Origin of the sequence: Mycobacterium scrofulaceum (genome assembly GCF_002086735.1) — a bacterium.
Classification (GTDB): Bacteria; Actinomycetota; Actinomycetes; order Mycobacteriales; family Mycobacteriaceae; genus Mycobacterium; species Mycobacterium scrofulaceum.
The window spans coordinates 1-55,930 of the sequence record NZ_MVIJ01000014.1 but is presented as its reverse complement, the minus strand read 5'-3'; the positions used below and the strand labels follow the sequence as shown (position 1 = coordinate 55,930).

60 protein-coding genes and 1 pseudogene (1 of these 61 cut by a window edge) are annotated in these 55,930 nt (G+C 68.8%); 39 read left to right on the top strand and 22 right to left on the bottom strand.

All coding sequences use genetic code 11. The features are described from left to right. Together BST44_RS11640 and BST44_RS11635 are read left to right on the top strand one after the other, a co-directional pair. A protein-coding gene (locus BST44_RS11640; RefSeq protein WP_142274465.1) for a 3-hydroxybutyryl-CoA dehydrogenase crosses the window boundary here: on the top strand, positions 1 to 548 show its 3' portion. The gene continues 316 nt to the left of window position 1, outside the view; only the last 548 of its 864 coding nucleotides appear in the window; its start codon lies beyond the left edge, outside the window; the stop codon is at positions 546 to 548. 83 nt (positions 549 to 631) lie between these two features. Then, entirely contained in the window at positions 632 to 1,492 is an 861-nt protein-coding gene (locus tag BST44_RS11635) for a cyclopropane mycolic acid synthase family methyltransferase (protein ID WP_083177268.1), read from the top strand. Positions 1,493 to 1,505: 13 nt separating this feature from the next. Here the strand turns inward: BST44_RS11635 and pcaA are convergent, their stop codons facing one another. Both pcaA and BST44_RS11625 read right to left on the bottom strand, forming a co-directional pair. Beyond that, entirely contained in the window at positions 1,506 to 2,369 is an 864-nt protein-coding gene (pcaA, locus tag BST44_RS11630; protein WP_083177267.1) for a cyclopropane mycolic acid synthase PcaA, read from the bottom strand. A 191-nt stretch (positions 2,370 to 2,560) separates the two neighbouring features. Continuing rightward, positions 2,561 to 3,280, bottom strand: a complete 720-nt coding sequence (locus BST44_RS11625; protein WP_083177266.1) for a TetR/AcrR family transcriptional regulator — start codon at positions 3,278 to 3,280, stop codon at positions 2,561 to 2,563. A 134-nt stretch (positions 3,281 to 3,414) separates the two neighbouring features. Between BST44_RS11625 and BST44_RS11620 the strand changes: the two genes are divergently transcribed. From BST44_RS11620 to deoC, 6 genes and pseudogenes are all read left to right on the top strand, one after another. Beyond that, the gene (locus BST44_RS11620; protein ID WP_439330713.1) at positions 3,415 to 4,797 is read left to right on the top strand and encodes a DUF445 domain-containing protein; all 1,383 of its coding nucleotides are present in this window, start codon (positions 3,415 to 3,417) and stop codon (positions 4,795 to 4,797) included. An 83-nt stretch (positions 4,798 to 4,880) separates the two neighbouring features. Continuing rightward, a pseudogene (locus BST44_RS11615) lies at positions 4,881 to 5,310 on the top strand (helix-turn-helix domain-containing protein); the annotation flags it as partial. Positions 5,311 to 5,463: 153 nt separating this feature from the next. Further along, complete coding sequence (hbhA, locus tag BST44_RS11610) at positions 5,464 to 6,069, top strand: heparin-binding hemagglutinin HbhA (protein ID WP_083177264.1); 606 nt, start codon at positions 5,464 to 5,466, stop codon at positions 6,067 to 6,069. Between the two features lie 78 nt (positions 6,070 to 6,147). Next, entirely contained in the window at positions 6,148 to 6,435 is a 288-nt protein-coding gene (locus BST44_RS11605) for a DUF2516 family protein (RefSeq protein ID WP_040621261.1), read from the top strand. Positions 6,436 to 6,439: 4 nt separating this feature from the next. Beyond that, positions 6,440 to 6,853 (top strand): DUF2599 domain-containing protein, encoded by a 414-nt coding sequence (locus tag BST44_RS11600; protein ID WP_083177263.1) that lies wholly within the window; start codon positions 6,440 to 6,442, stop codon positions 6,851 to 6,853. Further along, complete coding sequence (gene deoC, locus BST44_RS11595) at positions 6,853 to 7,530, top strand: deoxyribose-phosphate aldolase (protein ID WP_142274464.1); 678 nt, start codon at positions 6,853 to 6,855, stop codon at positions 7,528 to 7,530. Before BST44_RS11600 ends, deoC begins: the two co-directional genes overlap by 1 nt. 4 nt (positions 7,531 to 7,534) lie before the next feature. Here deoC and BST44_RS11590 read toward each other — a convergent pair whose 3' ends face one another. The 3 genes from BST44_RS11590 to BST44_RS11580 are packed head-to-tail and all read right to left on the bottom strand — an operon-like array spanning position 7,535 to position 9,955. Beyond that, a complete protein-coding gene (locus BST44_RS11590) occupies positions 7,535 to 8,578 on the bottom strand; it encodes an LmeA family phospholipid-binding protein (protein ID WP_208619777.1) in 1,044 nt (347 codons plus the stop codon). Next, positions 8,575 to 9,405 (bottom strand): carbon-nitrogen hydrolase family protein, encoded by an 831-nt coding sequence (locus tag BST44_RS11585; RefSeq protein ID WP_083177261.1) that lies wholly within the window; start codon positions 9,403 to 9,405, stop codon positions 8,575 to 8,577. Before BST44_RS11585 ends, BST44_RS11590 begins: the two co-directional genes overlap by 4 nt. Positions 9,406 to 9,430: 25 nt before the next feature. Then, entirely contained in the window at positions 9,431 to 9,955 is a 525-nt protein-coding gene (locus tag BST44_RS11580; RefSeq protein ID WP_083177260.1) for a DUF2505 domain-containing protein, read from the bottom strand. A gap of 26 nt (positions 9,956 to 9,981) precedes the next feature. Between BST44_RS11580 and BST44_RS11575 the strand changes: the two genes are divergently transcribed. Continuing rightward, complete coding sequence (locus tag BST44_RS11575; protein WP_083177259.1) at positions 9,982 to 11,088, top strand: UDP-N-acetylmuramate dehydrogenase; 1,107 nt, start codon at positions 9,982 to 9,984, stop codon at positions 11,086 to 11,088. A gap of 33 nt (positions 11,089 to 11,121) precedes the next feature. Beyond that, positions 11,122 to 12,492, top strand: coding sequence for a L,D-transpeptidase (locus BST44_RS11570; RefSeq protein ID WP_439330714.1), 1,371 nt, complete (start codon positions 11,122 to 11,124; stop codon positions 12,490 to 12,492). Here BST44_RS11570 and BST44_RS11565 read toward each other — a convergent pair. Then, entirely contained in the window at positions 12,476 to 13,225 is a 750-nt protein-coding gene (locus BST44_RS11565) for an SDR family NAD(P)-dependent oxidoreductase (protein ID WP_083177257.1), read from the bottom strand. The two genes, BST44_RS11570 and BST44_RS11565, sit on opposite strands and share 17 nt — an antisense overlap. 253 nt (positions 13,226 to 13,478) lie before the next feature. On the opposite strand from BST44_RS11565, the gene BST44_RS11555 reads away from it, so the two are divergent. The 6 genes from BST44_RS11555 (at position 13,479) to regX (ending at position 19,568) form a co-directional block, all read left to right on the top strand. Then, a complete protein-coding gene (locus tag BST44_RS11555) occupies positions 13,479 to 14,708 on the top strand; it encodes an ROK family protein (protein ID WP_142274469.1) in 1,230 nt (409 codons plus the stop codon). A 56-nt stretch (positions 14,709 to 14,764) separates the two neighbouring features. Continuing rightward, a complete protein-coding gene (gene mshA, locus BST44_RS11550) occupies positions 14,765 to 16,036 on the top strand; it encodes a D-inositol-3-phosphate glycosyltransferase (protein WP_083177255.1) in 1,272 nt (423 codons plus the stop codon). Positions 16,037 to 16,085: 49 nt separating this feature from the next. Continuing rightward, a complete protein-coding gene (locus BST44_RS11545; RefSeq protein ID WP_083177254.1) occupies positions 16,086 to 16,646 on the top strand; it encodes a type III secretion system chaperone family protein in 561 nt (186 codons plus the stop codon). Between the two features lie 73 nt (positions 16,647 to 16,719). Beyond that, complete coding sequence (locus tag BST44_RS11540) at positions 16,720 to 17,469, top strand: phosphoglyceromutase (protein ID WP_083177253.1); 750 nt, start codon at positions 16,720 to 16,722, stop codon at positions 17,467 to 17,469. Between the two features lie 145 nt (positions 17,470 to 17,614). Beyond that, on the top strand, positions 17,615 to 18,835 hold the full coding sequence (locus BST44_RS11535) for a sensor histidine kinase (RefSeq protein ID WP_142274463.1): 1,221 nt from the start codon (positions 17,615 to 17,617) through the stop codon (positions 18,833 to 18,835). 49 nt (positions 18,836 to 18,884) lie between these two features. Continuing rightward, positions 18,885 to 19,568 carry a two-component sensory transduction protein RegX gene (gene regX / locus BST44_RS11530; RefSeq protein ID WP_007167631.1) on the top strand — a complete coding sequence of 228 codons (684 nt, stop codon included), beginning with the start codon at positions 18,885 to 18,887 and terminating at the stop codon, positions 19,566 to 19,568. A 31-nt stretch (positions 19,569 to 19,599) separates the two neighbouring features. Here regX and BST44_RS11525 read toward each other — a convergent pair whose 3' ends face one another. Next, positions 19,600 to 19,815, bottom strand: a complete 216-nt coding sequence (locus tag BST44_RS11525) for a ferric uptake regulation protein (RefSeq protein WP_083177251.1) — start codon at positions 19,813 to 19,815, stop codon at positions 19,600 to 19,602. Between the two features lie 538 nt (positions 19,816 to 20,353). Here BST44_RS11525 and BST44_RS11520 point away from each other — a divergent pair. From BST44_RS11520 to BST44_RS31520, 4 genes are all read left to right on the top strand, one after another. Continuing rightward, entirely contained in the window at positions 20,354 to 20,776 is a 423-nt protein-coding gene (locus tag BST44_RS11520; protein WP_208619776.1) for an MmpS family transport accessory protein, read from the top strand. Beyond that, positions 20,773 to 23,709, top strand: coding sequence for an MMPL/RND family transporter (locus BST44_RS11515; protein WP_083177249.1), 2,937 nt, complete (start codon positions 20,773 to 20,775; stop codon positions 23,707 to 23,709). Before BST44_RS11520 ends, BST44_RS11515 begins: the two co-directional genes overlap by 4 nt. A 207-nt stretch (positions 23,710 to 23,916) precedes the next feature. Continuing rightward, positions 23,917 to 25,143, top strand: a complete 1,227-nt coding sequence (locus BST44_RS31315; protein WP_083177248.1) for a PPE family protein — start codon at positions 23,917 to 23,919, stop codon at positions 25,141 to 25,143. Beyond that, on the top strand, positions 25,113 to 25,415 hold the full coding sequence (locus BST44_RS31520) for a PPE family protein, SVP subgroup (protein ID WP_083177247.1): 303 nt from the start codon (positions 25,113 to 25,115) through the stop codon (positions 25,413 to 25,415). Before BST44_RS31315 ends, BST44_RS31520 begins: the two co-directional genes overlap by 31 nt. A 94-nt stretch (positions 25,416 to 25,509) precedes the next feature. Here the strand turns inward: BST44_RS31520 and BST44_RS11500 are convergent, their stop codons facing one another. From BST44_RS11500 to BST44_RS11490, 3 genes are read right to left on the bottom strand one after another with little or no spacing between them, the layout of a single operon-like run. Next, positions 25,510 to 27,360 (bottom strand): GMC family oxidoreductase, encoded by a 1,851-nt coding sequence (locus BST44_RS11500; protein WP_083177246.1) that lies wholly within the window; start codon positions 27,358 to 27,360, stop codon positions 25,510 to 25,512. After that, on the bottom strand, positions 27,357 to 27,686 hold the full coding sequence (locus tag BST44_RS11495) for a hypothetical protein (RefSeq protein ID WP_083177245.1): 330 nt from the start codon (positions 27,684 to 27,686) through the stop codon (positions 27,357 to 27,359). Before BST44_RS11495 ends, BST44_RS11500 begins: the two co-directional genes overlap by 4 nt. Continuing rightward, entirely contained in the window at positions 27,683 to 28,639 is a 957-nt protein-coding gene (locus BST44_RS11490; RefSeq protein ID WP_083177244.1) for a tocopherol cyclase family protein, read from the bottom strand. Before BST44_RS11490 ends, BST44_RS11495 begins: the two co-directional genes overlap by 4 nt. Before the next feature lie 42 nt (positions 28,640 to 28,681). Here BST44_RS11490 and BST44_RS11485 point away from each other — a divergent pair, with 42 nt between their 5' ends. Then, positions 28,682 to 29,416, top strand: coding sequence for a FadR/GntR family transcriptional regulator (locus BST44_RS11485; protein WP_083177243.1), 735 nt, complete (start codon positions 28,682 to 28,684; stop codon positions 29,414 to 29,416). Here BST44_RS11485 and BST44_RS11480 read toward each other — a convergent pair. Beyond that, positions 29,397 to 30,182, bottom strand: a complete 786-nt coding sequence (locus BST44_RS11480; RefSeq protein WP_083177242.1) for a DUF3109 family protein — start codon at positions 30,180 to 30,182, stop codon at positions 29,397 to 29,399. The genes BST44_RS11485 and BST44_RS11480 overlap by 20 nt on opposite strands. A gap of 239 nt (positions 30,183 to 30,421) precedes the next feature. Between BST44_RS11480 and BST44_RS11475 the strand changes: the two genes are divergently transcribed. The 9 genes from BST44_RS11475 (at position 30,422) to BST44_RS11435 (ending at position 37,904) form a co-directional block, all read left to right on the top strand. Continuing rightward, positions 30,422 to 31,438, top strand: a complete 1,017-nt coding sequence (locus BST44_RS11475; protein WP_083177241.1) for a Ppx/GppA family phosphatase — start codon at positions 30,422 to 30,424, stop codon at positions 31,436 to 31,438. Further along, the gene (locus tag BST44_RS11470) at positions 31,435 to 32,376 is read left to right on the top strand and encodes an Rv0497 family membrane protein (RefSeq protein ID WP_083177240.1); all 942 of its coding nucleotides are present in this window, start codon (positions 31,435 to 31,437) and stop codon (positions 32,374 to 32,376) included. The genes BST44_RS11475 and BST44_RS11470 overlap by 4 nt, the downstream gene beginning before the upstream one ends. A gap of 24 nt (positions 32,377 to 32,400) precedes the next feature. After that, positions 32,401 to 33,243 (top strand): sugar phosphate isomerase/epimerase family protein, encoded by an 843-nt coding sequence (locus tag BST44_RS11465; protein ID WP_083177239.1) that lies wholly within the window; start codon positions 32,401 to 32,403, stop codon positions 33,241 to 33,243. Between the two features lie 15 nt (positions 33,244 to 33,258). Continuing rightward, entirely contained in the window at positions 33,259 to 34,101 is an 843-nt protein-coding gene (locus tag BST44_RS11460) for a thioesterase family protein (protein WP_083177238.1), read from the top strand. A 27-nt stretch (positions 34,102 to 34,128) separates the two neighbouring features. Further along, complete coding sequence (gene proC / locus BST44_RS11455; protein ID WP_208619775.1) at positions 34,129 to 35,004, top strand: pyrroline-5-carboxylate reductase; 876 nt, start codon at positions 34,129 to 34,131, stop codon at positions 35,002 to 35,004. A gap of 140 nt (positions 35,005 to 35,144) precedes the next feature. Then, complete coding sequence (locus BST44_RS11450; RefSeq protein WP_007167650.1) at positions 35,145 to 35,396, top strand: cell division/environmental response transcriptional regulator; 252 nt, start codon at positions 35,145 to 35,147, stop codon at positions 35,394 to 35,396. 156 nt (positions 35,397 to 35,552) lie between these two features. Next, positions 35,553 to 35,654 (top strand): 30S ribosomal protein bS22, encoded by a 102-nt coding sequence (locus tag BST44_RS11445; RefSeq protein WP_003402602.1) that lies wholly within the window; start codon positions 35,553 to 35,555, stop codon positions 35,652 to 35,654. 52 nt (positions 35,655 to 35,706) lie between these two features. Beyond that, the gene (locus tag BST44_RS11440) at positions 35,707 to 36,834 is read left to right on the top strand and encodes an SDR family oxidoreductase (protein WP_083177236.1); all 1,128 of its coding nucleotides are present in this window, start codon (positions 35,707 to 35,709) and stop codon (positions 36,832 to 36,834) included. Continuing rightward, positions 36,816 to 37,904 carry a lysophospholipid acyltransferase family protein gene (locus BST44_RS11435; protein WP_007167652.1) on the top strand — a complete coding sequence of 363 codons (1,089 nt, stop codon included), beginning with the start codon at positions 36,816 to 36,818 and terminating at the stop codon, positions 37,902 to 37,904. Before BST44_RS11440 ends, BST44_RS11435 begins: the two co-directional genes overlap by 19 nt. Positions 37,905 to 37,970: 66 nt before the next feature. Here BST44_RS11435 and BST44_RS11430 read toward each other — a convergent pair whose 3' ends face one another. From BST44_RS11430 to BST44_RS11405, 7 genes are all read right to left on the bottom strand, one after another. Continuing rightward, positions 37,971 to 38,900: a cyclopropane mycolic acid synthase family methyltransferase gene (locus BST44_RS11430; protein ID WP_083177235.1), complete on the bottom strand. Its 930-nt coding sequence runs from the start codon at positions 38,898 to 38,900 to the stop codon at positions 37,971 to 37,973. 10 nt (positions 38,901 to 38,910) lie between these two features. Next, a complete protein-coding gene (locus BST44_RS11425; protein ID WP_083177234.1) occupies positions 38,911 to 39,423 on the bottom strand; it encodes an FAS1-like dehydratase domain-containing protein in 513 nt (170 codons plus the stop codon). 45 nt (positions 39,424 to 39,468) lie between these two features. Then, positions 39,469 to 40,377: an HAD family hydrolase gene (locus tag BST44_RS11420; RefSeq protein ID WP_083177233.1), complete on the bottom strand. Its 909-nt coding sequence runs from the start codon at positions 40,375 to 40,377 to the stop codon at positions 39,469 to 39,471. A gap of 200 nt (positions 40,378 to 40,577) precedes the next feature. Further along, positions 40,578 to 41,210 carry a hypothetical protein gene (locus BST44_RS29530; protein ID WP_142274461.1) on the bottom strand — a complete coding sequence of 211 codons (633 nt, stop codon included), beginning with the start codon at positions 41,208 to 41,210 and terminating at the stop codon, positions 40,578 to 40,580. Positions 41,211 to 41,228: 18 nt separating this feature from the next. Further along, positions 41,229 to 43,769, bottom strand: coding sequence for a glycohydrolase toxin TNT-related protein (locus tag BST44_RS11415; RefSeq protein ID WP_083177232.1), 2,541 nt, complete (start codon positions 43,767 to 43,769; stop codon positions 41,229 to 41,231). Positions 43,770 to 43,773: 4 nt separating this feature from the next. After that, complete coding sequence (locus tag BST44_RS11410) at positions 43,774 to 44,064, bottom strand: WXG100 family type VII secretion target (RefSeq protein WP_083177231.1); 291 nt, start codon at positions 44,062 to 44,064, stop codon at positions 43,774 to 43,776. Continuing rightward, a complete protein-coding gene (locus BST44_RS11405) occupies positions 44,057 to 44,365 on the bottom strand; it encodes a WXG100 family type VII secretion target (RefSeq protein WP_083177230.1) in 309 nt (102 codons plus the stop codon). Before BST44_RS11405 ends, BST44_RS11410 begins: the two co-directional genes overlap by 8 nt. A 60-nt stretch (positions 44,366 to 44,425) precedes the next feature. Between BST44_RS11405 and BST44_RS11400 the strand changes: the two genes are divergently transcribed. From BST44_RS11400 to BST44_RS11370, 7 genes are all read left to right on the top strand, one after another. Further along, positions 44,426 to 44,695 carry a glutaredoxin family protein gene (locus BST44_RS11400; protein WP_083177229.1) on the top strand — a complete coding sequence of 90 codons (270 nt, stop codon included), beginning with the start codon at positions 44,426 to 44,428 and terminating at the stop codon, positions 44,693 to 44,695. Positions 44,696 to 44,797: 102 nt separating this feature from the next. Next, the gene (locus BST44_RS11395; protein WP_083177228.1) at positions 44,798 to 46,168 is read left to right on the top strand and encodes a glutamyl-tRNA reductase; all 1,371 of its coding nucleotides are present in this window, start codon (positions 44,798 to 44,800) and stop codon (positions 46,166 to 46,168) included. Between the two features lie 13 nt (positions 46,169 to 46,181). Next, the gene (gene hemC, locus BST44_RS11390) at positions 46,182 to 47,126 is read left to right on the top strand and encodes a hydroxymethylbilane synthase (protein WP_083177324.1); all 945 of its coding nucleotides are present in this window, start codon (positions 46,182 to 46,184) and stop codon (positions 47,124 to 47,126) included. A 23-nt stretch (positions 47,127 to 47,149) separates the two neighbouring features. Continuing rightward, entirely contained in the window at positions 47,150 to 48,802 is a 1,653-nt protein-coding gene (locus tag BST44_RS11385; protein WP_083177227.1) for a bifunctional uroporphyrinogen-III C-methyltransferase/uroporphyrinogen-III synthase, read from the top strand. 94 nt (positions 48,803 to 48,896) lie between these two features. Next, a complete protein-coding gene (gene hemB, locus BST44_RS11380) occupies positions 48,897 to 49,886 on the top strand; it encodes a porphobilinogen synthase (protein WP_083177226.1) in 990 nt (329 codons plus the stop codon). A 13-nt stretch (positions 49,887 to 49,899) separates the two neighbouring features. Then, the gene (gene mce1N, locus BST44_RS11375; protein ID WP_244184793.1) at positions 49,900 to 50,442 is read left to right on the top strand and encodes a transport-regulating membrane protein Mce1N; all 543 of its coding nucleotides are present in this window, start codon (positions 49,900 to 49,902) and stop codon (positions 50,440 to 50,442) included. Continuing rightward, positions 50,439 to 50,702, top strand: coding sequence for a hypothetical protein (locus tag BST44_RS11370; protein WP_083177225.1), 264 nt, complete (start codon positions 50,439 to 50,441; stop codon positions 50,700 to 50,702). Before mce1N ends, BST44_RS11370 begins: the two co-directional genes overlap by 4 nt. Here the strand turns inward: BST44_RS11370 and BST44_RS11365 are convergent. Then, entirely contained in the window at positions 50,689 to 51,114 is a 426-nt protein-coding gene (locus BST44_RS11365) for an STAS domain-containing protein (protein WP_083177224.1), read from the bottom strand. The two genes, BST44_RS11370 and BST44_RS11365, sit on opposite strands and share 14 nt — an antisense overlap. A 322-nt stretch (positions 51,115 to 51,436) precedes the next feature. Between BST44_RS11365 and BST44_RS11360 the strand changes: the two genes are divergently transcribed. Next, positions 51,437 to 52,687 (top strand): acyltransferase family protein, encoded by a 1,251-nt coding sequence (locus tag BST44_RS11360; protein WP_439330712.1) that lies wholly within the window; start codon positions 51,437 to 51,439, stop codon positions 52,685 to 52,687. 90 nt (positions 52,688 to 52,777) lie between these two features. Next, positions 52,778 to 53,464 (top strand): Rv0518 family GDSL lipase, encoded by a 687-nt coding sequence (locus BST44_RS11355; RefSeq protein ID WP_083177321.1) that lies wholly within the window; start codon positions 52,778 to 52,780, stop codon positions 53,462 to 53,464. On the opposite strand, the gene BST44_RS31455 is transcribed toward BST44_RS11355, so the two are convergent. From BST44_RS31455 to BST44_RS11345, 3 genes are all read right to left on the bottom strand, one after another. Next, entirely contained in the window at positions 53,461 to 53,616 is a 156-nt protein-coding gene (locus BST44_RS31455) for a response regulator transcription factor (RefSeq protein ID WP_341865315.1), read from the bottom strand. The two genes, BST44_RS11355 and BST44_RS31455, sit on opposite strands and share 4 nt — an antisense overlap. Before the next feature lie 786 nt (positions 53,617 to 54,402). After that, the gene (locus BST44_RS30085) at positions 54,403 to 54,549 is read right to left on the bottom strand and encodes a hypothetical protein (RefSeq protein ID WP_158086650.1); all 147 of its coding nucleotides are present in this window, start codon (positions 54,547 to 54,549) and stop codon (positions 54,403 to 54,405) included. Between the two features lie 9 nt (positions 54,550 to 54,558). Next, positions 54,559 to 55,425 carry an alpha/beta hydrolase gene (locus tag BST44_RS11345; RefSeq protein ID WP_279628973.1) on the bottom strand — a complete coding sequence of 289 codons (867 nt, stop codon included), beginning with the start codon at positions 55,423 to 55,425 and terminating at the stop codon, positions 54,559 to 54,561. Between the last annotated feature and the right edge of the window lie 505 nt (positions 55,426 to 55,930).

Genomic DNA, 55,930 nt, shown 5'->3' with positions numbered 1-55,930 from the left:
AACTCGACCGGGCCATCACCGATCCCGATGCGGTGCTGGCGTCCAACACGTCCAGCATCCCGATCATGAAGATCGCCGCGGCCACCAAGAACCCGCAGCGGGTCCTGGGCCTGCACTTCTTCAACCCGGTGCCGGTGCTGCCGCTGGTCGAGCTGGTGTGCACGCTGGTCACCGACGAGGCCGCCGCCGCGCGCACCGAGGAGTTCGCCGGCGCGGTGCTGGGCAAGCAGGTGGTGCGCTGCTCCGACCGGTCCGGCTTCGTCGTGAACGCGCTGCTGGTTCCCTACCTGCTGTCGGCAATTCGCATGGTGGAGGCCGGTTTCGCCACCGTCGAGGACGTCGACAAGGCGGTCGTCGCCGGGCTGTCGCATCCGATGGGGCCGCTGCGGCTGTCCGACCTCGTGGGCCTGGACACCCTGAAACTGATCGCGGACAAGATGTTCGAGGAATTCAAGGACCCGCAGTACGGGCCGCCGCCGCTGCTGCTGCGCATGGTGGAGGCGGGCCGGCTGGGCAAGAAGACCGGCCGGGGTTTCTACACGTACTGACGCCGCCGGGCGACGCCGCGACGGCGCCCCCCGCGTAGGTTATTATGCTCGCGTTCAATATCGGGCAAATAACTGGAGCGGGCATGACGGCATTGGAGCCATTTTACGAGGAGTCGCAGTCCATCTACGACGTCTCGAACGAATTCTTCGCGTTATTTCTAGACCCCACGATGGCTTATACCTGCGCATACTTCGAGCGCGATGACATGACCCTGGAGGACGCACAAGTCGCGAAATTCGACTTGGCGTTGGGAAAACTGAACCTCGAGCCCGGAATGACACTCCTCGACATTGGTTGCGGCTGGGGCGAGGCGCTGAAACGGGCTGTGGAGAAATTCGACGTCAATGTCATCGGGATCACGTTGAGTCGCAACCAATTCGATTACAGCAAGAGCAAACTCTCCGGACTCCGGACGAATCGTAACGTCGAGGTGCGGCTGCAGGGCTGGGAAGAGTTCGAGGACAAGGTCGACCGGATCGTCACCATCGGCGCCTTCGAGGCTTTCAAGATGGAGCGGTACGCGGCGTTCTTCGAACGCGCCTACAACATCCTTCCCGATGACGGGCGGATGTTGTTGCACACCATTTTGACGTACTCCCAGAAACAGCAGTATGAGCGCGGTGTTTCCATCACGATGAGCGATATTCGATTCGCGAGGTTCATCGGTACGGAAATCTTCCCGGGCGGACAGCTGCCGGCGCAGGAAGATATTTACCGGTTTGCGCAAGCCGCCGGGTTCTCGGTGGAGAGAGTCCAATTGCTGCAGGAGCATTACGAACGCACCCTCAACCTGTGGGCGGCCAACCTCGAATCGAACAGGCAACGGGCGATCGAGATTCAGTCGGAAGAGGTCTACGACAAGTACATGCGCTACCTGGTGGGCTGCGAAAACTTCTTCCGTAAGGGCATCAGCAACGTCGGGCAGTTCACCCTCGTGAAGTAGAGCTTCGTCGCGGCTACTTCTCCAGGGTGAACTGGTCGACGTCGGTGTAGCCCTGTCGGAACAGCTTCGCGCAGCCGGTCAGGTACTTCATGTAGCGGTCGTAGACCTCTTGCGACTGGATGGCGATGGCCTCGTCGCGATTGGCCTCGAGCGCGGCCGCCCACGTCTCCAGGGTCTTCGCGTAGTGCAGCTGCAGGGAATGGACCCGGGTCAACTCGAAGCCGGCCGTGACCGCGTACTCCCCGACGGTCTGGGGCGTCGGCAGCCAGCCGCCCGGGAAGATCTCGGTCAAGATGAATTGCGAGAAGTGGACGATCTCGTGGGTCAGCTTCATGCCCCGCGCGCGGGCGTCCTTGAACGAGGGGCGAACGATGGTGTGCAGCAACATCACACCGTCGGACGGCAGCGCTTGGTAGGCCATCTTGAAGAACCGGCCGTAGCGCTGGCGGCCGAAGTGCTCGAAGGCCCCGATGGAGACGATGCGGTCGACCGGTTCGTGGAACTTCTCCCAGCCCTCCAGCAGGACGCGCCGGGTGCGGGGGGTGTCCATCTCGTCGAACGTCTTCTGTACGTGCTCGGCCTGGTTCTCCGACAACGTCAGGCCCACGACGTTGACGTCGTACTTCTCGATGGCCCGCCGCATGGTCGCGCCCCAGCCGCAGCCGATGTCCAGCAACGTCATCCCCGGCTCGAGCTTGAGTTTGCCCAGCGCCAGGTCGATCTTGGCGAGCTGCGCCTCTTCCAGCGTCATGTCGTCACGCTCGAAGTAGGCGCAGGAGTACGTCTGGGTGGGATCGAGGAACAGCCTGAAGAAGTCATCGGACAAGTCGTAGTGGGCTTGCACGTTTCCAAAATGCGGCGTGAGCTGCACAGACATGTCGAGAAGAGCCTTTCGTTACGCGGAGGCAGGGATGCCCGGCCAGCACGACGCACCCTGCGTCACCCCCGATGCACCCCTGCATGTTAGTCGCTGCGGCTATGCGCGTCGTCCTCCCTAACGGGTCATAGCGTCACACGAGTGGGGCGGAATCGACAAAATATGGGCAGCTGGGCGAGGTCGCGGGCCGCCTAGAGCGCGGAGGGGTCCCCGTCGCCGTGGGGCGGCACGATCGGCGACGGGTGCGGTTCTTCGCGGAACTTCTCCAGCGATCCGCCGACCTCGACGATGCCCTTCAGCGCATTCCAGCTCAGCATCGTCAGGTAGTCGATCAACTCGTCGCGGCTCATGCGCGGGGAGGACATCCACGAGTGCGTGGCCAGCTGCACGCCGCCGACGATCAGGTAGGCCCATGGCTCCGCACCGCCGGTGTCCATTCCCGCCTGTTGCATGCGGCGGCGCATCAGCACCGCGAGCATGCGGGCGATGATCCGCTCGGAATCGGCGATCACCTTGCTCTTGCTGGCCGAGCTGTTGGACATCACGAAGCGATAGGGCTCGGGTTCGTTCGCGACGGTTTCGACGTACACCCGGATCACCTCGCGGGTCAGGTCGAAGCCGTCGAGATTGGACGTCAGCGCCGCGGCCATGTTCGGAATCAGCGTGGTCTGGGTGAACCGCATCATCACGGCGGTCGTCAGGTCGTTCTTGTCGACGAAATAGCGATACAGCACCGTCTTGGAGACGCCGATCTCCGCGGCGATCTCGTCCATGCTCAACGCGCCGCCGTGCCGCCGAATCGCGTCGATCGTGCCGTCTACCAACTCGTTGCGGCGCTCCACCTTGTGTTGGTGCCACCGCCGCTTGCGACCATCCGTCTTGGCCGCCACAGCCAACGTTCGCTCTGCCACTGTCGCCGATATCCCATTCGCTAGACGCCCTTGATACTACGGCGTGCGGCCCTGTTTGGGGCTGCGGCCGCGCGCCGGCGCCGGCGTCGTGAACAGTGTCGTCACACCAATCGGCCGGGACGATAGATGATGGTGTGGTGGTACACAGAGCCTCGCCTCGAGGCGAAGCGTCGGGGCCCCTCGCGGCGGCGTCCGACTCGACGGCCCCGCTGACCGGAACCGGGCGGCTCCACGCGTCGTTCGCCGAATCCTTCGCCGGCGCCGACCCGCAGGCCGACGCCGAGCGCCGGGTGGCGTTGCGGCGGATGAAAGCGGTGGCGCTGAGCTTCCTGGTCGGTGCGACGGTGTTGTTCCTTGCGTGCCGGTGGGCGCAGGCGCACGTCAACCTGGGCGTCTGGGTCGGCTACGCCGGTGCCGGCGCGGAGGCCGGGATGGTCGGCGCGCTGGCCGACTGGTTCGCGGTGACCGCGCTGTTCAGGCATCCGTTGGGCATCCCCATCCCGCACACCGCGATCATCAAGCGCAAGAAGGATCAGCTCGGCGAGGGCCTGGGCACCTTCGTGCGGGAGAACTTCCTGTCGCCGCCGGTGGTGGAGACCAAGCTGCGGGACGCCCAGGTGCCCGGGCGGCTCGGCAAGTGGCTGTCGGAGACCGCGCACGCCGAGCGGGTGGCCGGCGAGACGGCCACGGTGTTGCGGGTGCTGGTCGAGCTGCTGCGCGACGACGACGTGCAGCAGGTGATCGACCGGATGATCGTGCGCCGTATCGCCGAGCCGCAATGGGGGCCGCCGGTCGGCCGGGTGCTGGGGACCCTGCTGGCCGAGAACCGGCAGGAGGCGCTGATCCAGCTGCTGGCCGATCGGGCCTTCCAGTGGTCGCTGAACGCCGGCGAGGTGATCCAGCGGGTGGTCGAGCGTGACTCGCCGACGTGGTCGCCCCGCTTCGTCGACCACCTGGTCGGCGACCGCATCCACCGCGAGCTGATGGACTTCACCGACAAGGTGCGCCGCAATCCCGACCACGAGCTGCGCCGGTCGGCGACCCGGTTCCTGTTCGAATTCGCCGACGACCTGCAGAACGACGCGGACACCATCGCGCGCGCCGACGCGATCAAGGAGCAGCTGATGGCGCGCGACGAGATCGCCAACGCCGCGGCGACGGCCTGGAAGACGCTGAAACGGCTGGTGCTCGAGGGCGTGGACGACCCGTCCAGCACGCTGCGCACCCGCATCACCGACACCGTGATCCGGATCGGGGAGTCGCTGCGCGACGACGCCGACCTGCGCGACAAGGTCGACAACTGGATCGTGCGCGCCGCCCAGCACCTGGTTTCGCAGTATGGGGTGGAGATCACCGCGATCATCACCGACACCATCGAACGCTGGGACGCCGAGGAGGCCAGCCGGCGCATCGAGCTGCACGTCGGCCGTGACCTGCAATTCATCCGGATCAACGGAACCGTGGTGGGCTCCCTGGCGGGCCTGGTGATCTACGCCGTCGCGCAGCTGCTTTTCTAGTAGTGCTAACAAGTGCTTGCAATAGCAAGCACTTGTAGTAGTCTGGGGCCGTCACCATCGACCGTCCGACCCAGGAGCACGCCATGGCACCCGAGGAGAAGCTCTCCGCCAAGGTGTCCAACGCCGCCTCCGACATGGCCTCGGACATCGGCAGCTTCATCCGGAGCCAGCGCGAGCTGGCGCAGGTCTCGGTGCGTCAACTCGCCGAAAAGTCCGGGGTGAGCAACCCCTACCTGAGCCAGGTGGAGCGCGGTTTACGGAAGCCGTCCGCCGAAGTGCTCAATCAAATCGCGAAGGCGTTGCGGGTTTCCGCCGAGGTTCTCTATGTGCGGGCCGGGATCCTCGAGCCCAGCGACAAGAGCCAGGTGCGCGACGCGATCATCACCGACACGGCGATCACCGAGCGTCAAAAGCAGGTCCTGCTCGACGTCTACACGTCGTTCACCCAACAAAACGAGGCCGGCGAATCAGGCAAAGAGGAATGTTCGACCGAATCCAACGCCGACGAGTGATCAACGGCCCTTCCGGAGGTCGGGACTCCCACGTCACGCTAGTGGTTACCAGGAGCGCGGATCCGGCGCCCGCCAGCGGAGAGGAGACGCACGCCTGAGTTTCCACATCAATACCCAAGAACGCCAATAACGGAAAACCATGAAAGGAATAACCATGGCGGACAACACCAACATCGAAGACTTGCGGGCGCCCCTGCTCGCAGCGCTGGGCGCGGCCGATCTTGCGCTGGCCACGGTCAACGATTTGATCGCCGGCCTGCGGGAGCGCGCCGAAGAGACCCGCGCCGACACCCGCTCCCGGGTGGAGGAGAGCCGCGCCCGGCTGACCCGGCTGCAGGAGGACCTCCCCGAGCAGTTCGACGAGCTGCGCGAGCGGTTCACCACCGAGGAGCTCCGCAAGGCCGCCGAGGGCTACCTGGACGCGGCGACCAACCGCTACAACGAGCTGGTCGAGCGCGGCGAGGCCGCGCTGCAGCGGCTGCGGAGCCAGACCGGCCTGGACGACGCCTCGGCGCGCGCCGAGGGCTACGTGGACCAGGCCGTCGAGCTGACGCAGGAGGCGCTGGGCACCGTCGCGTCGCAGACCCGCGCCGTCGGTGAGCGCGCGGCCAAGCTGGTCGGCATCGAGCTGCCCAAGAAGTCCGACGAGACGGCCAAGAAGGCTCAGAAGGCTGTCGCCAAGAAGGCGCCCGCCAAGAAGGCTCCGGCCAAGAAGGCTCCGGCCAAGAAGGCCGCCGCCAAGAAGGTCACCCAGAAGTAGGTCGGACGGTCGACTCGGAGTTGTCCGCCGGGCAACTCTGAGTCGACGTTTGGGACGGCGCCCGCATACGCTTAAGGCGTGAGCCACCTCGTGGGTACCGTCATGCTGGTCTTGCAGATCGCCGTCTTGGTCACGGCGGTGTACGCGTTCGTGCACGCCGCGCTGCAGCGGCCGGATGCTTACACCGCTGCCGACAAGCTGACGAAGCCCGTGTGGTTGGTGATCCTCGGCCTGGCTGTCGCCCTGACATCCATCCTGAGTTTTGTTTTCGGGGTACTCGGGATGGCGATCGCCGCGTGCGCGGCGGGCGTGTATCTGGTCGACGTGCGGCCGAAACTTCTGGAAATTCAGGGTAAGTCGCGCTAGCGGAATGAAGGCCCTGCTGACGGCGCCGACTGTGGTGCTCGTCGCCCTCTGGGGGCCGCCCGCCGCCGCGGTGGCGGACCCGGCCGGCACGTCCCCGCCGTTCGTCGACCACACCGAGTGGGCGCAGTGGCACGGCCGCAGCAGCCTGCGGGTCTTCCCGACGCCGTCGGGGCGGCTGGCCGCCAGGCGGTCTTCGGACCCGGCGCTGGCCGACGAGGCGTGGGCCGAGGTGCTGGCGCTGTCGCCGGACGCCGACACCGCCGGGATGCGCGCCCAGTTCGTCTGTCACTGGCAGTTCGCCGAGGTGGCCGAGCCCGGTAAGGCCAGCTGGAATCTGGAGCCGTGGCGCCCCGTCGTCGACGACGCCGAGATGGCAGCGTCCGGATGCAATCCGGGCGGACCCGAAGAAAGGTTCTAGTGGCGAGCAAACCCACCCGGTCGCAGCTGGCGGCGATGGTCGACCACACCCTGCTCAAGCCCGAGGCCACCGAGGCGGACGTGGCGGCCCTGGTCGCCGAGGCGGCCGAGTTGGGCGTCTACGCCGTGTGCGTCTCGCCGTCGATGGTTCCGGTCGCGGTGCGAGCCGGCGGCCCGCCGGTGGCCAGCGTCGCGGGTTTCCCCTCGGGCAAGCACATTTCGGCGGTCAAGGCGCACGAGGCCGAACGGGCCGTGGCCGCCGGGGCCGCCGAGGTCGACATGGTCATCGACATCGGCGCCGCGCTGGCCGGCGACCTCGAAGCGGTCCGGGCCGACATCGCGGCCGTGCGCGCCGCCGCCCCGGGCGCCGTGCTGAAGGTGATCGTGGAGTCGGCAGTGCTGCTGTCGGGGACGGACGAGCACACGCTGGTGCAGGTGTGCCGCGCGGCGGAGGACGCCGGCGCCGACTTCGTCAAGACCTCGACCGGCTTCCACCCCGCGGGCGGCGCCTCGGTGCGCGCGGTCGCCGTGATGAGTCAGACCGTCGGCGGCCGGCTGGGCGTCAAGGCCAGCGGCGGCATCCGCTCCGCCGCGGCCGCCGTCGCGATGCTGGACGCGGGGGCCACCCGGCTCGGCCTGTCCGGCACCCGGGCGGTGCTCGACGGGCTTGGCGGCTAGACCGTCACAGGTTGGCGAAACAAGGGTCGTTGTTGTTGCCACCGGCGGGGATGCTCGCGTTGCGCGTGGAGAAGTGGCTGGTCACCCCGCTGTCGGTGACCTGCACGCTGTCCGCGTGGATGCCCAGCGGGTAGTTCTTGGTGAACTGCGAGGTGAAGTCGTCCAACGTCGACTGCACGGATTCCTTCGGCATGGTGAAGCCGAGCGCGTTGAAGCTGACGATCTGCAACTGCAGGCCGGTCCCGGACACCACCGGCTTGGTCGTCAGGTTGTCCAGCATGCCCTTCAGCTCGATGGTCCCGTCGGCGGGGTGGGTGGTCACCGTGTTGGTGACGAAGGGGCCCAGCACCGGAATCGCGTTCTGCACCGACTCCTTGATCCCGTCCGACGTCCACGTGATGGTCGCGTCCAGCGACCCGATGGTGCCCTTGGAGTTGGCGGTCGACTTGAGCTGGACATCGCGGATGTTGAGGTTGAGCTTCATGCCCTTGGCGTCGCGGATCTGGTTGCCCGCGGTCTGCACCGAAATGTTGGTGTAGTGCTTGGTGAGCTGCTGCCACAGCATCAACGGCGCCACCCCGAACGACGCGGTGGCCTTGTCTTTGACCTCACACGCCACCGCCTCGGCGACCTTGCTGTTGGCGACGTGCCGGACATACAGCTCGGCCCCGACCAGCCCGGCGATCACCAGGCACACCACGATGATGCAGACCAGGACCACGGACAGCGGGTCGCGCAGGAAGCGCCGCTTCTTCTTCCCCGCCGCCGGCTGCTCGCCGGGGCTGGGGAACCTTTCCGTCGGGCCCGCCGGCGGCGTGGGCGGCGGCGGCGGGTAGTCGGGCCGCTGCATGTTCGGCGGTGGCGTGCCGATCCGTTCCGTCTGACCGGGCGGCGGACCGGCAGCCGGCGGCGGCGGGGCTGGCGCCGGGCCGCCGGTGCTGATCCGTTCGGTCGGCCGCTCGGTGGGGGGCTGGCCGAAAGGGCCCTGGTTGCCGGGACGGCCCCACGTCGACGGGTCTTGGTTCGGCGGTCCTTGTGGGTTCGTCACCCGACCGATTCTGCCTTATCCAGCTGAGCAAAATCTGAGTGGTTGCGCAGCACCGCGATGCTCTCGCGGGCCTTGGCCACCCGGTCGGGGTCGACGTCGGCCACCACCAACTGCGGGCCGGGACCGCCCGACGCGACGACTTCGCCGAACGGGGAGGCCACCAGGCTGCCGCCCACCCCGGTGGGGGCGCCGGACGTCGTCAGCGATTCGCCCGGATCGGCCTGGCCGGCCGCGGCGACGTAGCTCATCGAGTCGAGCGCGCGGGCCCGCGCCAGCAGCGTCCACTGGTCGAGCTTGCCGGGCCCCGATCCCCAGGACGCGCAGACGGCGATCAGCTGCGCGCCGCGGCGGGCCAGCTCGGTATACAGCGCGGGGAAGCGGATGTCGTAGCAGACGGTCAACCCCACCCGGACGCCGGCGACCGTGATCACCACCGGCTCGTGTCCGGGCGCGACGGTGCGCGACTCGGTGAAGCCGAAGGCGTCGTAGAGGTGGATCTTGTCGTAGTGGGTGTCCGGTTCGTTGGGGCTGCCCGGGCCGGCCGCGATCAGCGTGTTCTTCACCCGGCCATCGCCGGAAGGGGTGAACATGCCGGCGATCACCGTGATCCCGCAGTCGGTCGCGATGCGGCGCACGCCGGTCGCCCACGGCCCGTCGACCGGCTCGGCGATCGGCGCCAACGGAACCCCGAACCGGCACATGGTCGCCTCCGGGAACACCACCAGCTGCGCGCCCGCGTCCGCGGCCCGCTCGCCGTACTCGCGCACCAGCTCCAGGTTCGCGGCAGGATCGGTGCCGCTGAGGATCTGCGCCAACGCGATTCGCATGGGCGCCAGCTTAGGCCCGGCGTCCTCAGGCCGTTCCGGCGATCCATTCGGTGGTGAACCGCTGCTCGGCCGCCACCAGCTCGGCCAGCCGGGTACCGATGATGCTCTCCAGCTTGCCGCCGATGATCGGGACGCGCACCTGAACGCTGGCCCGGAAGGTCAGCCGGGCGCCGCCGGTCTCCACGATCGGCGCGAGCATGGCGGTCCCGGTGAGATTCACCGGAGCGTCCAGGATGGAGCCGACGACCGACCCCTGCGCGGCGCCGTCGGCGACCGGTCCCCAGACCTCCTCGCGCCTGATGCGCAGATCGCCGCTGTGCAGCTGGGTGACCATCCCCGGCAGCTTGTGGCTGTGGATCACCTGCACGGTGACGACCTCGACGGTGTCGTCGTCCCCGGTGTCGCCGCCGACCCGCATCGACTCCAGCGTGGCGACGTCCACCCCGGATCCGGCCAGGCGTGCCCGCCAATAGCTCTCGTCCGTGAATGCCCGATGAACCTCTTCAACGCTGCCGTCGTAGTCGGCCGACAAGTCGAATGAACGCGGCATAGCAGGTGAGGCTACCGTTACGGGCGATGAAATCCAGCGACGCCGGTTCAACGTTCGCCGGCGCGCGGGTCGCCGAGGCGGTGTCGCTCGCGCCGTTGACGACGTTGCGGGTCGGGCCGGTCGCGCGCCGGCTGATCACCTGCGCCAGCACCGAACAGGTGGTCGCGGTGGTGCGGAAGCTGGACGCCGAAAACCGTGGGGGAGAACGTTCCCCGGTGCTGGTGTTCGCCGGCGGGTCCAACCTGGTGGTCGCCGACACGTGCGCCGGCCTGACCGCGGTGCGGTTGGCCAACGGCGGCATCACCGTCGACGGCAACCGGGTGCGGGCGGAGGCGGGCGCGGTGTGGGATGACGTGGTGGTCAGCTCCATCGAGCACGGTCTGGGTGGGCTGGAATGCCTCTCCGGGATCCCGGGGTCGGCCGGGGCCACCCCGATCCAAAACGTCGGGGCCTACGGCGCGGAAGTCTCCGACACCATCACCCGGGTCCGGATACTGGACCGCGGCAGCGGGGAGGTCCGCTGGGTGCCCGGCGGCGAGCTCGGCTTCGGCTACCGCACCAGCATGTTCAAGCGGGCCGTCCACGACGGCGCCCAGATCCCCTGGGTGGTGCTGGAAGTCGAGTTCGAGCTGGACGCGTCGGGCCGCAGCGCGCCGCTGCGCTACGGCGAGCTGGCCGCCGCGCTGGAGACGGGCGGGGGCGAGCGCGCCGACCCGCTGGCGGTCCGCCAGGCGGTGCTGGCGCTGCGGAGCCGCAAGGGCATGGTGCTCGACCCGGACGACCACGACACCTGGAGCGTCGGCTCCTTCTTCACCAACCCGGTGGTCGCACCCGAGGTGTACGAGCGGCTGGCGGCGAGCGTGCAGGCGCCGGTTCCGCACTACCCGGCGCCCGACGGCGTCAAGCTGGCCGCCGGCTGGCTGGTGGAGCGGGCCGGCTTCGCCAAGGGCTATCCCCCCGACCCGGCGGCCCAGTGCAGGCTGTCCACCAAGCACGCGCTGGCGCTGACGAACCGCGGCGGCGCCTCCGCCGACGACGTGATCGCACTGGCCCGCGTCATTCGTGACGGCGTCCGCGCTGTGTTTGGTGTCACATTGGAACCCGAGCCGGTCCTGCTCGGCTGCAGGCTGTAGCCGCGAATCCGTCCGACGACGACCGCGACCCCGATTTGTCGCGGCGGGGCCGATGGATTTTGCCCGGTATCTTTGTCTTTCGTGAGCACGTCGCACAACCCGTCACCGGTGAACCGGCGCGTGGCTTTGGCGACCCTCGGCCTGGGGGTGTTCGCGCCCGGCCTGTTGGCCGCGTGCGGCGGCACCACGGCCAAGCGGGCCGAGAAGAAGGAGCAGCCCGCGCCGCAGCTGAAGTTCCAGCCGGCCGACGCGGCCCAGGACGTGGTGCCGATCGCGCCGATCAGCGTCCAGATCAGCGACGGCTGGTTCCAGCACGTCGCGCTGACGAATTCGGCCGGCAAGGCGGTGGGGGGCAAGTTCAACTCCGACCGCACCGTCTACACCGCCACCGAGCCGCTCGGCTACGACGCGACCTACACGTGGAGCGGCTCGGCCGTCGGGCACGACGGCAAGGCGATCCCGGTCACGGCCAAGTTCACCACGGTGTCGCCCAGCAAGAAGATCGGCGGGGCGTTCCAGCTGGCCGACGGCCAGACCGTCGGGGTGGCGGCACCGATCATCATCCAGTTCGACGCGCCGATCACCGACAAGGCCGCCGTCGAGAAGGCGCTGACCGTGACCACGAATCCGCCCGTCGAGGGCAGCTGGGCGTGGCTGCCGGACGAGGCGCAGGGGGCGCGGGTGCACTGGCGCACCCGCGAGTACTACCCCGCGGGCACGACCGTCAACGTCGACGCCAAGCTGTACGGCCTGCCATTCGGCGACAGCGCCTACGGGGCCGAGGACATCTCGCTGAACATCCAGATCGGTCGCCGGCAGGTCGTCAAGGCCGAGGTCTCGTCGCACCGGATCCAGGTGATCCGCGACGAGGGCGTGATCATGGACTTCCCGTGCAGCTACGGCGAGGCGGACAAGGCGCGCAACGTCACCCGCAACGGCATCCACGTGGTGACCGAGAAGTACGCGGACTTCTACATGTCCAACCCCGCCGCCGGCTACAGCCACGTGCACGAACGCTGGGCGGTCCGGATCTCCAACAACGGCGAGTTCATCCACGCCAACCCGGCGAGCGCGGGCGCGCAGGGCAACACCAACGTCACCAACGGCTGCATCAACCTGTCGACGGGCGACGCCGAGCAGTACTACCAGTCGGCGGTGTACGGCGACCCGGTGGAAGTGACCGGGAGCTCGATTCAGCTGTCCTACTCCGACGGCGACATCTGGGACTGGGCCGTCGACTGGGACACCTGGGTCGCCATGTCGGCGCTGCCGCCCCCGACCGCGCACGCGCCGTCCACGCAGATCCCGGTCACCGCGCCGGTCACCCCGTCGACGGCCCCGAGCCTGTCCGGGACGCCGACGACGACCACGTCCGCTCCGGAGACCTCTACCCCCGGCGGTTGAACCGGGTGGCTGAGGCCTGGTCGCGCGGCTTCATGACGATCAGGTCCAGGTTGACGTGCGACGGCCGGGCGGCCACGAATCCGATCACCTCGGCGACGTCCTGCGCGACCAGCGGGGTGATGCCGGTGTACACCGCGTCGGCGCGTTGCTGATCGCCGTCGAAGCGCACCAGCGAAAACTCGGTCTCGACCGCGCCCGGCGCGATCTCGGTCAGCCGGACCGGCTTGCCCAGCAACTCGCCGCGCAGCGTGCGGTGCAGCGCCCCCTGGGCGTGTTTGGCCGCGGTGTATCCGGCACCGCCGTCGTAAACCTCAAGGGCCGCAACGGAAGTCACCGTGACGATCAGGCCGTCGCCGGAGTCGACGAGCTTGGGCAGCAGCGCCCGGGTGACCCGCAGCGTTCCCATCACGTTGGTCTCCCACATCCACCGCCAGTGCTCGAGGTCGGAGTCGGCGAGCGGCGCCAGCCCGCGGGCTCCGCCGGCGTTGTTGACCAGTACGTCGACCCGGCTCAGTTCCTCGGCGAGAGCCGCGACCGCCGCGTCGTCGGTGACGTCGGCCACGATGGCCGTCCCGCCGATCTCGCGTGCCAGGGCGTTGATCCGGTCCGCCCGGCGCGCCACCGCGACCACGTGAAAGCCCTGCGCCGCAAGCGTCTGGGCGGTCGCCTCGCCGATGCCCGAGCTGGCGCCCGTGACCACCGCGACCCGCTCATTCCTGACATTTCCAACCATAGAAACAACCTTAGTAAGCGTGCTAAATTTTTGGAGTGCACCTCAGCGCCATGTCCAGCACCACCACCGCGTGTCTTTGCGCGGCGGGTGCGTGCTGTTGTCGCGCACTTTGCCGCTCCTGACTTTCAGGTGTGGCCAGTGACGGCCAACAAAAATCGGACAAAGGACGCTCGTGCGCACGAATACCCTCACCCCAGCTCACCATTCGCCCAGTCGCGCCGGCTATCAGGCGCACCGGCCGGCGCGCCGGCAGATCGTGCCGCCGGCGCTGCACATCCCCGATTCGGCGGCGGCCTCGGTCTTCCGGGCCGTCCGGTTGCGCGGGCCCGTCGGCCGTGACGTCATCGCCGGCGTCACCTCGCTGAGCATCGCCACGGTCAACCGCCAAGTCATCGCCCTGCTCGAGGCCGGCCTGCTGCGGGAACGCGCCGACCTGGCCGTCTCCGGGGCGATCGGCCGCCCCCGCGTGCCCGTCGAGGTCAACCACGAACCATTCGTGACGCTGGGCATCCACATCGGCGCCCGGACCACCAGCATCGTGGCCGCCGACCTGTTCGGCCGCACGCTCGACACCGTCGAGACGCCGACGCCGCTCAGCCCCGCCGGGCCCGCGCTGGCGTCGCTGTCCGAGAGCGCCGCCCGCTACCTGCGACGTTGGCATCGGCGCCGCCCGCTGTGGGTCGGCGTCGCGATCGGCGGCACCGTCGACAGCGCCACCGGCCACGTCGACCACCCGCGGCTGGGCTGGCGGCAGGCGCCCGTCGGGCCGGTGCTGGCCGACGCGCTGGGGCTGCCCGTCTCGGTGGCGTCGCACGTCGACGCGATGGCCGGGGCCGAACTCCTGCTCGGCATGCGGCGGTTTCTGCCCAGCTCGCCCACCAGCCTCTACGTCTACGCCCGCGAGACCGTGGGCTACGCGCTGGTGATCGGCGGGGGCGTGCACTGCCCCGCCAGCGGCCCGGGCACTATCGCGACGCTGCCCGCCCACTCCGAGCTGCTCGGCGGCACCGGCCAGCTGGAATCCACCGTCAGCGACGAGGCGGTGCTGGCCGCCGCCCGCCGGTTGCGGATCCTGCCCGCGGGCCGCGCCAACGCGCCGGCCGCCGGCATCGCCGACCTGCTGCGGCTGGCCCGCGCCGGCAACGCGCGGGCCAAGGACCTGCTCGACGAGCGGGGCCGGGTGCTCGGGGAGGCGGTGGCCTTGCTGCGCGACATGCTCAACCCCGACGAACTCGTGGTCGGCGGCCAGGCGTTCACCGAGTACCCCGAGGCGATGCAGCGCGTCGAGGCGGCGTTCGCGCGGCGGTCCGTGCTGGCGCCGCGCGACATCCGCGTCACCGTCTTCGGCAACCGGGTGCAGGAGGCCGGCGCGGGCACCGTGTCGCTGGGCGGGCTCTACGCCGACCCGCTGGGGGCGATGCGGCGGGCCGGGGCGCTGAACCCGCGGCTGCGCGACGCCGCCGCCGACGAGTCGTCCGCTTGACCCGACCTGTCCTGGGCATTGGGCCGGGGACCCAAGCGTCCTGTAAAGATGACAGAGTGCGCCACGACGACGTTTTCCGGCTGAAACCGCGCCGGGTCGCCGTGTTGGCGGTGCACACCTCGCCGCTGGCGCAGCCGGGCACCGGGGACGCCGGGGGGATGAACGTCTACGTGCTGCAAACCGCGTTGCACCTGGCGCGGCGGGGCATCGAAGTGGAGATCTTCACCCGGGCCACCGCATCCGCCGACCCGCCGGTGGCGCGGGTGGCGCCCGGCGTGCTGGTGCGCAACGTGGTGGCGGGGCCGTTCGAGGGCCTGGACAAATACGACCTGCCCACTCAGTTGTGCGCGTTCGCCGCCGGGGTGCTGCGCGCGGAGGCGTCGCACGAACCGGGCCACTACGACATCGTGCACTCGCACTATTGGCTGTCCGGACAGGTCGGCTGGCTGGCCCGCGACCGCTGGGCGGTGCCGCTGGTGCACACCGCGCACACGCTGGCCGCGGTCAAGAATGCGGCCCTGGCGGCGGGCGACGCGCCCGAGCCGCCACTGCGCACGGTCGGCGAGCAACAGGTCGTCGACGAGGCGGACCGGTTGATCGTCAACACCGACGACGAGGCCGCCCAACTGATTTCGATCCACCGCGCCGACCCGGCGCGCATCGACGTCGTCCACCCCGGAGTGGATCTCGAGGTGTTCCGCCCGGGGGACCGGCGGGCCGCCCGGGCCGCGCTGGGATTGCCGCTCGACGAGGACGTGATCGCGTTCGTCGGGCGAATCCAGCCGCTGAAGGCCCCCGACATCGTGCTGCGCGCCGCCGCGAAGTTGCCCGGCGTGCGCATCGTCGTCGCCGGCGGCCCGTCGGGCAGCGGCCTGGCCTCCCCGGACGGGCTACGGCGGCTCGCCGACGAACTCGGCATCGCGGCGCGGGTGACCTTCCTGCCGCCGCAGTCCCGGCCGGACCTGGCCACCCTGTTCCAGGCCGCCAGCCTGGTCGCCGTGCCCAGTTACTCGGAGTCGTTCGGTCTGGTCGCCGTCGAGGCGCAGGCGTGTGGCACGCCGGTGGTGGCGGCCGCGGTCGGCGGCCTGCCGGTGGCCGTGCGCGACGGGATCACCGGCACGCTGGTGGCCGGGCACGACGTCGACCGCTGGGCGGACGCGCTGAACCGGATGCTGCGCCTGCGCGCGCCGCAGGCCGAGGCGATGAGCCGCGCGGCCGCCGCGCACGCGGCCACGTTCTCCTGGGAAAATACCACCGATGCGCTGCTGGCCAGCTACCGCCGCGCGATCCGCGAGTACACCGCCGAGCGCCGCGGGGTGGGCGCATGACCCGCGCCGGCGACGATGCAGGGCGGAGCGATGCTGAGGAGCTGCGCCCATGAGCATTGCCGTCGAGCGCGTGATCGAGGACGCGCTGCGGGCCAGCGGCCTGGTCTATTCGAAACACGAGGGGGCGCACGGCGGGCTGTCCGGCCTGGTGGTCGAGTTGCCCGGCGAGCGCAAGCTCAAGACCAACACCATCTTGAACATCGGCGAGCATTCGGTGCGCGTGGAGGCGTTCGTGTGCCGCAAGCCCGACGAGAACCACGAGGGTGTCTATCGCTTCCTGCTCAAGCGCAACCGCCGCCTCTATGGGGTGGCGTACACGCTGGACAACGTCGGCGACATCTATTTGGTGGGCCGCATGTCGCTGGCGTCGGTGGACGCCGACGAGATCGACCGGGTGCTCGGGCAGGTGCTCGAAGCGGTCGATTCGGACTTTAATACGTTGCTGGAGTTGGGTTTTCGCTCGTCGATCCAGAAGGAGTGGGAATGGCGGGTGTCCCGCGGCGAGTCGCTGAAGAACCTGGAGGCGTTCGCCCACTTGATCGACGAAGACGACGATGCAGTGGGGGAACCCCCAGCCGCGCAGCGGCGGGGGGGACGCGAAGCGCGATGAGGTTGGGGGCACCTCCCGCTTGCGGGGGAAAGTCGAGCAAGCATCGACGAAGACGACGAATAAGCTAGCCGGCATGGGAGACACCGGCACGTTGGTGCTGCTCCGCCACGGCGAGAGCGAATGGAACGCAAGCAACCAGTTCACCGGGTGGGTCGACGTGGACCTGACCGAAAAGGGTCGCGCCGAGGCGGTGCGCAGCGGCCAGTTGCTGGCCGAGCAGAACCTGCTCCCCGACGTCCTCTACACATCGCTGCTGCGCCGCGCGATCACCACCGCGCACCTGGCGCTGGACGCCGCCGACCGGCTGTGGATCCCGGTGCGGCGCAGCTGGCGGCTCAACGAGCGGCACTACGGGGCGCTGCAGGGGCTGAACAAGTCGGAGACCAAGGAGCGCTACGGCGACGAGCAATTCATGACGTGGCGGCGCAGCTACGACACGCCGCCGCCACCGATCGAGCGGGGCAGCCGGTACAGCCAGGACACCGACCCCCGGTACGCCAACATCGGCGGCGGCCCGCTGACCGAATGCCTGGCCGACGTGGTGGTCCGGTTCCTGCCGTATTTCACCGACGTCATCGTGCCGGACCTGCGCAGCGGCAAAACGGTGTTGATCGTCGCGCACGGCAACTCCCTGCGGGCCCTGGTCAAATACCTCGACGGGATGTCCGACGAGGACGTCGTCGGGCTGAACATCCCGACCGGGGTTCCGCTGCGCTACGACCTCGACGCCGATCTGCGGCCGGTGGTGTCCGGCGGAACCTACCTGGATCCGGAGGCCGCCGCCGCGGGTGCCGCGGCGGTTGCCAGCCAAGGGGGCCGCTGACGCCGGCCGATTGCGAGCTGCAAAGGGCCGTTTGCCGAACATCGCATGAACGGGAGTGGAACACCTGAAGCGGAAAGTGTGACTTGTCCGATTTTGGCCTCGTTCCGCTAGGGCGGCGTTCAGGAAGATTTGTAGGATTTGCTATGTGACTGTGTTCTCGGCGCTGTTGCTGGCCGGGGTCTTGTCCGTGCTGGGGCTGGCCGTAGGTGTAGCAGCCGGGACCCGGCTGTCGCCGAAAGCGGCCCACCGCCGGCAGCGCGTGAGCACCGAATGGACCGGGATCACCGTCGCGCAGATGCTGCAACGCATCGTCACGCTGATGCCGCTGGGCGTGGCGGTGGTGGATTCCCACCGCGACGTCGTCTACCTCAACGATCGGGCCAGGGAGCTCGGGCTGGTGCGCGACCGGCAACTCGACGACCAGGCGTGGGAGGCGGCGCAGCAGGCGCTGAGCGGGATCGACGTCGAATTCGACCTGCGGCCGGCCAAACGCGCCGCGGGCCGCTCCGGGCTGTCGGTGCACGGGCAGGCCCGGCTGCTCAGTGAGGAAGACCGCCGTTTCGCGGTGGTGTTCGCCCACGACCAGTCCGACTACGCCCGCATGGAGGCGACCCGCCGCGACTTCGTCGCCAATGTCAGCCACGAGCTCAAGACGCCGGTCGGCGCCATGGCCCTGCTCGCCGAGGCCCTGCTGGCCTCCGCCGACGACCCCGAAACCGTTCGCCGGTTTGCCGAGAAGGTGCTCGTCGAGGCCAACCGGCTGGGGGACATGGTCGCCGAGCTGATCGAGCTGTCCCGGCTGCAGGGCGCCGAACGGTTACCCAACGTGACCGAGGTCGACGTGGATACCGTTGTGTCGGAAGCCATTTCACGCCACAAGGTGGCGGCCGACAACGCTCAGATCGAGATCCGCACCGATGCGCCCAGCGGCCTGCGGGTCTTGGGCGACGAAACGCTTCTGGTCACCGCGCTGGCCAACCTGGTCTCCAATGCGATCGCCTATTCGCCACCGGGTTCGCCGGTCTCGATCAGCCGCCGGCGCCGCGGCGACAACATCGAGATCGCGGTCACCGACCGGGGCATCGGGATCGCGCTGGAAGACCAGGAGCGGGTCTTCGAGCGGTTCTTCCGGGGGGACAAGGCACGCTCGCGCGCCACCGGAGGCAGCGGGCTGGGCCTGGCCATCGTCAAACATGTCGCGGCCAACCACAACGGCAGCATCGGTGTGTGGAGCAAGCCGGGGACCGGATCGACGTTCACGCTGTCGATTCCGGCCTACAAGGACACTGACGAAGAACCCGAGCCGCCGCAGGGCCGCGAGGTGCGGCCCAACAGGTCACAACGAGAGGAAGAACTAAGTCGATGACCCGCGCTTACGACGATGCAGAGCGTCGCGATGAAAAGGAGTGGCGCGCATGACCAGTGTGCTGATCGTGGAGGACGAGGAGTCGCTGGCCGATCCGCTGGCGTTCCTGTTGCGCAAGGAGGGCTTCGAGGCCACGGTCGTGACCGATGGGCAGGCCGCGCTGGCCGAGTTCGACCGTGGCGGCGCCGACATCGTGTTGCTGGATCTGATGCTGCCCGGCATGTCGGGTACCGACGTGTGCAAGCAACTGCGTGCTCGTTCCAGCGTGCCGGTGATCATGGTGACCGCCCGGGACAGCGAGATCGACAAGGTCGTCGGGCTCGAGCTCGGCGCCGACGACTACGTGACCAAGCCCTATTCGGCGCGCGAGCTGATCGCCCGCATCCGCGCGGTGCTCCGCCGCGGCGGCGACGACGACTCCGAGATCAGCGACGGCGTCCTCGAGTCCGGGCCGGTACGCATGGACGTCGAGCGACACGTCGTCTCCGTCAACGGCGACACGATCACATTGCCGCTCAAGGAGTTTGACCTGCTCGAGTACCTGATGCGCAACAGTGGCCGGGTGCTCACGCGCGGGCAACTGATCGATCGGGTGTGGGGCGCGGACTACGTCGGCGACACCAAGACGCTCGACGTCCACGTCAAGCGGTTGCGCTCCAAGATCGAGGCCGACCCGGCCAACCCCGTCCACCTGGTGACCGTGCGGGGGTTGGGTTACAAGCTGGAGGGCTAGACCGAGTCCCGCGAGTCGGTGAAAGTGCGGATTATCGCGCCGCCTTGGCGGCTTCGCGATGACCCTTTTTCGCGTGGGTCGAGCAGCAATGCGACATGTCGCAATGGAATCGGTCGCTGCATTCGTGCGAACAATAGCTGGACGCGGCCGGAAGCCATTCCGGATCGGACAAGTCGCGCCGCTGGTCGTTCGGATCGAACGTGTGGCCGCAATGTACGCAGGTCTTCACCTTGGTCTTGGTGGCCATGTCGTCAGGGTACGCGCCATGGCCGATAATCGGCGCGGGTTTCAAGGTCCCCGGTAAGAATTGGCGGTTCGCAAATTCGCACAGTGCGAAATCCGCCCTGAACCGCCTCGCGCCAGCGAATTACTTTTTCAAACTAACTCCGTCGTCGTCCGTTGTCGCTTGCGCCGCAATTCGACGCGGCCGGCAGGGCCATCTCGGCGAAATCGACGGCACAACAGGCCGATAGGCTCCTCAATCGACCTCTCGGAGCGAAATCGCCTGCAGCGCGGAACGTTTCGAGTCGTCGACGCGAAAGCCCCGTCCGATGTCCCTTCGAATTGCGACACGGTGATGCGCGCCGCCGTGTCGAGCGTCGCCCTGTGCCGTCCACCCCCGAGTGGCCCGGTCGGCGACATGGCCGCGGCGCGACTGCGCACCGCAGGAATTAATTCGGCAGCCATGGCGTTTGGGGTAGCCGTGGCGCGCACGACGAAATGCTGGAACAGATGAAGTGTCCTAGCATCAGCCCGTTGGGCAATCGCGATCGGGGGGAACGGTGTTGACGCTTCTCAAGCGGGCATGGGTTCCGCTAGTGGTGGTCGTGGCGGTGCTGATCGGCGGCGTTGCGGTGGACCGCCTCAACGGCGTCTTCCCCGGACCCGGCCTGCCCAAGCCCGATCCGCGCGATGCGACCCCGCCGTACGCGGCCAAGACCGCCATCTATGAAATCCTGGGCCCGCCGGGCACGACGGGCGTCGTCAACTGGATGGACGCGGACGCGCAACCGCAGAAGGCCAACTTCTCCACGTTGCCGTGGTCGCACACGATTGTCGCGGAGATGCCCGGCATCTTCGCCTATGTCGTCGCCCAGGGTGACAGCCCCTCCCTCGGTTGCCGCATCACCGTCGACGGCAAATTGGTCGATCAGCAACAGGTGGACACCCGTGACGCGCAGGTTTCCTGCTTGGACAAGTCCGCGTGACCGACGGCACGAGCGACACCGGCGAAATCCCCGTCGCGCACCCCGCCGACGTCGAGTACAAACCGCGTCTGGCCCGCACCATCCGCGTGCTGGCGCTGCCGATCGTCGTGTGCTGGGTGCTGATCGCGGTCGGCGTCAACATCTTCGTCCCGCAATTGGAAAAAGTCGCCGAGGACGTCTCGGTGCCGCTCTCGCCATCCGACGCGCCGTCGGTGACCGGGATGAAGCACATCGGCGAGAAATTCAAGGAGTACGACTCCGACAACCTCGTCCTGGTGACGCTGGTCGGTGACAAACCCCTTGGCGCGGACGCTCACCGGTACTACGACGAGCTGGTCAAGAAGCTGAAGCAGGACACCAAGCACGTCGAGCATGCGCTCGACTTCTGGGGGCAGCGGTTTACGGCGTCTGGTGTCGAGAGCTATGACCACAAGTCGGCCTACGTCCAGGTCAACCTGCGCGGTGACCAGGGCGGCGCCGTCGGCGACAAGTCCGTTGACTCGGTTCGCCAGATCGTCGCGGACTCGAAGCCGCCGCCGGGGGTGAAGGCCTACGTCGCGGGCCAGGGAGCCCTGACCGACGACACGATCGTCGTGGGTAACGCGAGCCTGTTCAAGATGACGATCATCACCATCGTGATCATCGCGATCATGCTGATGTTCGTCTATCGGTCGATCGGCACCGTGCTGCTGACGATGGTCATCCTGTTCGCCGGACTGGCCACCGGCCGGGGCGTGGTGGCGCTGCTGGGCGACACCGGCCTCATGGGACTGTCGACCTTTGCCGTCAACTTGCTCACGGCACTGGCCATCGCGGCAGGGACCGATTACGCGATCTTCATGGTCGGCCGCTACCAGGAGGGTCGCGAACGGGGCCTGGACCGCGAAGCCGCCTACTACGACACCTTCGCCGGGGTCACCAAGGTGGTTCTGGGCTCGGGTCTGACGATCGTCGGAGCGCTGGCCTGTCTGCATTTCACGCGGCTGCCCTACTTCAGTTCGCTGGCGTTTCCGTGCGCGGTGGGTCTGCTCGTCGTGGTGGCCGCCGGGGTGACCCTGACGCCGGCGCTGATCGTGGTCGCAAGCGGCTTCGGCCTGTTCGACCCGAAGCGAAAGTTCAACTACACACGCTGGCGCCGCCTGGCGACGGCCATCGTGCGGTGGCCGGCACCGATCCTCGCGACGTCCGTCATCCTGGCCATCGTCGGCGCCCTGGGTTTGTCCGGTTTCAACCCGCGCTACAACGACCTGTACTACCTCCCCAAGAGCGCGTCCTCAGTCCAGGCGTACGACGCGGCCGATCGACACTTCACGCAGGCCCGGCTGAACCCGGACCTCCTGATGATCGAATCGGACCACGATCTGCGCAATACGACCGACATGCTGGTGCTGGACAAGATCGCCAGCGCCATCTTCCGGGTGCCGGGCATCGAACGGGTGCAGAGCATCACCAGACCTCTTGGGCCGCCGATTCAAGATGGATCCGTCCCGTTCCAGCTCAGTGTGCAAACCGCTCCGATCCGCAGCAACCTCGCGTACCTCAAGGACCGCGTCGCCGACATCAAGAAGATCACCGGCTTCCTCGACACCCAGATCACCCTGTTGGAGCGCCAGTACGCGGTGACCCAGAGGCTCGCGGCCGCCGCGGACGACAGCTCCAAAACCACGGGGGAGACGGCGGCCATCACCGACGAAATCCGAGACCATATCGCGGATTTCGACGACTTCTGGAGACCGATTCGCAGTTATTTCTACTGGGAGAGGCACTGCTACGACATCCCCATCTGCTGGTCGCTGCGAAGCCTGTTCGACGCGCTCGACGGTTTCGACCAACTGGCCGATAAGTTCCACGCCCTCACCAGCGACCTCAACCACACGGCGACAGCGACGCGCGAATTGCTGGCGATCATCCCTGAAAACATCGCAGTCACAAAGGCGATCCGCGATACGACGCTGACCATCTACAGCACGTTCGACAACCTGGTCGATCAGTTCGACCGCCTCACCGACACGAACGCGGTGATGGGCAAGTCCTTCAGCGACTCTCAGATCGAGAGCCTGTTCTACCTGCCGCCCGAGATCTTCCAGAACCCGGACTTCCAACTGGGGTTGAGCTTGATGGTGTCGCCGGACGGCAAGGCCGCTCGCTTCATCGTCACTCACTCGGTGGATCCGGCGACGACGGAGGGGATCGCGTCCGTCGACAAGGAGCGCAACGCGGCCAAGGAGGCGCTGAAACTCACCTCCCTGCAAAACGCCGACATCTACCTCGGCGGCACGGCTGCAACGTTTTACGACATCGCCAACGGCGCCAAGTACGACCTGCTGATCGCCGCGGTGGCCTCGATCGTGCTGATCTTCATCATCATGGTGCTCGTCACCCGCGCTTTGGTCGCGGCGGGCGTCATCGTCGGCACGATCGTGATGTCGCTGGGGGCCGCCTTCGGGTTTTCGACACTGATCTGGCAGCATCTCCTTCATTTCCAATTGCACTGGGTTGCAACAGAATTCGCACTTATCGTCCTTTTGGCGGTGGGCTCGGACTACAACTTGATGTTGGTGTCGCGAATCGAAGAGGAGATCGGGGCCGGGCTGAAAACGGGACTCATCCGCGGGATGGGTCTCACCGGACCGGTGGTGACCGCGGCGGGTCTGGTGTTCGCCGTCACCATGGCCACGATGATCACCAGCGATCTCCGGGCGATCGGTCAGTTCGGCACGACGATCGGGCTCGGCCTGATGTTCGACACCTTCGTCGTGCGATCGCTCATCACACCGTCGATCATGACGGTGATGGGACGCTGGTTCTGGTGGCCCAAGCGGGTGCGGGTCCGCCCGGCGAGCCAGATGCTTCGGTCGGTCGGGCCGCGCCCGCTGGTTCGTGCGCTGCTGTACCAACCCCGGCACGCGACCGCGCCGGAGTCGCGGACGTAGCGCGCGATGCCGAGCGTCTGACCCCCGCCGGCGCCCCGGCGCCGCAGCGACCGACGGTCGCAATGAAGACCCGGCTTGATCGTCACGCGCCGTTTACGACATTTGCTGGCGCTCGACCCTTACCCGCGTTATTCTATGGTCGTTGAAAAACTATTCGATGGCTGTTGAAAAGCATCCGACCGGATCGCCGCGGAGAGGACTGGCCACATGGACTTTGCGTCGCTGCCTCCGGAGGTCAACTCCGGACTGATGTATGCGGGCCCCGGGGCGGGGCCGATGCTGGTGGCCGTCGCGGGCTGGGACGCGCTGGCCGCGCAGCTGGAGTCCACCGCCAGCGGTTACGCGGCCGAGCTGGCGGGGCTGACGGGGCAGGCGTGGTCGGGCCCCTCGTCGTTGCTGATGACGGCCGCGGCCACCCCCTACGTGGAATGGCTGACCGCCGCCGCCGCCCAGGCCGCGCAGACCGCCGCCCAGGCCTACTCGGCGGCGGCGGCCTACGAAGCGGCGTTTGCGATGACGGTGCCCCCGCCGGTGATCGCGGCCAACCGGGCGCAGTTGATGGCGCTGGTCGCGACGAACTTCCTGGGGCAGAACACCCCGGCGATCGCGGCCACCGAAGCCCAGTACATGGAGATGTGGGTGCAAGACGCCACGGCGATGTACGGATACGCCGCCGCGAGCGAGAGCGCCGGCGCCCTGACCCCGTTCGACGAGCCGCCGCGGACCACCAATCCGGCCGGGCAGGGTGCCCAGGCCCAGACTGTGGCCCAGGCCACCGCCCAGAACGCCACCAGCGCCACCCAGCAGCTGGCCTCGACCAACGCCACGATGCACACGCTCAGCTCCACCGCCGACACCGTCGGGCCCGTCGCCCCGGGCCAAACGGTCACGGTCGCGCCGGGCAGCACCATCACCATCGGCGCCAACACCGGCATGTACCTCAACAGCGGCGAGATCACGATCACGGGCTCCGGCACCAACCTGATCAGTTTCGGCTCCGTTATCGTCAACCCCGGCGCCACAATTCACACCATCATCGACTGCTCCGAGGGCGGCGTGCTGATCCCGGGCGGGGTCGACGTCACCGCCGGCGCCAACCCGATCGTCCTCACCACCGGATCGTTCCAAGAGGTGCTGGTCACCCTCGTCAACGGCTCCGCCACACTCCAGGTGGCCGCCGCGGAACAGATCGCGGTCCAGACGTTCGCGAACACCGCCACCGCCATCGCCGGACCCGCCGGCGCGTCCATCACCAACGTCTTCGGCACCGTCAGCATCGCCACGGTCACCCCCATCCCCGGCTCGTCGGGCGCATTGGGGGCCCCGCTGGGCGGGCTGGCCGCGCCGGGGCTGGCGGGCACTGCCGGAATTCAGCCTCAGCTCGACGTGGATGGGCTACTGGAATGGGCCCAAGCCGTTTCCAGCGCCGGTTGAGCGGCGTGCCGGCGCACCCCGGCCCCCGGTTGGGCTGGCCGTTTCACCCTTCGTCCGGTATCGGCGCGCCGTCCGCGGGAGTCGGCGAGGCGGCCTCGCTCGGCCCGCTGTCGGTGCCCGCCGCCTGGGCGGCGAACGCCACCGGGGTCGAGTCGGCGCCGCGTTCTTCACCGGACGCCGGTGTCGACGCCGCCTCGCCGGGACGCACCTTCCGGCGGGCCCTGATGGCAGCCGTCACCGGACGCGATGCCGGGTGCCCGCCCTCGGCATGAGTGTGCGTTCAGGGCCTCGAGTGTGCGCTGAGGGCACATATCTCACCGATTCCCCGCCCGGGATTCACACCGAAAGCCCTGGACGCACCCGCGATCACCGGGCGCCCACCACCTCGTCGGCCACGCCCAGCGCCAGCGCCATGATCGACACCTGCGGGTTGACTTCCGGGCAGCTCGGCAGGATCGAGGCGTCGGCCACCCACACCCCGTCCACGCCGCGCAGCCGCCCGGTCTCGTCGACCGGGCAAAGCTGATCGTCGACTCCGGCCGCCGCCGTGCCCGTCGGGTGAAAGGCCGCCAGGTGCAGGCTTTTCGGGTCGCTGCGCCGCAGCACGTCCTGCAGCGCGGGCAGCGATGTCACGGTCGGCGCGCCGGGCAGACCGGTGAGCACCTCGATTGCCCCCGCGGCGAACAACAGCCGGCCCATGGCCTCGATCGCGGCGACGAGCTTGGCGACGTCGGCGCGGTCGATGTCGTAGCGGATGAGCGTCTCGCCGCGCACCGACGCGACCGAGCCGGCGCCGCGATCGGCCACCATGGCGCCGAACGTCGCCACCCGGGGCGCGCGGTCCAGCCAGCCGAGCAGCTCCGCGCCGTAGCCCGGAAACACCATCGAACCCATCCCGGGCGGCGTCGAGGTCGCTTCGATGAGCACGCCGTGTGACTCGTGCAGCTCGTGTACCGCCGCGCTCTGCAGCACCCCATGCCAGGCGACGACGTCGTCCTCGAAGCGCCCGGCGAGCATGGTGGCCGGGTGCAGCGCCAGGTTGCGGCCGAGCCGCGAATGATCACCAACGCCGCTGCGGCGCAACAACCCTGGCGTCTCGGTTGCCCCGGCCGCCACGATGACCGTGTCGGCCAGCACGTCCAGCGCCGTGCCGTCGGGCCGGCGGGCCCGCACCCCCCGGGCGCGCCCGTGCCGGTGCAGCAGGCGCTCGACGCGCGCCTGGGCGATGATCCGCGCGCCGGCCGCGCACGCCTCGGGCAGCGCGTTGAGGTGCACCCCGAACTTGGCGTTGCGGGGACAGCCGATCGCGCACTGGCAACAGCCCGCACAGCCCGGCGCGTTGCGCGGGATGGGCGCCGCGTGCCAGCCGAGCGCGGTGGCGGCGTCGAGCAGCAGGCGCCCGTTGCGGCCCATGATCTCGAGCGGCACGGGGGCGACCCGCAGCGTGCGTTCGACGTCGTCGAGGCGCTCGGCCAGCCGGTCGGAATCGGCCAGGGCAAGGCCGAATTCGTCGCGCCAGCGCCGCTGCACGGCCGTCGGCGGGCGGTAGCAGGTGCCCGAGTTCACCACCGTGGTGCCGCCGACCGCGCGGCCGATGGGCAGCACGACCGACGGCCGGCCCAGGGCGACGGTGGCGCCGGCGCCGCGGTACAGCCCGGCGTAGCGGTCGATGGGATGGGTGGTGCGGAATTCCTCGACCGTCCAGCGGCGGCCCTCCTCGAGGACGACGACGTCGCACCCGGCCCGCGCCAGGGTCCGGGCCACCATCGCGCCGCCGGCGCCGGAGCCCACGATCACCGCGTCGGCGGTGACGACGGAACGGCTCTCGGCCGATCCGACGACGTTCAACGCCGCGTCCGGGCGGGCCGTCACCTGGTCCGCGGCGCGCGAAAGAAGCTCGGGCGCATACGTTTCCGCGCCGTTGGCCAGCAACACGATCGCCTTCATCGCCTCGAGGCCCGCGCCGGCGTCCGGGCCCAGGGCGGCGACCCGCCGCAGCACCCGTTCGCGCCGGTCGGGTGCCAGCCGCGACAGCGACCGTCCGGTGGTGGCGAAGCTCGCCGCGGTCAGCCCGAGCAGCCCGGCGCGCATGGCCACCCGCGAGGTCGTCGGCAACTGCCGCAGGTAGCGCTCGACGCGCGCCGCCAGCTCGGGCGCCGCCGGGCCGCCGTACTCCTCGGGTAGCAGCGCGGTCCCGAACGAGGCGACCAGGCTCATATCAGCCGCGCGAGGCGGCGGCCCATCTTGATGAAGAACGGATAGCTGGCGAAGATGGCGCCCGCCGCCGCGTGCAGGGGCCAGTCCGCCTCGGCGGTGTTCAGATTGAAAACCCCGCTGTTCCACATGAAGTCGCGGCCGTTGCGGGCGCGGAAGGGCCGCCATAGCAGCCCGAGGCCGGGCACGTTGTTGTACAACCCGAACGACCCGCCGAAGAAGACACCCAGGGTGGCGGCCTCGGCGACGTCGCGGCGGTCGGCGGGCAGCCGCCGCTCGATGAGCACGCCGGAGGCGAACAGCAGCGGTGGGTCCAGCAGAAAACTCATGTCGGGATCCTTTCGTTGACGTCGGGTGCCACGCTCCCGCGCAAACCCACTTCGGCGTGCCCCGTGCCCAGCACCGACCATCGCCGGTCGTCGACCTCGACGTGGATGTCGGCCTGTTCGGTGTTGGTGCACACCGCCGTGCCGCCGTCGGGATCGGTGTACTGCAGGCTCACGCACCTCTCCGCCGGCTGGTCGATCCGGATGAGCACCCGCCGGCCACCGATTCGCCCCTCCAGCTGCCAGTGCTCCAGGCCCAGCGTCGTGCGCATCCGCAATGACGGCAACGGGCCTGCGGGCCAGTCCTTTCCGTCGATCCGGAACCGGACGAACGCCAGCGGGGCCAGCCTGCGCAGCCCCGGCTTGTGCGAGACGGCGGTGACCGCCTCGAGGACGTCGCCGTTGCCGAGGTCGGCGTGCACCCAGCCCCAGCGTTTGGCGTTGCCGTGCCCGTAGATGTGCGCGACGCCGCCGCGCCACCCCTCGACGGGCGCGGCGGCGTCGCCGACGGTCAGCGATCCGGTGAAGTCGGCGGTGGGGGCGAGGACGACTTGGGCGCCCGGCAGCAGCTCGCGGTCCCAGGCCGCGCGGGGAAACGTCCAGAGCGGTGCGCCGGCGTCGGTCCAAGACAGTTCCCACGCCAGCGACCCTGCGCTTCCAGTCAGTCGTCGGTCGCCCACCCGCACGCCGTCGGCGTCGAACCACCAGGGGCCGGTCGCGGGCGAGGCGGGCGCGGGCCCGAACCGCCCGGTGCGGGGCGGCCCGTCGGGCGGAAACCAGGTGGCCCAGCCGTGTGCGTAGGCGCCGGCACCGCTGAGCGGGGAAACCGTCTCGCAGTGCACCCACAGCCCGGCGCGGGTGGCGGGGTCCGAGAGCGTGGCGTACCAGACCTCCAGCCGGCCCGCCTTGCCGCGCCAGCGTGGCGCCGCCGCCGCCGATCGCGTGTCGTCGTCCATTGCTCACCTCCCGTGGGTCCGTCCACTATATTGGTTGAGCCAATGAACCAGTCAAGTCCGCTGCGCCCGCTCGATCGTCAACGCGTCGACGAACAGATCGCCGCGTCGATCGCCGACGCCATCCTCGACGGCGCGTTCCCGCCGGGATCGGCGCTGCCGCCCGAGCGCGAACTGGCCGAACAGCTCGGCGTCAACCGCACGTCGCTGCGGCAGGGCCTGGCCCGGCTGCAGCAGATGGGGCTGATTGAGGCCCGGCACGGCAGCGGCAACGTGGTCGCCGACCCGCAGGCGCTCACCCATCCCGCGGTGGTCGAGGCGCTGGTCCGCAAGCTGGGGCCCGAGTTCCTGGTGGAGCTGTTCGAGATCCGGGCGGCCCTGGGCCCGCTGATCGGGCGCTCGGCCGCGCGGCGCGGCGCCCCCGCGGATACCGAGGCGCTGCGCGCCGCGCTGGCCGCGGTCCGCGAGGCCGAGACCGCGGCCGCGCGCCAGGCCGCCGACCTGGCTTACTTCCGGGTGCTCATCCACCACAGCGGCAACCGCGCGCTGGCGTTGCTGTACCGCTGGGTGGAGCACGCCTTCGGCGGGCGTGAGCACGAGCTCACCGCTTCCTACGACGACGCCGCGCCCGTGGTGGCCGGGCTCACCGCCATCACCGACGCGGTGCTGGCGCGCGACGAGGCCGCGGCCGCCGCCGCGGTCGAGGAGTACCTGCGCGCCAGCGCGCAGCGAATGGTCTTGTCCTACAAGAAGACTGGTGCTACTCGGCAAGCCGAGTAGCCGGATGCACCGCAACGAGCCCCAGCTTGCCGCGGCGCTTGCACATCGCCGCGAGTTCGGCGTACGCCTTGGCGCCGAGCAGCTCGGTGAGCTCGTCGGCCATGCTTTCCCAGACCTGCTTGGCGCCGACATGGGCGCCGGGGTCGCCGGTGCAGTACCAGTGCAGGTCGGCGCCGCCGGAGCCCCAGCCGCGCCGATCGTATTCGGTGACAGTGGTTTTGAGGATTTCGGTGCCGTCGGGCCGCGTCACCCACTCCTGGCTGCGCCGGATCGGCAGCTGCCAGCAGACGTCGGGTTTCATGGTCAGCGGCGCGACGCCCAGCTTGAGGGCCTTGGAGTGCAGCGCGCACCCGACGCCGCCGGGAAAGCCGGGCCGGTTCAAGAAGATGCAGGCGTCCTTGTGCTTGCGGGTGCGGTACTGGGGTTGCCCCTCATGCTCGTCGAGTTCCAGATAACCCTTGCGGCCCAAGCCCTTATCGCGGAATTGCCAGTCTTCGTCGGTCAGCTGCTTGACCGCATCGTCGAGCCGGGCGCGGTCGTCGTCGTCGGACAGGAACGCGCCGTGCGAGCAGCAGCCGTCGTCCGGGCGGCCCGCCACCGTGCCGTGGCAGGCGGGCGTGCCGAACACGCAGGTCCAGCGGGACAGCAGCCAGGTGAGGTCGGCCGCGATCAGGTGCTCGGGATTGTCGGGGTCGTAGAACTCCACCCACTCACGGGCGAAGTCCAGTTCGACCTCGTGCCCGGGTTCCGGATAGGAATTCGCCACGGGTCCACGTTAGACGACGATTCGGGCTCTTCGAGCCGCTGACACTCGGGACGTGACGGCGCGAGATCGGCGACTCCCACAGCGGGCCGCACGCGGCGCGCATTGTCGCCCGACAGGTTAAATTGTCGTGCTCCTCAGCGGGCCGCACGCGGCCCGCATTGTCGCCCGACAGGTTAAATTGTCGTGCTCCTCAGCGGGCCGCACGCGGCCCGCATTGTCGCCCGACTAGGTTGTTTTCCGTGCGATTGGGCGTGCTCGACGTGGGCAGCAACACGGTTCACCTACTGGTGGTTGACGCGCACCGTGGTGGGCATCCCACGCCCATGAGTTCGACGAAGGCCACGCTGCGTCTGGCCGAGTCGATCGACAGCTCCGGCAAGATCACCAAGCGCGGAGCCGAGAAGCTGATTTCCACGATCGACGAGTTCGCCAAGATCGCGGACAGTTCCGGCTGTGCCGAGCTGATGGCGTTCGCCACGTCGGCCCTGCGGGACGCGGTGAACTCCGACGACGTGCTCACCCGCGTCCGCAAGGAAACCGGTGTCGAGCTGGAGGCGCTGAGCGGGGTCGACGAGTCGCGGCTGACGTTTTTGGCCGTGCGTCGGTGGTACGGGTGGAGCGCGGGCCGGATCATCAACCTCGACATCGGCGGCGGCTCGCTGGAAATGTCCAGCGGCGTCGACGAGGAGCCGGAGGTGGCGCTGTCCCTGCCCCTGGGCGCCGGCCGGTTGACCCGCGAATGGCTGCCCGACGACCCGCCCGGGCGGCGCCGGGTCGCCATGCTGCGCGACTGGCTGGACGCCGAGCTCGCCGACTCCAGCGTGGCCGTGCTGGAAGCGGGCGCTCCCGACCTGGCGGTGGCGACGTCGAAGACGTTCCGCTCGCTGGCCCGGCTCACCGGCGCGGCGCCGTCGGCGGCCGGCCCGCGGGTGAAAAGGACGCTGACAGCAAACGGCCTCAGGCAACTCATATCTTTCATCTCTAGGATGACGACCGCTGACCGGGCAGAACTGGAAGGGGTGAGCGCCGAGCGCGCGCCGCAGATCGTGGCGGGTGCGCTGGTGGCGGAGGCGAGTATGCGAGCGCTGTCGATCGAATCGGTGGATATCTGCCCGTGGGCGTTACGGGAAGGTCTCATCTTGCGCAAACTCGACAGCGAAGCCGACGGAACACCCCTCATGAAGCGATCCGTGCGCGATGCTGGAGGCCAGGCAGGTGATCGGGACGGCAACCGATCGAGAGGCGACAAAGCATGACCGGACCCCACTCCGAGACCGAGAGCCCCGGCACTCGGCCGATCTCGGTGGCCGAACTTCTGGCCAGGAATGGAACCATCGGCGCGCCCGCGGTCACGCGGCGGCGGCGCCGCCGGCGCGGCGACAGCGACGCGGTGACCGTCGCCGAGCTCACCGGGGAGATTCCGGTCATCCGCGACGAGGACGAGGACCCGCGCGCGGCAGGGCAGGCCACCGCCGAACCCGTCGCCGAGGAGGCCGCGCCCGAGCAGCGCACCGACGACAAGCAGGCGGGCCCGTACTGGTCGCAGCCGGAGCCGCGCTGGCCCAAGTCGCCGTCGCGGCCCAAGAAGCCATCCGGGCCGGAGCGCAGCCCATACCCGCGCCCCCTGAGCCATGGCGAGGCGGGGGAGACCAACGGCACCGGGCAGTCCGGTGCCGAGGGCATGAATCCCGACCCGCTGGACCATTACACCGACCTCCCGGTGGACGTGATGGATTCGGAGGTGCGCGACGCCGAGCCCGCGCTGGAGGATTCCGCCTATGTGCGTTCCTACCTGCAGACCGACACCGACGAGGCCGATGAGGACATCGACCCGCTGGCCGTCGGATACGGGCCGGACGGGGATCACCTCGGCGACGAGGCCGGGCGGGCGGACTTGGCCACCGACGCCCACGCGGGACCGGGCCGGCTGCAGACGCTGTGGCGCGGCAGCCTGGTCGTGTTCCAGTCGATCCTGGCCGTCGCCTTCGGCGCCGGACTGTTCGTCGCCTTCGACGAGCTGTGGCGCTGGAACAGCATCGTGGCCCTGGTGCTGTCGGTGCTGGTGATCCTGGGCCTGGTCGTCGGCGTTCGGGTGGTGCGCAAGACCGAGGACATCGCCAGCACGCTGATCGCGGTCGCGGTGGGGGCCCTGATCACCCTCGGCCCGTTGGCGCTGTCGCTGCAGTCGGGCTAGGCGGACCCGGAACCACACAGACCGTTGCGCCCAGCTATCAAAGTCGGACTCTCAACGGCTTCGGTGTACCCACTGCGGGCCGAGGCCGCATTCGAGTACGCCGCCCGGCTCGGCTACGACGGGGTCGAGCTGATGGTGTGGGCCGAGTCGGTCAGCCAGGACATCGACGCCGTCCAGAAACTGTCCCGGCGCTACCGCGTGCCGGTGCTGTCGGTGCACGCGCCCTGCCTGCTGATTTCGCAGCGGGTGTGGGGCGCCAACCCGATCCCCAAGCTGGACCGCAGCGTGCGGGCCGCCGAGCAGCTCGGCGCGCAGACCGTCGTCGTGCACCCGCCGTTCCGCTGGCAGCGTCGCTATGCCGAGGGATTCAGCGACCAGGTCGCCGCGCTGGAGGCGTCGAGCGACGTGATGGTCGCTGTGGAGAACATGTTCCCGTTCCGGGCGGACCGGTTCTTCGGTTCCGGCCAGTCCCGCGAGCGCATGCGACGCCGCGGCGGCGGCCCGGGCCCGGCGATATCGGCCTTCGCGCCCTCTTACGACCCGCTGGACGGCAACCACGCCCACTACACGCTGGACCTGTCCCACACCGCGACCGCGGGCAGCGACTCGCTGGACATGGCGCAGCGGATGGCAGGCGGCCTGGTCCACCTGCACCTGTGCGACGGCAGCGGCCTGCCGGCCGACGAGCACCTGGTGCCCGGCCGCGGCACGCAGCCCACCGCCGAGGTGTGCCAGATGCTGGCCGGCAGCCACTTCGCCGGTCACGTCATCCTGGAGGTGTCCACGTCCAGCGCGCGCTCGGCCAACGAGCGCGAAAGCATGCTCGCCGAATCGCTGCAGTTCGCCCGCACGCACCTGCTGCGCTGACCGATCCAGGAGACCATGAACGCGTTATTCACCACCGCGATGGCATTGCGGGAGGTTGACCCCGGCGTCTTTGAGGGCGAGCTCGACAAGCACTGGACCATCGGTCCCAAGGTGCACGGCGGCGCGATGCTGGCGCTGTGCGCCAACGCCGCCCGCACCGCCTGCGGGGGACCGTCCACCGAGCTGGAACCGGTGCAGCAGCCGGTGGCGGTGTCGGCGAGCTTCCTGTGGGCACCGGATCCGGGGCCGATGCGGCTGGTGACGTCGATCCGCAAGCGCGGCCGCCGGATCAGCGTCGTCGACGTGGAACTCACCCAGGGCGGCCGCACGGCGGTGCACGCGGTGGTCAACCTGGGCGAGCCGGAGCATTTTCCGCCCGACGGCCATGCCAAGCCGCTGCTGTCGGCCAACCCGGTGGTGGGCCTGATGGCGCCCGAGCCCCCCGACGACATCGCCCCGATCGGGCCCGGTCACCCGCTGGCCGGCCTGGTCCACCTGGGCGAAGGCTGCGACGTGCGCCCAGTGCTGTCGACGCTCGGCCCGTCCGGCGACGGTGGCCCGCCGGTGATCCAGATGTGGGCCCGCCCCCGAGGCGTCGCTCCCGACGCGCTGTTCGCGCTCATGTGCGGGGATCTGTCGGCGCCGGTGACGTTCGCCGTGGAGCGCACCGGCTGGGCGCCGACCGTCCAGCTGACCGCCTTCCTGCGCGGCCTGCCCGCGGACGGGTGGCTGCGCATCATCGCGACGTGCACCGAGATCGGGCACGACTGGTTCGACGAGGACCACACCGTCGTCGACAGCCTCGGCCGCCTGGTGGTGCAGGCCCGCCAGCTGGCGCTGGTCCCTGCCGCCGGGTAGCCGCCGCTGTCTGCGATGCTGTCGGGCATGGCAAGAATCGCGATCATCGGTGGCGGCAGCATCGGGGAGGCACTGCTGTCGGGTCTGCTGCGCGCGGGCCGGCAGGTCAAAGACCTGGTGGTGGCCGAACGCGTTCCGGAGCGGGCCCAGTATCTGGCCGACACCTATTCGGTGTTGATCACATCGGTGGCCGACGCGGTGGAGAACGCGTCCTTCGTGGTGGTCGCGGTGAAGCCCGGTGACGTCGAGCCGGTGATGGCGGAGCTGGCCCGGGTGTCCGCGGCGTCCGAAAGCGACAGCGCCGAGCAGGTGTTCGTGACCGTCGCGGCGGGGATCGGCCTCGCCTATTTCGAGTCGAAGCTTCCTGCCGGAACACCGGTGGTCCGGGCGATGCCGAATGCGGCGGCGCTGGTCGGCGCGGGGGTGACCGCGCTGGCCAAGGGGCGGTTCGTCAGCCCCGCGCAGCTCGAGGGGGTCTCGGCACTGTTCGATTCGGTCGGCGGCGTGCTGACCGTGCCGGAAGCCCAGATGGACGCCGTGACGGCGCTGTCCGGCTCCGGCCCGGCGTATTTCTTCCTGATGGTCGAGGCCTTGGTCGACGCCGGCGTCGCCGCCGGCCTGAGCCGTGAGGTGGCCACCGACCTGACGGCGCAGACGATGGCCGGGTCGGCGGCCATGCTGCTGGAACGGATGGATGCCGAGCGGCGACCGGCCGAGGGGGAGGGTCCCGCGCCTCGGGTGGACGCCGCCGCGACGCAGCTGCGGGCGACCGTCACCTCGCCCGGTGGCACCACCGCCGCGGGGCTCCGCGAACTGGAGAAGGGCGGCCTGCGAGCGGCCGTGGATGCGGCGGTTCAGGCCGCCAAAACGCGCTCTGAGCAGCTAAGAATTACATCGGAGTAATCCAAGATTTTTGGACTGATTGTCCCCCACCAGTACCAGTAACCCCATTAGTCCCGCTATTCTCCTCTTTGTATGCACGTGTGGGTGCCAGCGGAGGGGAAGCCGCTGGCATTGCGCGGGCCTGACACGATTGGGTTGCGATGACGTCTACGAACGGGCCATCGGCGCGAGATTCTGCTGGTAAGCGGGACACCGGTCCCGGCGAGGGCCAGGGCAGGACACAATTCCTGACGGTCGCCGAGGTGGCGGCGCTGATGCGGGTCTCGAAGATGACGGTGTACCGGCTGGTGCACAACGGCGAGCTGCCCGCGGTCCGGGTCGGGCGGTCTTTCCGGGTGCACGCCAAGGCGGTGCACGACATGCTGGAGACTTCTTACTTCGACGCCGGCTGACCCCGAAACCGGTTGCGCGCCCAGTGCGCGCGCGGCCGGTCGTGGCTCCGCGGTTGCTCGACGGTCACCGACGCCGGTTTGGTGTTCGGTGCATCCCGCCGGGTAAAGTGTCCGGGTCAATCCTGCACGCAGGTCACGGGTCAGATAGCGGAGTTCATGGGTTCAGTAATCAAGAAGCGGCGCAAGCGCATGTCGAAGAAGAAGCACCGCAAGTTGTTGCGCCGCACCCGGGTGCAGCGCAGAAAACTCGGCAAGTAAGGGCCCGTCCGCGGCTGCTGCCGCGGCCGCTCCCGGTCGATAGGCTGTTTGGGTGGATCAGTCGAGTGGGGATGGCGCCGGAACCGGCGACACCACGAGAAACACGGTGCACTACCCCAAGGTTGTGCTCGTTACCGGCGCGTGCCGGTTCCTGGGCGGCTACCTGACCGCCCGGCTCGCGCAGAACCCGATGATCAAATCGGTCATCGCGGTGGACGCGATCGCGCCCAGCAAGGACATGCTGCGCCGGATGGGCCGGGCGGAGTTCGTCCGTGCCGACATCCGTAATCCCTTCATAGCCAAGGTTATTCGCAACGGCGACGTCGACACGGTGGTGCACGCGGCGGCCGCCTCGTACGCGCCCCGGTCCGGGGGCACCGCGGCGCTGAAGGAAATCAACGTGATGGGCGCGATGCAGTTGTTCGCCGCCTGCCAGAAGGCGCCCTCGGTGCGCCGCGTCGTGCTCAAGTCCACCTCCGAGGTGTACGGGTCCAGCGCCCACGACCCGGTGATGTTCACCGAGGACAGCACGAGCCGCCGGCCGCTGCGCGGCGGTTTCGCCAAGGACAGCCTGGACATCGAGGCCTACGCGCGCGGGCTGGGGCGGCGCCGACCCGACATCGCCGTGACGATCCTGCGCCTGGCCAACATGATCGGACCGGCGGCGGACAGCACGCTGTCGCGGTACCTGGCGGGGCCGCTGGTGCCCACGATGTTCGGCCGCGACGCCCGGCTGCAGTTGCTGCACGAGCAGGACGCGTTGGGTGCGCTGGAGCGCGCGGCGATGGCGGGCAAGGCCGGTACCTTCAACATCGGCGCCGACGGGATCATCATGCTCTCGCAGGCGATCCGCCGGGCCGGCCGGATTCCTTTGCCGGTGCCCGGTTTTGGCGTCTGGGCGCTGGATTCGCTGAGGCGGGCCAACCGCTACAACGAGATCAGCCGCGACCAGTTCGCCTACCTGAGTTACGGCCGGGTCATGGACACCACCCGGATGCGCACGGAACTCGGTTACCAGCCGAAATGGACGACGGCCGAGGCCTTCGACGACTACGTCCGCGGCCGAGGCATGACTCCCATTATCGACCCGCATCGGGTACGCTCCTTGGAGGGTCGCGCCATATCTTTAGCTCAGCGCTGGGGTAGCCGAAATCCAGTTCCGTGGGGTGGGGTCAGGTAGGTATCGTGGCGGGTGAAACCAGAGCGAATGTCATTCCACTGCATACGAATCGGGGTCGGGTAGCGGCGCGTCGGAGAGCCGATCAGCGCGCCGAGTCAGCTCGCCAGCATCCTTCACTGCTTGCGGATCCCCACGGTCGGGCGTCGGCCGAACAGATCGCCGCCGTCGTCCGCGAGATCGACGAGCATCGGCGTGCCGCGGCCGCGGGGTCGGCGGAGGCGCCGCTCAACGAACTGGCGCAGCGCGTCGCCGCGGTCGCCGGATTCTTGCGCCAGCGGCTCACCGGTGACTACACCGTCGACGAGTTCGGCTTCGATCCGCACTTCAACGCCGCGATCGTGCGGCCCTTGCTCAGGTTCTTCTTCCGGTCATGGTTCCGGGTGGAGGTCAGCGGCGTCGAGAACCTGCCCAGCGACGGCGCCGCGTTGGTGGTGGCCAATCACGCCGGGGTGCTGCCGTTCGACGGGTTGATGCTGTCGGTCGCCGTGCACGACGAGCACCCCGCACAGCGGGACCTGCGGTTGCTCGCCGCCGACATGGTGTTCGACCTGCCCGTCGTGGGCGAAGCCGCCCGCAAGGCGGGCCACACCATGGCCTGCACGACCGACGCGCACCGACTGCTCGCCGCCGGCGAACTGACCGCCGTGTTCCCGGAGGGCTACAAGGGGCTCGGGAAGCGCTTCGAGGACCGTTACCGGTTGCAGCGGTTCGGCCGCGGCGGCTTCGTGACGGCGGCGCTGCGCACCAAGGCGCCCATCATCCCGTGCTCGATCATCGGCTCCGAAGAGATCTACCCGATGCTGACCGACGTGAAGCTGCTGGCCCGGTTGTTCGGCCTGCCCTACTTCCCGATCACGCCGCTGTTTCCGCTGGCGGGGCCGGCGGGCCTGGTGCCGTTGCCGTCGAAGTGGCGCATCGCCTTCGGTGAGCCGATCTACACCAACGACTACTCCGCGTCCGACGCGGACGACCCGATGGTGACCTTCGAGCTGACCGATCAGGTGCGCGAGACCATCCAGCAGACGCTGTACCGGTTGCTCGCCGGCCGGCGCAACATCTTCTTCGGCTGAACCGCTGCGTCCCCCTGACGCGAAAACGCCCCGGAGCCTGCGGCTTCGGGGCGTCTTGCGCTCGAATTACTTGACCATCGTGAACTGACAGACGTTGGTGTACCCGTCCCGGAACAGGTCCGAGCAGCCCCGCAAGTACTTCAGGTAGATGTCGTAGGTCTCCTGGCCCTTCAGGGCGATCGCCTCGTCCTTGTGCGCCTCGAGCGCGTCGCCCCAGGCGGTCAGCGTCGGAACGTAGTTCTTGCCGATGAAGTGGTGCCGCTCGATCTTGAAGCCCGCGTCGGTCGCGTACTTGTCGACCAGGTCGACCTGCGGCAACTTCCCGCCGGGGTAGATCTCCTTCAGGATGAAGCTGATGAACCGCAGCAGGGTCATGTTCACCTGCAGGCCCATCGCCTTGCCCTCTTCGGCCGAGGGCACCACGATCGAGTGCAGCAGCATGCGGCCGTCGTCGGGCAGCAGGTCGTAGTACTTCTTGAAGAAGGTGGCGTAACGCTCGTACCCGGCATCACCCGCGCCGTCGGCGAAGTGCTCGAACGCGCCCAGAGACACGATGCGGTCGATCGGCTCGTCGCCGGGGAATTCCTCCCAGCCCTGGATCCGCACCTCTTTGCGGCGGGGGCTGTCCATCTTGTCGAACTCGGCCACGCAGTGGGCGTACTGGTTCTCGCTGAGCGTCAGGCCGATGACGTTGACGTCGTACTCCTGTACGGCGTGGCGCATCGTCGAACCCCAGCCGGAGCCGATGTCGAGCATCGTCATGCCGGGCTCGAGGTTGAGCTTGTCCAAGGCGAGCTTGCGCTTGGCGTACTGCGCCTCTTCCAGCGTCTTGGTCAGATTCTGCGGGTCCGGATTCTCGTCGAAGTAGCCGCAACTGTAGGTCATCGACGGGTCGAGCCAGAGCTTGAAGAACTCGTTGGACTTGTCGTAGTGCGACCGGACCTTCTCGACCGGCGGCTTCAGCTGGGTGCTACCCGTTTCCCCCTGTGAAGTCATTGATTCGAACCTACTTTCCCGCTGATATGGACGCGACTGCCGCGACGGTTGCTTCGTGGTCGGCTTCGTTGTTTGCGGCTTCCCCCAGCATCGTGACTGTACTGGTGATCACCGGTTGGCCCTCGGCGTCCGTGACCTCGCTGCGGATCTCTGTGATCACGGCGCCATGGGACTCAATGACAGAGTCTAGATAGGTGTCGAAGTAAAGCCTATCCCCGGCGACGATCGGCCGGTGGAACTTGAATTTTTGGTCGCGGTGCATGACCCGCGCGATGTTGATCGGAATGCTGAACTTGGTGAAGATCTCCAGCTGCACGCGCCGACCGGCGATGGCGAGGAATGTCAGCGGGGCCACCAGCGCGTCATACCCGGCGGCGGCGGCGTCGGCCTCGCTGAAGTGCGTCGGGTGGTCGTCCTTGATGGCGAGCGCGAACTCCCGGATCTTCTCGCGGCCGACCAGGAAGTAGTCCGGTGCCCGGTAATGGCTGCCGATGAGCCCTTCGGCTCCCTTGGGGATTGTCATACCGCTGTCGCTCTCCGCTCGAATAGGTCTCAGCGGCGCAGCCTATCAGCGCGATTGTCGCCGGGATGCCACCGCGGCCAGTGCACCACCGGCCGCCCCCAGCGCCAAGGCCGAGGGCACGCCGATCCTCGCGGCCTTGCGCGCGGTGCGGAAGTCACGGATCTCCCAACCGCGTTCGCGGGCCAGCGTGCGCAGCCGGGCGTCGGGGTTGATGGCGACCGCAGTGCCCACCAGCGACAGCATCGGCACGTCGTTGAAGCTGTCCGAATAGGCCGTGCAACGTTTGAGGTTGAGGCCCTCCCGGATCGCCAGCGAACGCACGGCGTGGGCCTTGCCGGTGCCGTGCAGGATGTCGCCGACCAGCCGGCCGGTGAAGACGCCGTCGACGGACTCGGCGACGGTGCCCAGGGCGCCGGTCAGGCCGAGCCGGCGCGCGATGGTCGCCGCGAGCTCGTAGGGCGTGGCCGTGATGAGCCAAACCTGTTGGCCCGCATCGAGGTGCATCTGCGTGAGTTCGCGGGTGCCCGGCCAGATCTTGTCGGCGATGATCTCGTCGTAGATCTCCTCGCCCAGGGCGACCAGCTGCTCGACCGAGCGGCCCTCGATGAACGCGAGCGCTTTGCGCCGGCCGGCGGCGACGTCGTTGCTGTTCTCCTTGCCGAGGATCTGGAACTTGGCCTGGGCGTAGATGAAACCGATCACGTCGCGGTAGGTGAAGTAGTTGCGCGCGGCCAGCCCGCGACCGAAGTGCACCGCTGAGGAGCCCTGCACCAGCGTGTTGTCCACGTCGAAGAAGGCGGCCGCGGTCAGGTCGATCGGTGGCTGAGGGCGGTCTTCCTCGCCGGCGGTTTCGGCCTGCAGGCCTTCCAGCGCGCGGGCGGCGCTGGCCTCGGCGGCCAGCGACTCCAAGTCGACGCGGCTGAGGTCCCCGTCGACCGGGTCCGAGGAAGTCATCGCCAAACCTCCGAGATCGCTGTGTTGCCTGGCGACCCAGTGGGTCCCGGTCATCAACCCTATCGGGCGGGGGTGGGGGTGGGCGCCGGCTATGCCGCTCTGCCGAGTGTGAAGCTAGCCGCACACTCGCCGAGCGTGCGGCTAGCTTCACACTCGCCGAGTGAGCGCGTCGTCTGAACGTTCAATACGGATTTCGAGCGTTAATCGCTGCGAATGTTGATAGTGAACCAATCTGCCGGAACACCTTCGCGAAGCGCGACATCAAGTTCCTCAAAGTTAAGGATTAGGATATGGGAAGCCGCGGGAGCGTCGCTTTCGCCCATCCATCCTCGATCTGTAGGTTCGTGATCAACTGTCAAACTTACCCGTCCGGGAAAATTAATTGGATCCGGCTTAGCCAAGGTTACCCTTGGATTCAGGCCTTCCTGATACCAGCGGTAAGCGGGGCTGTGGGTGTATTCCCCCGGGCGGGCGATCTGGCTTATCAAAAACGCGAGATACTTTTCGGCGTCGTCAAAACTTCTGAACATCCAGTACGTGTGTCGCGAGCCGCGTTCTTCGCTATCAATGAAGTATTTACCTTCGTCCCATACCAAATAATAAGAAACGTCACCGTCATCAATGAAGGCTAACTCGTGGCTGCCCGTCATCTCCGGTGGCCGACGCCCCCAAAAAACCTGGTCCTCGGATTCCCAATCTCTTGGCTCGCGCCCAGCGTAGCCCGGCAACCGGCCTTGCCTGTGGAGATAGATTTCCTGCCATTCATACCAGTATTTTATTATTCGGTGGAGGAATGGAGGTAAGCCTTGGAGGTCGAGATGGTAATCCGTCATCATGACTCCTTAAGTCTTTTACGGTTTGTTAAGGAAGTGTTTGTCAATGAGGGCTTGAACACTTGCCCGCTCACCTCTTGGCGCAATGATCAGGAATTGAGGTTCACCACCAGGGTGTCCAAACCATGGCGCCGCTCGGGAAAATTCTATTCGCCAGCCAGGCGGTAGGCCAACCGAGGCATCAACTCTATAAGCAAAATACGGTTTGTCCAGACTCGTATGGGGAAGTGCACGTCCTTCGTATGGTGTTCCTTCGAAAGCGAGCCAGTCGCCTCCTGGATAGCCGATACGATCTAGCCACTTGCCGTGTAATGAAGCAATATCGGCCGGCGTCAGGTCCCGCACCGTACCTGGAATCGCATAGGGTTTTGCGGGATCGTCAACATCTGGATATCTCAACCTTCCATTTTGGCCTTCGAAGAGCTTCCGATATTCGTCTTCAGACAGTTCGCCAAATTCTTTCGCATCCGGGAAGACGGCTCTTGCCAGGGGCGGGTCGTCGCCGCCGTGGTGCGCGTGATCGCCGGGCGTATCGCCGTCATCACCCGCATGGGGGTCGTGCGGCTCGTTTCCGTCGGCAGGCTGATGTGGCCCATGGCGGTCGTCGGGCGGATGCGGCGGCGCGCCTTCAACAGGTTGGTGCGGCTGGCCGCCGTCGCCGGGCGGATGTGGCGGACCGTCGTGAGGCGCGCTGCCGGGTGTCTCGGGCGGGTGCCCGCCCGGTTCCCCGCCGTGAGGCACCTCCCCAAGGCCGGCTGGTGCTTCGGCGGGCGCTCCGCTCATTGGGACCGACGGTGACTGCGGCAAATGAGGCGGCGTGGGAGGCGATGGGACCTCAGCGCTGGGAGCCTGGCCGGCCGGTTCGCCGCCCGGAGGAGGCGGCGCATGGGTCGGCACCGGTTCAGCCGGTTTCGGGTGGGGTAGCGGCGCCTGGTCGGCCGGCGGGGGCACCGCAGGTTTGCCGCCCGGCTCCGGCGGCACGGCGATCGGTTTGGGCGGCTCACCGGCGGGCGGCTTCTGGCCGACCGGCGGCTTCGATTCTGTCGGGCTGTGCGGGAGGGGGCCGTCAGTCGGCCCGGGCGCGGGCTTGCCCGACGCCGGTGGTGCTGGCTTGCCGGGCTCCGGCTTGCCCGGCGGCGCGGGTGGGCCCGATTCCGGCGGCTTTGGGGCGGCCGGGGGTGGCTCCGCCGGGGGCTTCACCGAGGGTGGTTTCACGCCGTCCGGCAGCCGAGACGCTTTCAAACCCTTCACCGCGTCGCCAAGGCCGCGCCCCAGCTTGCCGAGCTTCGACAGCGGGCCGCCGGGCAGCGCCAACGTTCCCACGTCGAAGAGGGTCTTGCCGAACGCTTCGTCGGGGTTCGTACCCCACTCGTCCCAGTGGGTTACCTGCTTACCCAGCGCCTTCCAGGATTCGGCGACGCCGGGTCCGCCGTCGGGGCCCAAACCCACCAGAGTGGCTTCCCCTTCGACCATGCCGACCGCGTCTTTGAAGAAGCCCCCCGGATCGGTTTGGAGGCGGGCCGGACTGAATTGGTAGGCGCCCTCGAGAAAATCCCAAGCCTCCACCCCAAGACCTTTAAGGGACCGGCCGACGTGACCGAGGACTCTGCCCACCCCGGTGCCGTGCAGGAAGTGGTCCCACTCTTTCCCCGCCCAGCGGCCCATATCTTCTATCGCGGTGGCGGCGGCGGTCATGGTGGCGTTGATCTGGTCGCCCAACGTCTCGGCTTCATGGCCAAAGTTGTCGACCACCGTGCGGATATCGTCGGCGATCCTCTTGATCTCGTCTTCGTCCTCGTCGGTCAGCAGATCCCAGACCTCTTTGATCCCGGTCAGCGGGTCGCAGATGCGCGACAACAGATCCAGGATGGCCGCGTGAACATTGTCGATCTTGGCCGCATAGCTGTTGAGTTGCGCGGCGATCGTCTGGCACTGGCGTGCGACGTTGATGGTGGCCTCGGAGGCATCCGACAGCGCCTTGTTGACGGCAGCGCTCTCCGGGATCTGCTGGGCGCCGATCGCGGCCATGGTGCCGCCACCGGCCGCGGTCTCGGTGGCCATGAAGGTGGCTCCAGCGGTGTTCCAGGCCGCCGCGGCGGCCCGCAATTTCGCCGAATCGCCGTTGGGCCAGATCATGCCGATGTACGGCGCCACCCAACCCCAGCCCGCCGGGGCGCCGCTACCGGCCCCGACCGCCGACGGTGACTTCGCGCCGACGGTCGGCGGGGCGGTCACCCGCGGCGTCGGCAGGGCCGCGCTCTGGCTCGTGACATCCGATAGCGCCTCGGCCAGCGCATAGTTGTGCGCCGACACCCGCACCCCGTCGCCGATGCTGCACAGCCCGTTGCGGGTGCTGGTCATCGCCTCGATCACCTTGATCGCCGCGCCGTCATACGTGCGGCCCAATGCCGCGCCCACCGGATCGTCGCCGGCCATGCCCGAGCTGCCGGCCAAGGCGGCGGTCAAGGCCGAGATCACCGATCCCAGCGACTCGCCGGTGGCCAGTACTGTGGCACCGGCCCGGTCTAGGGCAGTCGGATCACACGCCAGCGGCGCCATCTGGTCACGACCACATACCGAGATTCGTCGACATCGCCCCGGTGTAGTTGCCGTGCGCCACCGCGGCCGCCTTCTCGAGTTGCGCCAGCGCCTCGCGCATCATCGCCTCACCGCGCACCCAGTGCTGATGCGCCTCCGCGTGGGCGGCCGCGGCCTGCCCGGTCCACATGGTGTGCAAACATGTTGCCCGAGCATCGGTTTCGGTGATCATGTCCTCGGCGTAGCGCTGAAACGCCGCCATCCGCCGCACCGCATCGGCCAACGCCTGGGGATCAACCCGAAACGCCTCAGCCACCGCGCACCGCCCGCTCCGCCCGGGCGGATCCGGCCTCGTTGGCCTGATAGCCCTCACCGGCCTCACCCACCAGACGCGCCAACATCGACAACCCGAGCTGGACCTCGCGCGCCCCCCGGTGCCAGAGCTCCCACGCCGAGGCGTACGCGGACCCCGACGCGCCCTTCCAGCCGCCGAGCAGCTGACCGAGTTGGTCGTCGAGCTGGGTCAGCTCGGCGGCAAGGTGCTCGGCCGCGCCGCCGATGGAGACGGCATGGCTGTGCATCACCACCGGGTCCACCCGCACGGTTTCGTCGGCCATTACCGGAACATAACGCCTGGTAGATGGCCCCACAAGTCACCCGGTGCCACACTGGTGGCCATGACCGACACCCCGCCGCGCCCGCAGGTGCAGCTGCTGACCCGCGACGGCTGCTCCCTCTGTGAGCGGGTGCACGGCCGGCTCGGCGAACTCGCGGCTGAGCTGGGCTTCGACCTGTCGACCGTCGACGTCGACGCCGCAGCGGCGTCCGGTGACGCGGCGCTGCGGGCCGAATTCGGCGACCGGCTACCCGTGGTTCTGCTCGACGGCCGCGAGCACAGCTACTGGGACATCGACGAGGACCGGCTGCGCGCGGATCTGGCCCGATGAGGGCCGCCGGGCAATTATTTGGTAGCCCACCTGTTCAACGATTACCTTGGAAACCAGTTCAATTACTGGAGGAAGCAAGGGAGCTGGCCAGGTGATGCTGCCGTGAGCGTCTTGCTTTTCGGGGTTTCGCACCGCAGTGCGCCGGTCTCCGTCCTGGAACAACTCACCATCGACGAATCCGATCAGGGCAAGATCGTCGACCGGGTGTTGCAGTCGCCCCTGGTGACCGAGGCGATGGTCTTGTCGACATGCAACCGCGTCGAGGTCTACGCGGTGGTCGACGCGTTCCACGGCGGGCTGGCGGCGATCGGGCAGGTGCTGTCGGAGCACTCCGGCATGTCCATGGGGGACCTGACCAAATACGCGTACGTCCGCTACAGCGAGGCCGCCGTCGAGCACCTGTTCGCGGTGGCCAGCGGCCTGGACTCCGCGGTCGTCGGTGAGCAGCAGGTGCTCGGCCAGGTGCGCCGCGCGTACGCCACCGCCGAAACCAACCGCACGGTCGGCCGGGTGTTGCACGAGCTGGCCCAGCGGGCGCTGTCGGTGGGCAAGCGGGTGCACTCCGAGACGGCCATCGACGCCGCCGGCGCCTCCGTGGTTTCGGTCGCCCTCAACATGGCCGACCGCCGGCTGGGCGGCCTCGAGGGCAAGACCGCCGCGCTGGTCGGCGCGGGCGCGATGGGCGCCCTGGCGGCGGCCCACCTGACCCGGGCCGGCATCGGGCACGTGCACGTCCTGAACCGGTCGTTGTCCCGGGCGCAGCGGTTGGCCCGCAAGCTCCGCGAATCCGGCGTGCAGGCCGACGCGATGTCCCTCGACCGATTGGCCGACGCCGTGGCCGACGCCGACGTCATGGTCAGCTGCACGGGCGCGGTGAGCCCGGTGGTCACGCTGGCCGACGTCCACCACGCGCTGGCCGCCGCGCGCCGCGACGAGTCGACCCGCCCGCTGGTGATCTGCGACCTGGGCATGCCGCGCGATGTCGACCCCGCCGTCGCCGGCCTGCCCGGTGTCTGGGTCGTCGACGTGGACCGCGTGCAGCATGAGCCGACGGCGCACGCTGCGGCCTCCGACGTTCACGCCGCGCGCCACATCGTCGCGGCCGAGGTCGCCGCCTACCTGGCCGGCCAGCGCATGGCCGAGGTCACCCCGACGGTGACCGCGTTGCGGCAGCGCGCCGCCGACGTGGTGGAGGCGGAACTGCTCCGCCTGGACAACCGGTTGCCCGGCCTGGAGAGCGCCCAGCGCGAGGAAGTGGCGCGCACCGTGCGCCGGGTGGTGGACAAGCTGCTGCATGCGCCCACCGTGCGGATCAAGCAACTCGCCAGCGCCCCCGGCGGCGACAGCTACGCCGAGGCGCTGCGCGAACTCTTCGAACTTGACCAGACCGCCGTCGACGCCGTTGCCGCGGGCGAATTGCCCGTCATATCAACCGGATTCGACGCGGGAACCCAAGAACCTTCGGCCGGGTAACCGATTGGCGAACGTGATCCGGATAGGTACCCGGGGCAGCCTCTTGGCCACCACCCAGGCCGGCGTCGTCAGGGATGCCTTGATCGCCAACGGTCATCCCGCGGAGTTGGTCATCATCAGCACCGCCGGCGACCGCTCGTCGGCGCCGATCGAGACACTGGGCGTCGGAGCCTTCACCACCGCGCTCCGCGAGGCCATCAACGACGGGCGGGTGGACGCCGCGGTGCACTCCCACAAGGATTTGCCCACGGCGGACGACCCGCGGTTCACCATCGCGGCGATACCGCCCCGCAACGACCCCCGCGACGTGGTGGTGGCCCGCGACGGCCTGGTGCTCGGGGAGTTGCCGCCCGGTTCGCTGGTGGGCACGTCGTCCCCGCGCAGGGCCGCGCAGCTTAGGGCATTGGGTCTCGGTTTGGAAATCCGCCCCCTACGAGGCAACCTAGATACCAGGTTGAACAGGGTAAGCAGTGGTGACCTCGACGCGATCGTGGTAGCCCGGGCCGGACTGGCCCGGCTCGGACGCCTCGACGATGTCACCGAGACGCTAGAGCCGGTGCAGATGTTGCCAGCACCGGCTCAAGGTGCGCTCGCCGTCGAATGCCGCGCCGGTGACGGGTTGGCGGCAGTGCTGGCGGAGTTGGACGACGCGGACACGCGCGCGTCGGTCACCGCGGAGCGAGCCCTGCTGGCCGAACTGGAGGCCGGGTGTTCCGCACCGGTGGGCGCGATCGCCGAGGTGGTCGAGTCCATCGATGAGGAAGGCCGCGTCTTCGAAGAGCTGTCGCTGCGTGGTTGCGTGGCGGCGCTGGACGGGTCCGACGTGATCCGCGCGTCCGGCATCGGCACCGCCGACCGGCCGCGGGAACTGGGGGTTTCGGTCGCCGCGGAGTTGTTCGAACTCGGCGCCCGAGAGCTCATGGCCGAAGCGCGGCAGGACCCGGCGCGAGGAAATTAATTGCGAGTGACGTGGGAGCGACAATGACGACGCGAGGGCGTAAGCCGAGACCCGGCCGCATCACGTACGTGGGTTCCGGTCCCGGCGATCCGGGACTCCTGACCACCCGGGCCGCGACGGTCCTGGCGAACGCCGCGCTGGTGTTCACCGACCCCGACGTACCGGAGCCGGTGCTGGCTCTGATCGGCAAAGACCTGCCACCGGTTTCCGGCCCGGCGCCCGCCGGTGCCGCAGGCGGCGAGGCCGCCACCGGCGGAGCCGAGCAACCGGCGGTGATCTCGGCCGGTCCCGACGTCCGTCCGGCGCTGGGCGAGCCCGCCGAGGTGGCCAAGACTTTGACCGCCGAGGCGCGCGCCGGCGTCGACGTGGTGCGCCTGGTCGCCGGCGATCCGCTGACGGTCGACGCGGTCATCACCGAGGTGAACGCCGTCGCCAAGAGCCACCTGCACCTGGAGATCGTGCCCGGCCTGGCCCCCGCGGGTGCCGTGCCCACCTACGCGGGGCTGCCGCTGGGCTCGTCGCACACCGTCGCCGACGTGCGTGACCCCCAGGTGGATTGGGACGCGCTGGCCGCGGCCCCCGGCCCGCTGATCCTGCAGGCCACCACGTCGCATCTGGCCGACGCCGCGCGCACGCTGATCGAGCACGAGCTGGCCGAGACCACCCCGTGCGTGGTGACCGCGCACGGCACCACCTGCCAGCAGCGTTCGATCGAAACCACGCTGGGCGGTCTGACCGACTCGGCCGTGCTGGGCGGCACCGATCCCGCGGGGCCGTTGACCGGGCCGCTGGTGGTGACCATCGGCAAGACGGTGGCCAGCCGCGCGAAGCTGAACTGGTGGGAGAGCCGCGCGCTGTACGGCTGGACCGTGTTGGTGCCGCGCACCAAGGACCAGGCCGGTGAGATGAGCGAACGGCTGACCTCCTACGGCGCGCTGCCGATCGAGGTGCCCACGATCGCGGTCGAGCCGCCGCGCAGCCCCGCCCAGATGGAGCGCGCCGTCAAGGGCCTGGTCGACGGCCGCTTCCAGTGGGTGGTGTTCACCTCCACCAACGCCGTGCGCGCGGTGTGGGAGAAGTTCGGCGAGTTCGGTCTGGACGCCCGGGCGTTCTCGGGCGTGAAGATCGCCTGCGTCGGCGAATCGACGGCCGATCGGGTCCGGGCGTTCGGGATCAGCCCCGAGCTGGTGCCGGCCGGTGAGCAGTCGTCGCTGGGCCTGCTGGACGACTTTCCGCCCTACGACAGCATTTTCGACCCGGTGAACCGGGTCCTGCTGCCCCGCGCCGACATCGCCACCGAGACGCTGGCCGAGGGGCTGCGTGAACGAGGCTGGGAGATCGAGGACGTCACCGCCTACCGGACGGTGCGGGCCGCGCCGCCGCCGGCCGAAACGCGGGAGATGATCAAGACCGGCGGCTTCGACGCCGTGTGCTTCACCTCCAGCTCCACGGTGCGCAACCTGGTCGGCATCGCCGGCAAGCCCCACGCGCGGACGATCATCGCCTGCATCGGTCCCAAGACCGCCGAGACCGCCGCCGAGTTCGGGTTGCGGGTGGACGTGCAACCGGAAACGGCCGCCGTCGGTCCGCTGGTCGACGCCCTGGCCGAACACGCCGCGCGGTTGCGCGCCGAGGGCGCGTTGCCGCCGCCGCGTAAGAAGAGCCGCAGGCGCTAGTGGCTGTGGCCGCCGAACTGGCGAGCGTGCGTGTTCGTACGCCGACACGCCGCCGGGGCCGGCAATCCGCGCACGCGCGCTGCGGCGCGACGCGATGAGCGTCGGCGGCTACCCCCGGCAGCGTCCGCGCCGGCTCCGCTCCACCCCCGCGCTTCGTCGTCTGGTGGCGCAAACGTCTTTGGAGCCAAGGCATTTGGTGCTGCCGATGTTCGTCGCCGACGGCGTCGATGAGCCGCGGCCGATCGCCTCGATGCCCGGCGTCGTGCAGCACACCCGCGATTCGCTGCGCAGCGCCGCCGCCGACGCCGTCACCGCGGGGGTCGGTGGGCTGATGCTGTTCGGGGTGCCTCGCGACGAGCAGAAGGACCCGACCGGGTCGGCCGGCACCGATCCCGACGGCATCCTCAATCTGGCCCTGCGTGACCTGGCCAAGGATCTCGGCGATGCGACGGTGTTGATGGCCGACACCTGCCTGGACGAATTCACCGATCACGGACACTGCGGCGTCCTGGACGCCAGGGGCCGGGTGGACAACGACGCCACGCTGCAACGCTACGTGAAACTGGCTGTGGCACAAGCGGAGTCGGGCGCCCACGTGGTCGGTCCGAGCGGGATGATGGACGGCCAGGTGGCCGCGATCCGCGACGGCCTGGACGCCGCGGGCTACACCGACGTGGTGATCCTGGCCTACGCGGCGAAGTTCGCCTCGGCGTTCTACGGCCCGTTCCGGGAGGCGGTCAGCTCCAGCCTGTCCGGCGACCGGCGCACCTATCAGCAGGAGTCGGGCAACTACCGCGAGGCGCTGCGCGAGATCCGGTTGGACCTCGACGAAGGCGCGGACATCATCATGGTCAAACCCGCGATGGGTTACCTCGACGTGGTGGCCGCCGCGGCGGATGTTTCGCCGGTGCCGGTGGCCGCCTACCAGGTTTCCGGGGAGTACGCCATGATTTGCGCTGCGGCGGCGAACAATTGGATCGACGAGCGCGCGGCCGCGCTGGAGTCGTTGACCAGCATCCGCCGCGCGGGAGCCGATATCGTGCTGACCTATTGGGCCGCGGACGCGGCCGGTTGGCTTTCGTGAGATGGGGCTAGCGATGATCACAGCCAGGAGCGCCGAGCCGAAGCCGTTGTTCTACGAACCGGGCGCCAGCTGGTGGTGGGTGGCCTGGGGCCCGGTGGCCGCCGGTTCGATGATCCTCATCGAGATCTGGAGCGGGGCCCCGGTGTCGTACCTGATCCCGGTGATCTTTTTGGTCTTGGTGTCGGGATTCGTCGCGCTGCAGGTCAAGGCGGCCCGAATCCACGTCTCGGTCGAGCTGACCGAGGACGCGCTGCGCCAAGGCACCGAGACCATTCTGGTGCGCGAGATCCTCAAGGTGTATCCCGAGCCCGAACACCACGAAGCCTCCGGCAAGGAGCTGGCCCAGTGGCAATCGGCCCGGGCCCTCGGCGAGTTAATCGGGGTGCCCCGCGGCCGGATCGGCATCGGCCTCAAGCTCACCGGGAGTCGTACCGCGCAGGCCTGGGCCCGCCGGCACCGTGAGCTCCGCGCGGCGCTGATCCCGCTCGTCCAGGAGCGGGTCGAACCCGCCGGATCGGACGCCGACCGGGACGACGACGCAGGATCGGCGCTGTGAGCGCCGGCAACGGCAGCACCAGGGCCCTGATCGAACTCCTGCTGGCCTGCGCGGCGCTGGCCGGCGCGGCGGTGAGCTGGTCGCGCTCGCATCACACCGTGGCGGTGGCGCCCATCGCGGACGGGCAGCCGTTCACGTCGTCGATGGTCTACGACCCGCAGCTGCTGTTGCTGACCTTGCTGCTGCTGACCGGCGCCGGAGTCCTCGCGGTGGTGGGAACCGCCCGGCACCGTCGAGAGCGGCGCTCTAAGACGTCCTGACCAGCGGCAACGCCAGCCGACGGCGCCTGTCGATGGCGTCGGCCAGGTCGTGCAGCGCCTCGGGCACCGAGTGATTGTCGGAAAAGCCGCTGTCACCCAGCGTCTCGGTCACCGCCGGGCCCGCAACCAAGGTCCACTGCACCCCTTCGGCGCGGCATTCCGCATCGAAGGCCTGCAACAGCGAAATGCCCGCCGCAGCAAACTGGCTGACGTCGCCCATGTCGAGCACCACGCGGTCCTCGCCGAGGATGAAACGTCGAATGTGGTCGGCCACTTGGTCGGCATTCACGGCGTCGATCTCGCCCCGGATCGTGACCACCGTCGCCAACTGTCGACGGTGGGCCCGCACCCATGCGCCGCCGCAGCGGAAGACGCCGTTTTGCTCTCGCGTCAAAACCTCGGCGATCGTCATGGGCACCCCTCACTCTCCGTGCCGCTCGCTATGCCGTTGACGCTAAACCGCAAGGTTAAGGAGGGTGAAAGCCGCAGCTAACGTTTCGCTAAGAAGCGATTTTCGGGCGCAATTTTCCGCGATCCGAGCAAAGCCCAACCGGCGCCGCTTTTCGGCGAAAGACCGCATGCCACACCACAACCGTCCGCGCGAGTGGGCGATTGCGCTGTTAGGCTGCCAGGGCTGCCGGTTGCGAGGCGGGGGCCAGTGACCTCGCGTGGTCGCCCGGTCAGCCGAGCGAGAAGGCAACGGAACGGCAGAATCCAGGCGGGAAGAAAGCGCTGTGCGCGTCGGAGACATCAAGGGAGAGATCAGGGGCGAGATCAAGGCCCTGACGGGACTCCGCATCGTCGCCGCGCTGTGGGTGGTGCTGTTTCACTTCCGGCCGATGCTGGGTGACGTGGGGGCCGACTTCCGCGACGCCCTCGCGCCCGTGCTCAACTGCGGCGCCCAGGGCGTCGACCTGTTCTTCATCCTCAGCGGATTCGTCCTGACCTGGAACTACCTCGACCGGATGGGCCGGTCCTGGTCGACGCGCGCCACCCTGCACTTCCTCTGGCTGCGGCTGGCCCGGGTGTGGCCGGTGTACCTGGTCACCCTGCACCTCGCCGCCCTCTGGGTGATCTTTACCCTGCACGTCGGCCACGTGCCGTCGCCCGACGCCGCTCAGCTCACCGCGATGAGCTACGTGCGACAGGTCCTGCTGGTGCAGCTGTGGTTCGTCCCGTTCTTCGACGACTCGAGTTGGGACGGGCCGGCCTGGTCGATCAGTGCCGAATGGCTGGCCTACCTGCTCTTCGGCCTCCTGGTGCTGGTGATCCTGCGGATGAAGCAGGCGACGCGGGCGCGCAGCCTGATGGTGCTGGCGTTCGCGGCGGCGTTGCCGCCCGTGGTCATGCTGCTGGCCAGTGGCCACTTCTACACGCCGTGGAGCTGGCTGCCGCGGATCGTCACGCAGTTCACCGCAGGCGCGCTGGCCTGCGCGGCGGTGCGCAGGCTGCGGCTGACCGATCGCGGGCGCCGCGTCGCGGGCTACGTGTCCCTGCTTCTCCTGGCTGCCATGGTCGGCGTCCTGTACTGGTTCGACGCGCACCCCATCTCCGGCGTCGTCGAGAACGACAGCGGCGGGGTGGTCGACATCCTGTTCATTCCGCTGGTGATCACGCTGGCGATCGGCGTCGGCAGCCTGCCGCGGGTGCTGTCGACCCGGGTGATGGTGTACGGCGGGCAGATCTCGTTCTGCCTGTACATGGTGCACGAGTTGGTGCACACCGCGTGGGGCTGGTCGGTCGAGCAGTTCGAGCTGCGGCCGCAGGACGATCCGTGGAAATGGAACGTCATCGGCCTGCTCGCGATCGCCGTCCTGATCTCGATCGTGATGTATCACTTCGTCGAAGAGCCCGCCCGCCGCTGGATGCGCAGGATGGTCGACGTCAAAGCCGTCTCCGCGCGAGGCGAGCCCGACGATTCGCCCGGCGGCAAGGTCCATCCGATCGACCGCTCGCTGGAAGCGGTTTCGGCCCGAGCGGTATGACCGTGCGCTGAGGCCCGGCCGCGAACGGCCGACGGATAATCGATGAAAACGCGGTGGCACGTGACGATGCCGGTGACGGGGGAGGTCGTAGTGAGTCGTCTGGCCACCTTTGTCGTCGGCCTGACTTTTCTGGTGGGCATCGGCATCGCCTACCCGGCGCAGGTGCGCACGTACGACACCTTGACCCTGGATTTCCGGCTGAACCACATCGCCGTCGTCGGCGACTCCTACACCACCGGCACCGGAGAGGGCGGCCTGGGGCCAAGGTCGTGGCCCGCCCGCGCGTGGGACCTGCTCGCCGCGCGGGGCGAACGGATCTCGGCCGACGTCGCGGCCGAGGGCAGGGCGGGCTATGGCATGCCGGGCGACCACGGCAGCGTCTTCGAGGACCTGACGGCCCGGGCCGTCCAGGGCGACGACGTGCTGGTGGTGTTCTTCGGCTCCCGCAACGACGAGCCGATCGACCCGGGTGTGATCGGTCAAAAGGCGCGCAGCACATTCGATTTGGCCCGCCGCCTGGCGCCGTCGGCCAGGTTCCTGGTGATCGGGCCGCCGTGGCCGACGGCCGACGTGCCCCTGCCGATCCTGTTCATTCGCGACCAGCTCGCCGCGGCGGCCGCGGGTGCGGGGGCGACGTGGGTCGACCCGATCGCCGAACGCTGGTTCGTCGGCAGGCCCGACCTGATCGGGGCGGACGGCGTGCACCCCAACGACGCCGGGCACCAGTACATGGCCGACAGGATCGCGCCGCTCATCCGGACCCAGCTGTCGACCTAGCTGTGGCGGGCGGCCTCCTGGGCCAGCTGTACCCGCGACGACACGGCGAGCTTGGTGTAGACGTGCGTCAGATGAGACTGGACGGTGCGGGGCGAGATGAACAGCCGCGCGGCGATGTCCTTGTTGGGCAGCCCTTCCCCGACGAGCCGCACGACGTCGAGCTCGGTCGGCGTCAGCGACTCCCAACCGTTGGCCGGGTGTCCGCGCGCACCGCGGCCCCGCCGCGCGTAGGCGATGGCCTCGGCGGTCGACAGGCGCGTTGCCCTCAGCCCAGGCCATTTCGAAGGCCTTGGCGTCCAACGCGTTCCGCACCTGCATCAGCGCCGCGTCGTAGCGTCCTTGAAAAGCCTTGAAGCGCATCGAGCCATGGCGGTGCCGCATGCTTTCGGCCGCACCGAAAAGCCGTGCGGAATGCTCGGGATTGGTAAGGCCGGCCAAGGCCGCAAGACCGTCGAGGGCGTCGGGGAGATATTGGTGTCCGCCCGTGTGCTCGGCGACCGCGACGGCGTCGTGCAGGTCGCGTTCGGCTTGCTGCGGCTCACCCTGGGCGACGGTGACGCGCGCCCGCGCCGTCAGCGCCGCGGTCCCGGTGGGCAGCTCGCTCACGCTCTGCTCGGTCCAGTCCAGCAGCGGCGTGTCCGCCGACGAATCAATGTCGATCATGTTAGCCAGCATGCGGGCAAGGCGAACGGCAAAACATCAGCAAAACCGCGCAGAATCGGGCTGCCGTCGCGCCGATTCGCGACCCGGGGTGAGGCGCGGCTCAGTCCTCGGCGTGCCGCTCGTAGTCCCAGCGCTCGAGCCGGGCTTGCAAGTTCAGCAAGCCGAACCCGGCGACCGGAGCGGCGGCCGCTATGCAGGCCAGCAGCAGCGGAGTCATCCCCGTAACCTCCCAAAACCCTTCGCTGATATGACGTTCGTCGGCCAGGAGAAGTTCATTACGGTTCACCGCCCGCCTGCGCGCGGTCCGCCAACACGACCGCGATCACCGCGACGGCGCGCAACCCCTCGATGTCGGGAAATCCGGTTTGCCGCACCGCCCGCTCCTGGTGGCGGGGGGGAAGGTCGTTCGCCCGGACGGTCATCGGTCTCCGTTAGGACGCCATCCACGCGAGCTCGCCGGGCAACTGCGCCCGCCAGTAGACGATGTCGTGGCCACCAAGCGAGAAGCTACCCGCCGGCGGCGTTTTCAGCTGATTCACGAATTGCCGGGTGGCCGGATAGAACCGGTCGAAGGTGCCGCAATCCACGCGCAGCGGAATCTGCGACAGCGCCGGCACGCCCAGGACGCTGTTCTGCGTCCAGTCGTCATTGCTGTCGAACGCCTTGGGGGCGCTGTCGGCGAACGAGGTGTACAGCGCCGGGCTGATCGCGCAGATCCCCGCGGTCCGCGCCGGGCCGAGCTTGGCGCCAAGGTGCAGCGCCCCGTATCCGCCCATCGACCAACCCATGAAGCCGACCCGGGAGGTGTCGAAGCCCATCGTGGACAGCATCGGTAACAGCTCGTCGAGCACCATCGCGCCGGAGTCGGTGCCGTCGGCCCGCTTGTGCCAGTAGGAGTCGCTGCCGCCGTCGACGCCCACCACCGCGAACGGCGGCCGGCCCTCCTTGACCAGCTGGGCCAGGCCGTGCTCGACACCGCAGTCGAGCATCATGTTCGCGTCGCCGTCCTTGCCGTGCAGGGCGATCACCGGGCGCAGCGTCCCGGTATGGCCGGGCGGCAACGCGATCACATAGTTCGTCTTCACGCCCCCGCGGGCGGCGGAGACGAACGAACCGGTGAGCTTGGTCGGCAGGTTGCTGCTCGCCGCGGACGGCTCGAACGGGGCCGGGGCCTGCGGCAACGTCGCGGCCCGCGGCCTGACCGGGTCGAGCAGGCCACTCAGGGCGAACACGCCAGCGGCTCCCAGGCCGGCGCTGGCTCCCATCCGCAGCACCGCCCGGCGTGTCAGGTCAGGCATGATCGCAATGATGCCGCCCGGACCGGTGATTACCTGCCGAGCCACGCCGAAATGGAAGCATTGTGTGATCTGGCGTGACCTCCCGGTCTCCAACCGGTTACCTGCGGTGCACCGGGTCGCCGGGCGCGCGGCCGGTCCGGCGGCCGAGTTGCGGCGTCGTGCTAGGGCCACCAGCACGCCGACACCGGCGTGACGGGCTTGGCAATGTCGGAAGTATCTCGTTGTGCCACAACGTAAGTCGTATTGATCGCGACATGGCGGCGCGGGCCCACTCGCCGCCCCGCCGGACCTGCTGTCTCAGCGGGCCGACGGCTCGGCTTCAACACCGGGTGTCCTCGCCGTGCTCGCCACCGCACTGCTCCGCGAGCAAGACCCGCACCTTTGAGCTGACTGGCCGGTAATGCATCGCGTTCCTCGTTAGGCTGCACTCAGTGTCAGGGTGAGGTTGCCGCTTGTTGCGGTGGTTGGATCCTGATCACCTGGTGTTTGGCTCGTAGGCTCGTTG

Coding starts and splice junctions, on each gene's coding strand:
- BST44_RS11485 (WP_083177243.1), top strand. CDS start 28,682: ATGAACCAGTCAAGTCCGCTGCGCCCGCTCGATCGTCAACGCGTCGAC.
- BST44_RS11470 (WP_083177240.1), top strand. CDS start 31,435: ATGACCGGACCCCACTCCGAGACCGAGAGCCCCGGCACTCGGCCGATC.
- BST44_RS11585 (WP_083177261.1), bottom strand. CDS start 9,405: ATGCGAATCGCGTTGGCGCAGATCCTCAGCGGCACCGATCCTGCCGCG.
- BST44_RS11500 (WP_083177246.1), bottom strand. CDS start 27,360: ATGAGCCTGGTCGCCTCGTTCGGGACCGCGCTGCTACCCGAGGAGTAC.
- BST44_RS11445 (WP_003402602.1), top strand. CDS start 35,553: ATGGGTTCAGTAATCAAGAAGCGGCGCAAGCGCATGTCGAAGAAGAAG.
- BST44_RS11450 (WP_007167650.1), top strand. CDS start 35,145: ATGACGTCTACGAACGGGCCATCGGCGCGAGATTCTGCTGGTAAGCGG.
- proC (WP_208619775.1), top strand. CDS start 34,129: ATGGCAAGAATCGCGATCATCGGTGGCGGCAGCATCGGGGAGGCACTG.
- BST44_RS29530 (WP_142274461.1), bottom strand. CDS start 41,210: ATGACGGATTACCATCTCGACCTCCAAGGCTTACCTCCATTCCTCCAC.
- BST44_RS11425 (WP_083177234.1), bottom strand. CDS start 39,423: ATGACAATCCCCAAGGGAGCCGAAGGGCTCATCGGCAGCCATTACCGG.
- BST44_RS11400 (WP_083177229.1), top strand. CDS start 44,426: ATGACCGACACCCCGCCGCGCCCGCAGGTGCAGCTGCTGACCCGCGAC.
- regX (WP_007167631.1), top strand. CDS start 18,885: ATGACCAGTGTGCTGATCGTGGAGGACGAGGAGTCGCTGGCCGATCCG.
- BST44_RS11540 (WP_083177253.1), top strand. CDS start 16,720: ATGGGAGACACCGGCACGTTGGTGCTGCTCCGCCACGGCGAGAGCGAA.
- hbhA (WP_083177264.1), top strand. CDS start 5,464: ATGGCGGACAACACCAACATCGAAGACTTGCGGGCGCCCCTGCTCGCA.
- BST44_RS11385 (WP_083177227.1), top strand. CDS start 47,150: ATGACGACGCGAGGGCGTAAGCCGAGACCCGGCCGCATCACGTACGTG.
- BST44_RS30085 (WP_158086650.1), bottom strand. CDS start 54,549: ATGACCGTCCGGGCGAACGACCTTCCCCCCCGCCACCAGGAGCGGGCG.
- hemB (WP_083177226.1), top strand. CDS start 48,897: ATGAGCGTCGGCGGCTACCCCCGGCAGCGTCCGCGCCGGCTCCGCTCC.
- BST44_RS11565 (WP_083177257.1), bottom strand. CDS start 13,225: ATGGTTGGAAATGTCAGGAATGAGCGGGTCGCGGTGGTCACGGGCGCC.
- BST44_RS11460 (WP_083177238.1), top strand. CDS start 33,259: ATGAACGCGTTATTCACCACCGCGATGGCATTGCGGGAGGTTGACCCC.
- BST44_RS11430 (WP_083177235.1), bottom strand. CDS start 38,900: ATGACTTCACAGGGGGAAACGGGTAGCACCCAGCTGAAGCCGCCGGTC.
- BST44_RS11575 (WP_083177259.1), top strand. CDS start 9,982: ATGAAATCCAGCGACGCCGGTTCAACGTTCGCCGGCGCGCGGGTCGCC.
- BST44_RS11345 (WP_279628973.1), bottom strand. CDS start 55,425: ATGCCTGACCTGACACGCCGGGCGGTGCTGCGGATGGGAGCCAGCGCC.
- BST44_RS11405 (WP_083177230.1), bottom strand. CDS start 44,365: ATGGCCGACGAAACCGTGCGGGTGGACCCGGTGGTGATGCACAGCCAT.
- BST44_RS11635 (WP_083177268.1), top strand. CDS start 632: ATGACGGCATTGGAGCCATTTTACGAGGAGTCGCAGTCCATCTACGAC.
- BST44_RS11415 (WP_083177232.1), bottom strand. CDS start 43,769: ATGGCGCCGCTGGCGTGTGATCCGACTGCCCTAGACCGGGCCGGTGCC.
- BST44_RS31315 (WP_083177248.1), top strand. CDS start 23,917: ATGGACTTTGCGTCGCTGCCTCCGGAGGTCAACTCCGGACTGATGTAT.
- BST44_RS31520 (WP_083177247.1), top strand. CDS start 25,113: ATGGGCCCAAGCCGTTTCCAGCGCCGGTTGAGCGGCGTGCCGGCGCAC.
- BST44_RS11495 (WP_083177245.1), bottom strand. CDS start 27,686: ATGAGTTTTCTGCTGGACCCACCGCTGCTGTTCGCCTCCGGCGTGCTC.
- BST44_RS11600 (WP_083177263.1), top strand. CDS start 6,440: ATGAAGGCCCTGCTGACGGCGCCGACTGTGGTGCTCGTCGCCCTCTGG.
- BST44_RS11490 (WP_083177244.1), bottom strand. CDS start 28,639: ATGGACGACGACACGCGATCGGCGGCGGCGGCGCCACGCTGGCGCGGC.
- pcaA (WP_083177267.1), bottom strand. CDS start 2,369: ATGTCTGTGCAGCTCACGCCGCATTTTGGAAACGTGCAAGCCCACTAC.
- BST44_RS11365 (WP_083177224.1), bottom strand. CDS start 51,114: ATGACGATCGCCGAGGTTTTGACGCGAGAGCAAAACGGCGTCTTCCGC.
- BST44_RS11420 (WP_083177233.1), bottom strand. CDS start 40,377: ATGACTTCCTCGGACCCGGTCGACGGGGACCTCAGCCGCGTCGACTTG.
- BST44_RS11545 (WP_083177254.1), top strand. CDS start 16,086: ATGAGCATTGCCGTCGAGCGCGTGATCGAGGACGCGCTGCGGGCCAGC.
- mce1N (WP_244184793.1), top strand. CDS start 49,900: ATGATCACAGCCAGGAGCGCCGAGCCGAAGCCGTTGTTCTACGAACCG.
- BST44_RS11525 (WP_083177251.1), bottom strand. CDS start 19,815: ATGGCCACCAAGACCAAGGTGAAGACCTGCGTACATTGCGGCCACACG.
- BST44_RS11580 (WP_083177260.1), bottom strand. CDS start 9,955: ATGCCGCGTTCATTCGACTTGTCGGCCGACTACGACGGCAGCGTTGAA.